Below are 55385 nucleotides of genomic sequence, written 5' to 3'. Positions count from 1 at the left end.
GCAGCGCCGTGAGCTTCTTCCACACCGGCTCGGCCAGGGCGAGCTGGTCGCGAGCCGAGTGGGCGGTGCCACCCAAGGGCTGGAGGTCCCCGAGGACCCAGCCCGCCGCGATGCTCTGCGTGGCCAGCTCCAGTGCCGGGCCGCCCTCCCTGTCGCTGCGCGGGTAGCAGTTCGGCGCCATGCCCTGGGCGATCAGGGCCCGGGTCAGGTCCTCGCCCTTCGCCGTGGCGATCATCCCGTCGTCGAAGTCGACCAGCACGGACTTGCCGGCCCGTTCGGTCCTGTCTCCGAGCGCTCTGAGGGCGGTGCTCTCACGGATGGAGACCGGCGCCCGGGTCCCCAGGGCGTCGCGCAGCTGACGCATCGCCTTCCCTCCGGGCCCCGCGAGGTCGGCGAGTCGTGCCTGATGCGTCCTCGTCACGCACACCGGGCCTTCGCACACCATCGCCGCCGCCGCTTCGTCGACGACGTACGTCCGGCGAGGATCGGAGGGGAGGACGAGCAGAGCGATCGCCGCACCCGCCAGGACGGGGGACAGGGCGAGCAGCCGGGTGCGAGGGGACGCGGCGACCAGCAGCGCAAAGCCTGTGGCGGACACGCCGAGCAGCCACACCGTCTGTCCGACGTGCACGGAAGGGGCCAGCGTGAGGAGCACGTCGCGTACCTGCGCCACGGAAGGTGACAGCAGTGAGAGGCGGTTCGACACCGCGGCCTCAGGGACCGCCGGTTCATTCGCCGCGCGCAGGACGTTGGTGAGGACGAATGCACCCACAGCCATCACCGGCGGGGTGAGGGCGGAGGGCAGGGCGCGGCCGACTCCCATGCCCAGCAGGGCCCCCGCGACGAGGGAGAGCACCCCCACCAGCGAGATCGGCAGCCATCCGAGGTGCGCGTACTCGGCTTCGGCCAGTACCTGAACCGCGCCCAGGATGACGAGCAACGCGAAGGCCGAGGCGGTGGTGAGCGCGGTCGCGCCTGCCAGCGTGGCGGCGCGGTGCCGGGCGGGCCGCGCCGTACTCGCCAGCAGTTCGGTCATTCCGGAGCGGTGGTCACGCAGCCCCTGGAGTGCGCCCAGCCCGACCACGAGCGGCCACAGCAGGACGAGCAGAGAACGGGTCCACATGGCCATGGACGTCCACTGAGCCGTCCACCGCACGCTGCCGTTCCACCACAGTCCGGGAAGCAGGTAGAGGAACGCCAGCGCGGCGGCCAGGAGAAACGCACCGGACCAGGGGGCGACCGAGCGCCTCAACTCGATACGCAGGACACGGGTGTTCACCAGCCGTTCCTTCCCTGCGCGGGGTTGAGCAGCATCGCCGAGTACCCGCGCTCCAGCGGACTGTCGCCCACGTGCTCGGGGCCGCCGACCGAGGCCAGTTCGTCCGGGGGACCCTGGAAGACCAGCCGCCCCTCGGCGAACAGCACCACGTCCGTGCAGGCGGCGGCGACGTCCTCCACCAAGTGGGTGGAGACCACCACGCAGCTGTCCTTGCCCAACTCCTGCAGCAGCTCGCGAAAGCGCAACCGCTGCGCCGGGTCCAGGCCGACCGTCGGTTCGTCCAGAAGCAGGATCGTGGGGTCGTTGACGATGGCCTGGGCGATGCCGACCCGTCGCACCATGCCGCCCGACAGTGCCTTCATCCGGTCGTCGGCGCGGTCCGCCATGCCGACGCGTTCCACGGCACGCTGCACCGCTGCGGGGATGTCCGCCTTCGGTACCTCCTTCAGCCATGCCATGTACTCGACGAACTCGCGCACGGTGAAACGCTTGTAGTAGCCGAACTCCTGCGGCAGGTAGCCGATCCGGCGGCGCAGTGCACGGTGCTCGCCGATACCGCCCACGGACTCGCCGAGCATTTCCAGGGTGCCCCCGGTGGGGCGCAGGACCGTGGCCAGCGCCCGGATGAGCGTGGTCTTGCCCGCCCCGTTGGGTCCGAGGAGGCCGTGTACGCCGGTCCCCAGCGACAGGTCGAGCCCGTCGACGGCCATCCGCTTCCTGCCGACCGCGACCTTCAGCCCGGTGGCCTGGATCTCCCAGGCGTAGGCAGTCGGTGCGATGTCGGCCGCGCTCACCGCGCGCATCATGTGGTGTTCCTTTCCGATGGTCAACGATGGGCTCCCAGTGCGGAGTAGGCGCCCCTGCGGGCGACTACGACCCCGATGCCGAGCGCGAGGATCAGTGCCCATACGGGCAGACCGGCTGTCTGCAGGGCAACGGAGGTTCGGCTGGCGGCCAGGGTCGGCGCAAGGATCACGGCCGCCCACACACCCACGAGCCCCATGGCGGCCCGGGTCACGCCGATGACGCCGCCGAGTGCCAGGGTCGCGGAGGTGAAGGCCAGGCAGGGCAGCAGCCATTGCGCGGCCATCACCCCTGTCGCCCATCCACTCAACAGCAGGGCGGGGACGACGACGGCGAGCACGGACGCGGTTCGGCGCAGCACCAGATGGAGCCCGGCCCTGGGGACCGAGGCCGTGAGTTCGTACGCCGGGTCGAGACCGTGCGACCACGACGCCGCGACGCCGAGTACCGGCAGGACCGGGGCGAGCAGCAGCACGAACGACACGTCGCCGGGGCCGGTGCCGACCACGTCGAGCAGGAGCGCGATGAGCGTCACGCTGACGGTCATGGCAAGCCACGGCACCATCGCGGGTGTCACCCACCTCGACAGCCGTGCCGGCAGGCGCCGTTGGCGCGGAACCGCGGCGGCGAGGTGAGGTTCGAGGTCGGACCACACCGTGTCGATGAGCGCCGCGACAGCGGGGCCCTCGGCCATGACAGCGGCCGACAGGCGGTCACGGCACGGCCCGCACGTCTCCAGATGTGCCTCCAGGGCCCACAATTCGTCGGCGGCGATGTCCGTGTCGCCGCGCGCATAACGGTCGATGATCCGCATCGACGCGTGTTCCTCACTCATGACAGCGCCTCCCGCATCGCGATCCGGGCCCGGCGGGCACGGGTCTTGACCGTCCCCTCGGGCAGTCCGAGCAGGACCGCTGTCTCCCGGACGGACAGCCCGTCGAGCACCATGGCCTGCAGTACTTGTCTGAGTTCCGGCGCGAGGCGCCGCAATGCGTCTCCGACGTCACCGCCGACGGTCGCCGCGAGCGCCTCCTCCTCCGCGGCGGGCGCCAGCGGTTGTGACGCCGCCGCAGGCGGCGGGTCCGCGTGGTGAGCCCTGCGCCGGAAGGCGTCGACGAGGCGGCGTGCCGCGATCGTCCAGAGCCACCCGACTGCCGTCCCGCCGGCCACCGTCCCGGCGAACGTGCCCGCCGCCCGCCACACCGCGAGATACGTCTCCTGCATCACCTCGGCGACGATCTGCTCGTCCGCGCAACGGCGGCGCAGCCGCACCGCCATCCACGGCGCGGTGCGCCGGTACAGCTCTTCGAACGCGGCACGGTCGCCCTTGGCGACCAACCGGACGAGACGCTCCTCATCCAACTCGCCCGATACCTTCCTGACTGATCTCACACCTGCTAGACGCCCGGCACGCACGGCAGGTTTTCTCATCGTCGTGACGCCTGTCACACCGTGCGACTGAAGGATCGGGCCGTGTGGCACCCGCCAGGGTCGAGCCGGGGTTCGCGGGCTCGGTCAGCTGGACCGACACCACGGCCGGGACGTCTCCTCTGCGGGCGCGGGCGCGGGCGCGGGCGCGGGTGCGGGTGCGGGTGCGGGTGCGTGTGCGTGCGCTGCCCTCGTCAGCGCCGGAGGTGACGTGGACCGGTGCTTCACGGCACTGCTCGGCGGGCGCCTGCTGCCTCCCGCCCAACTCGCGGAGATGCACAGGACCGTGTCTTTCGGCGAGGGCTTCGAAGTGGGTTCCCCGGCCTGCGGTAGGGACTGGGGCTGATGCAGCAGCCGCTGACCTGCGGCGGCGACACCTGGGGCCACGGAGGGGACCTCGAGGGCTTCACGGTGGCTACCAGCCTCACCGTGGGCCGGCGCCGCTCGATCGTGGTCGTCGCCAACGGCACCGGCGGCGACGAGCAGCGGCTCGCGGCCGAACGGGCCGTCCGCGGGCTCGTGGACCGCGCCCTGTGTGCCGGCGCCGAATGACCCGCCTCAGGCAGGCGGCACCCAGCCGGTCCGGGCATGGCCCGTCCGGACAGGGCAGGTCACAGCTGCTGTGACTGAGCGTCGTCGGTGGCCGATGGCGGCGTACGACAGAATCACGTGGTGAAGTCCATCGGAGTCCTGGCCGAGTTGGAAGCCTGCATGGCAGAGCTGTCCACGCCGACGCGGGTGTACGTAGCGGCGGGGCGGTTCTCCGAGCCGGATCCCGACCTGCCGGAGCTGGCGGCCCGGATCCGCACGCTGCTGTGTGCGGTCGCGGCGGATGAAGCCTGGCAGCGCCTCCTGCCCGGGTACACCGCGCCGTCCGTTCCTGAGATCTGTGCCTCTCTGGAACCGATGGAGACGCACGGGGCCGCCTCGTTCTTGGCTCGGGTCGCGGCCGTCGACCTGCTCTGGCCGAGCCATCAGCACCTGCCCCGCGAATCAGCCGAGCGCGCGGCAGAGCAGGTGGTGTCCACGCTCGGATCGGAGGCCAGTTGGTGGACCAACCACGATGTCGAGGGGGGTGCGGTGAACGGACTCACCCCGCTGTTCGACAGTCTGCTCGCCGGGACCGACGGTGAGCACTTTGCTCTGGCTCTCCAGATCGCCGACGACTGAGGCCCAACCGGCGTTCGGGACGGGCCGAACACCTGATGCGCCCGGACAGCCCACGACCACGACCACGGTCATGCGCAGCGGCCGAGCGCCCCGTTCTCCGGGCGGCGACCGCTTCCCTCAGGCAACGCGACTGCTCGCTATGACAGGCTTCCGGCGCCTGCCCGCGAGGGGGGATCAGCGGGGGGTGACTCGCAGACCGCGCCCGCGCAGAACCCACAGGCCGCCCGAGGCAGGGGCACAGCGGCCCGCGAGTGCCGGTCAGTCGGGCGCCGGGTAGTAGGCGCCGGCCTGGGCGTCCGCGAAGAGCGTGAACTGTACCTGCGGCTCGGCGTCCGTGGCGTCAAGCTCCACGGGCTCCGCGTTGACCAAGACGTAGTCGCCATAGTCCTCGAAATCACCCGGCGCGTCGGCTACGCCGATGTGGATCGGTGTCTCGTCAGGAACGTCAGCGAGGACCTCACGCAGGCGCCCGACGGTCCATACCTGCGGCGCGTGATCGAACATGTCAGCCATGCGGCGAGAGTAGAACCACGGCCCTCGGGATCCCGCACGCCGCGCCGTGCGCCGGGGACCGAGCCATGCAACGTTCCCCTCGGACGGACCGCGCAGTCCGACTGCCCGGACGAAGCGCCGTCGTGATGCCCGTGGGGAGCGGCTCGTGGCCCGCCCGATCCAGGGCGCTGCGACCTGCCGGATTCACCTCTGGGACAAAACCGCAGGCAGGGGACTCGATGACGCAAGCATGACGCGTGCTGCGCGCCCCCGGCCGTATCGGCAGGTCACCGCCGAGGCACTGTCATGTGCATCCGCAGGTTGCCGCTGCCGCCGGGCGGGCGTCCCATAGAGGTAGGAACGAGCCCGGCGGCAGCGGGCCCGCACGTGCTACCGCGGCCATACCAGGCGGATGCAGCCCAGACCGAGCACACACATCGCCTTGCGGGTCGGTTATCTGTGTGACGTCCGGTCGATCAGATGCCCTGACTCCCGGTCGGCCCGGGCGAGGGCGAGAGGGAGCCAGTGTGTCCAGCTCCGATATCTTCGTCGGCGAGCTCATAGGCACCGCCGTACTCATCCTGCTCGGTGGCGGCGTGGTCGCCGCTGTCGTACTCAAGCGCTCGAAGGCACAGAACGCCGGCTGGGTGGCTATCACCTTCGGGTGGGGGTTCGCGGTCATGACCGCGGTCTACATGGTCGGCTCGCTCTCCGGCGCGCACCTCAATCCGGCGGTCACGCTCGGTATCGCGATCGCGAACGATGACTGGAGCAACATCTGGGTCTACTTCGCGGGTCAGATAGCGGGCGCCATGATCGGTGCCGTACTCGTCTGGATCGCCTACTACGGCCAGTTCCACGCCCACCTCACCGATCGGGAGATTCTCGCGGCCCAACCAGAGGTGGAAGGGCTGGTCGACCAGAAGGCAGCGCCCAAGGCCGGCCCGGTTCTGGGTGTGTTCTCCACCGGTCCCGAGGTCCGTGTGGTGTGGCAGAACCTGGCGACCGAGATCATCGGCACGACCGTGCTGGTGCTCGCCGTCCTGACCCAGGGCCTCAACGACAGCGGCAAAGGCCTGAGCATTCTCGGCGGGCTGATCGTCGCCTTCGTCGTTGTCAGTATCGGTCTCTCGCTCGGTGGCCCGACCGGCTATGCCATCAACCCGGCCCGTGACCTGGGCCCCCGCATCGTGCACGCTCTGCTGCCGCTCCCCAACAAGGGCGGATCGGACTGGAGCTACGCCTGGATCCCCGTCCTCGGACCACTGGCAGGCGGCGCACTCGCAGCGGGTATCTACCAGCTCGCGTTCACCTGAGGCGTCGTACGACCTCGCAGGAGCACGCCGTGACCGACGCACACGCAGGCGGCCCCTTGCCCTCACCCGCATGGGGACGGACAAGGAACGAGGGGTCGCAGGCGTGCGGGTGACACCGCACGCTTCGTGCGTTCTCCCTGCGGCTGCCTGATCAGGCCGACCCATCAAGGCAAGGTGCAGACCTCATGACGACCCCCATGACCAGCACACGGCTGAGCCGCGACGAGACGCGCGAGCGGCTGTCCATGGCGATGTACGACCTCCTGGTGATCGGCGGCGGCATTCTGGGCATCTCGACCGCCTGGCATGCCGCGCAATCCGGGCTGCGGGTGGCTCTGGTGGACGCCGGCGACTTCGCCGGCGCCACCTCCTCCGCCTCCTCCAAGCTCCTCCACGGCGGTCTGCGCTACCTGCAGACCGGCGCGGTGAAGCTGGTGGCGGAGAACCACTTCGAGCGCCGTGCGGTCTCCCGCCAGGTGGCCCCCCACCTGGCCAACCCGCTCACCTTCTATCTGCCGGTCTACAAGGGCGGACCGCACGGCGCGGCGAAGCTGGGGGCGGGAGTGTTCGCGTACTCCGCGCTCTCCGCCTTCGGTGACGGCGTCGGCCACCTGCTGAGCCCGGAGAAGGCGGTCCACGCCGTGCCGGAACTGCGCACGGAGAACCTCCAGACCGTCGCGGTGTACGGCGACGACCAGATGAACGACTCGCGCATGGCCCTGATGACGGTCCGCGCCGCTGTCGAGTCGGGTGCCACCGTGCTCAACCACGCCGAACTGCAAGGGCTGCGCTTCACCGGAGGCCGGGTCACCGGCGCGGAGCTCAAGGACCGAATCAGCGGTGCCGAGTTCGGTGTCGATGCACGGCTGGTCCTCAATGCCACCGGACCGTGGGTGGACCACCTGCGCAGGATGGAGAACCCGAACGCGACTCCGTCCATACGGCTCTCCAAGGGCGCGCACCTGGTGTTGAAGCGCACCTCGCTGTGGAGGGCGGCGCTGGCGACCCCCATCGACAAGTACCGCATCACCTTCGCCCTCCCGTGGGAGGACATGCTGCTTCTCGGCACGACCGACGAGGAGTACGTGGGCGACCCGGCGGACGTCGCGGTCAACGACAACGACATCGGGCAGATCCTGGAGGAGGCCGCGTTCTCCATCCGTGACCAGCAGCTGTCCCGCGATCTGATCACCTACTCCTTCGCCGGTCTGCGGGTGCTGCCCGGCGGCCCCGGCGACACCTCCAAGGCCAAGCGCGAGACGGTGGTCACCGAGGGAAGCGGCGGCATGCTGTCGGTGGCCGGCGGCAAGTGGACCACCTTCCGCCACATCGGCCGCACCGTGTTGCAGAAGCTGGAGTCGCTGCCCGGCCACCCGCTGGGTGAGGGGTATGAGCCGGTCTCCCGGCTCCCGAAGGGACTGCCGCTGCCGGGTATCGCCAATCCGCGGGCCGTGACCCGCGGACTGCTCACCGACAACACGGCACAGGGCCCCCAGATGGCCGCCGACACTGCCCGGCACCTGGCGACCCACTACGGGACGCTTGCCTACGAGATCGCCTGCCTCGCGCAGCGGGACCCTGCCCTCGCTGAACGTATCCACCCCGACGCCCCCGAGATCTGGGCGCAGGTCGTCTACGCACGCGACCACGAATGGGCGGAGACAGCCGATGACGTGCTGCGCCGTCGTACGACGCTGACCATCCGCGGCCTCGCGACGGACGAGATCCGCGCAAGGGTCGAGGCAATCCTCGCGGAGACGGCTCATTGACGGACCTGATGCGGTTCGGGCGCCTCAGCCCGAGTGCAGGACTTCACCGGGTTGCCGGCGGAAGGTGCCCGGCCCCGGCTACCCGGGAGCGCGATATCCGACAGTCGCGAGACCAGAGCCTCGGCGTGCGGGTGACGAGTCGGGTTGACAGTCATGCCTGATCGTCGAGCAGATCGGCGAGGTGAGCGCCGAAACGGTTCTCCAGGTCGCCTTCCTGCTGCAACCCGCCTGCGAACAGGGCGGCGACGCGCTGCCGGGTTTCGGGCCAGGTGAGGGCATCCGCGAAGGCGTCGCGGCCGTCCAGAAGCCTGTCGATCGGGGGCAGGGAGACCTGATTGACGAGGTTCTTCGCGCTTTCGATCGGGCGACGGTCGAAGGAGGCGAGGCGGCGTGCGAGCGTATCGACGAATTCGTCCAGGTCGCCGTCCGGAAGGGACCGGTTGATCCAGCCGTAGCGTTCGGCGGTGTCGCCGTCGAAGTCGTCGGCGCCGAGGATGATCTCCAGGGCGCGACCGCGGCCGGTGAGCAGGGGAAGGCGCTCCGTGGCTCCGCCCCCGGGGATTACCCCCGCGCCGACCTCGGGTTGACCGAGGACGGCGTTCTCGCGGGAGGCGAAGCGCATGTCGCAGGCGAGAATGAATTCGCTCCCCACGCCGCGGACACGGCCGCGGATCTTCGCGATGCTCACGACGGGGGACTTGGTCAGGCGGACGAACGTGTCCGTCGGGATGGCTGTGCCGGAGGGCCCGGCGGCCTTGGCGATGCTCGCCGATGCGCCGGACATGTCGAAGTGGGCGAGGTAGAAGTCGAGGTTCGCGCTCTCGAACACGACGACGCGAAGGCTCGGGCTGTTGTCCATTCTCGTGAGCAGGTCCTGGAGCCCTTCGAACACCGTGTGGTCGACGACGTTGAGGGGCGGGTTGTCGAACAGGACCCGCCAGTACGCGGGTGTTTCCTCGATGATGCGCACGGTTGCTGCTGATTCGGTCATGCCATCCATGCTAGATGCTGACTTTAAAAATGCAAGTCAGACGATCGAGCGTGTCGCCACTGTGTGCCCGTGCCGGAGGCGCCGCGGGAGGTCGATCCGCTTCGGTTCTGACTTGCAAGAGAAAACTCAGCCGGTACACTGTCGGATACGGCAGCCCAGCAGCTGGGGATACGCGGAGCCCCACATGACATGGAGGTGGGGAGTGTCCGGAAAGCAGTTGTCCGATCTCGCGGCTGACGAGCCGGCCTGCTCCATCGAGCGGAGCTTGCAGATTCTCGGCGAGCGCTGGTCCCTGCTCGTACTGCGAGAGGTCTTCGCGGGCAAACACAAGTTCGCCGAGATCCAGTCGTCCCTCGGCATCGCGTCCAACCTGCTCAGCGCTCGCCTCAAGCTGCTGCTCGAGGCCGGGGTACTGGACACCCGGACCTACCAGGAACCCGGCAGCAGGCCGCGGCAGAGCTACCACCTGACGGCGGCGGGAAACGACCTGCGGGTGGTGCTTGCCGCGCTCCAGCAGTGGGGCGACCGTCACCGACCGCGTCCCTCGGGCCCCTCCGCACTCCGGCGGGTGCGCTCCACGAACGGGCCCGCACATGTCGGGTTCCTCGATGACGACGGCCACGAAGTGCCCGCCACGGACGTCGTCATGCTCGAGGACATGGCCGACAAGACCTGACCGCGCTGACGGGTCCTGTGCGCCCGACGCACCGACGCATGCCCGCGCGCCCTGGCGGTCCTACGACGGGGACCATGCCGGGAGGGGGACCACTTCCGTCGTGTCCTCCGGCCGGACGCGTGCGGGCAGGGACCCGAACCGGGCATGCCGCGCCGAAGCGATGGTGTCTTCGGCCCTGACTCGCCTCTTGGCCTTCTGGGTGTTCGGCATGTGCTGCTTCCTTTCGTTTCGATGCCGGGGACTCGGTGGGCGTGCACCGGACGGGGCCTCGTCGATCGATGGGTCGACCGCGGGTGCGCCTCTGCAGCCCGAGCTGTTCCGCAGGGGCGGCACCGGCGGGGCAGGTGCGAAGGCGGCTGTCATCACCTGCCCGGGGGGATCGAACGTGGTCGGTCTCAGAGGCCGAGGTCCTGTTCGGCCCATGTGAGTTTCCCGGCGGGTGTGTGGCGGGTGCCCCACCTGCGGGCCAGTTGATCGACGAGGAGGAGGCCGCGGCCGCTCTCGTCGGTGGCCAGGGCGCGACGCAGGCGCGGGGAGGTGACGCTGGTGTCATGCACTTCGCAGGTCAGGGTCCGGTGTCGGATAAGGCGCAGCCGGATCGGACCGGAGGCGTGCCGGACGGCATTGGTGACGAGTTCGCTGACGATCAGTTCGGTGGACGCGATCAGGTGCTCCAGCCCCCACTCCTTCAACCGGGCGCGGGCCAGGGCCCGGGCGCTGCTGACCAGGGAGGGGTCGGCAGGGAACTCCCAGGAGGCGACCTGGTCCGGGCCGAGCGCGCGGGTGCGTGCGAGGAGCAGGGTGATGTCGTCGCCGTGGGTCGACAGACGCTCCACCGCGGACGAGGTGAGCTCGTCCAGCGGCAGGCCGGAGGACCCAGCCAGGGCATCTGCGAGGTGATTCATGCCGGCGTCGATGTCGTGGTCGCGGGCCTCGATCAGGCCGTCGGTGTAAAGGGCGAGCACGCTGCCCTCGGACAGTTCCAGGGTGACGGACTCGAACGGGACCAAGCCGACACCGAGCGGGGCCCCCGTGGGCAGATCGGGGAAGGTGACCTCGCCGTGCGGGTCGATGACTGCGGGTGGTGGGTGGCCGGCCCGAGCGATGGTGCACCGCCGGGTGACCGGGTCGTACACGGCGTACAGACAGGTGGCGGCGATCGTCGCGGCCGCCGGGTCGAAGGGGTCGGCATCGGCCTCGGCGAGACGTATGACCTGGTCGTCGAGGCGGGAGAGCAGTTCGTCGGGAGGCAGGTCCATGTCGGCAAGAGTGCGTACCGCGGCGCGGAGTTGGCCCATGGTGGCCGCCGCTTTGATGCCGTGTCCGGCTACGTCGCCGACGACCAGGCCGATGCGGGCGCCGGACAGGGGTATGACGTCGAACCAGTCGCCTCCGACGCCATGGTGACTGTCGGCCGGCAGGTAACGCCAGGCCACGTCGGCTGCGGAGCCCCCTGTGGGGTGGTGGGGAAGCAGATGGCGCTGCAGGGCCAGGGCTGCGGAGCGCTCTCGTGCATACCGGCGGGCGTTGTCCATGGACAGCGCGGCCCAGCCGACGAGTTCCTCGGCGAGCAGGAGGTCGTCCTGGTCGAACGGCACACGAGCGTCCGTGCGCACGAACACGGCCACCCCGAGCACGGCGCCTCGCGCCCGGATGGGGACGATCATCAACGAGTGCATTCCGTGGTCGCGGGCCCTTTCCGCCCGTGCCGCGTCGTGCCGGCCCAGCCAGGTGTCCAGGGAGGAGTCCAGAACGAAGGAGGACTTCCCGGAGCGCAGAACACCGGCCACGGGCGACGCCGGAGGGACGAGTACCGGCTCGCCCCGCGCGAACAGGGCCTCGGGAGTACCCGCATGAATCGAGGCCAGGCCCGCCCGGTGGAACGCGGGGACCGCTCCGCCCTGCGAGCCCAGGCGTACCGGCGGCTCCTCGCCGAGCGAGACGGACTCCAGGAGGTCGACGGTGGCGTAGTCGGCCAGCAACGGCACGGCGAGGTCGGCCAGTTCCTGCGCCGTCCGCATGACATCCAGGGTGTTGCCGATCCGCTTGCCGGCCTCGCCCAGAAGAGCCAGGCGCTCGCGCGCCCGTCGGGTGTCGGTGACATCCGCGATCACGACGCACACGCCCAGCGCACGGCCCTGCGCATCGTCGAGACGGAAGAAGGAGGCCAAGAGCGTGGACTCCTGGCGCACATGTGCCGGAGCGAAGGTCCGGAACTCCACATTGACCGTCGGAACACCGCTGTCCAGCACCTGGCGCATCAGTGCTTCGAGCGTTTCGGCCTGTCGGCCCGGCGCGGCCTGGGTCGGCGTGCGCCCGAGCCGCTGCTCGAGCGTGATGCGGTCCCGGGCGCCCTGGGCGTCGTTCGCCCATGTGCAGAGCAGATCCGTGTCGCGGATCACGACACCGACCGGCGGGTGGCTCGGCAGGTGCGTCGCTCCCGGGAGCGACACCACCCCTGATCCGCCGGTCGCCCATGAGGACAGCGCGGCCGCCTCGGCCGCTGACACGACCCACCGCGCCCGGCCGTCCTTCCCGGACAACGACTGCACCCACAGGCGTACGTCGATGCTGCCACCGTCGCGGTGACGGATCGTGGTGAAGCCGGACCAGCCGGAGGAGGCACCGCTCTGCTGGGAGAACGCCGATGCCTTCGCCCGGTCCTCGCCGTCAGCCAGCAGGAAGGCGGCGGAGCGGCCCACCACGTCCGCGGACGCATGTCCGACCAGCCGTTGGGCGGCTTGTGTCCAGCCGACCACCGTGCCCTTCGCATCGAGCAAGGCGACCGCCGCGCCGGCCATGCGGGCGGCCGCGGGGGCGTCGGCCACCATCGCGTGTGCAGAACTGTCCATCGGTCCTTCTTCCTTCCGTGCTACGGACCCACAGAGAGCCCTGCCGTCTACGTGCCGACCGCCCTGTGCCGTCCGGGCGACGCTTCAGGTGCGAGGTGCGGAATCGAGAGGCTGCGAGAGGGCGGCTTTGACCCGCCTGGTCTCTTCGTCGGCGAGGACTTCGATCCAGCCGTTGGCCAGGGCGTGGATGGTCTGCTCGGCCACGTCGGCCGCGCTGATCTTCGGTTCGTCCGTCCAGGCACTGAGGTCCGTGTCCACGAAGCCGGAGTGCACCCCGATCACTGCCGTACCCTGATCGCGCAGGCCCTGCCGCAATGCGTCCGTCAGGGACCATTGAGCTGCCTTGGAGGCGGCATAGCCGGTGAACAGTGGCCGTCCGGCCCAGGAGGCCAGTGACAGCATGTTGACCAGTGCGCCTCCGCCGTTTCGGGCGAGGATGGGGGCGAACGCCCGCGAAACAGCCCAGGTTCCGAAGTAGTTGACGTCCATCGCCCGGCGCGCGTCCTTGAAGCTGCCCTCCAGGAGGGTGGTGCCTGTGCCGCCGATTCCCGCGTTGTTGATCACGATGCTGACGTCGCCCGCGGCGGCGGCGGCCTCGGCGACCTCCTCGGGCTTGGTCACATCCAGGCGCAGGGGAGTGAGGTCCTGATCGACGACGGTTGCCGGGTCACGGACGCCCGCGTAGACCTTGGTCGCGCCGTGTTCCATCAGTGCTCGGGCGAATGCACGGCCGATGCCACGGTTGGCCCCCGTGACCAGGGCGACTGATCCCTTGATGTCCATCGTTCTTCTTCCTTTGCTGTGAGCGTTCTGTGGTTCGGGCAGGGCCGGTGGAAGTGGTGCCACCTGCCCGGGGCGGGGGCGACTTCGCGTGCGCCCTCTGCGGGGGCCGCCGGCGAAGCAGGACGCCCTCAGTCCTGCCGGATCGGGGTAGAACCGGGATCAGGCACGCGACTGTTCGGTGAGTGTCGGTGTGCCATGGGCGCGGGCGGGCTCGGGACGGTCCCCGTCGCCGACTGACTCGTCATGGGCGGGTGATGCCGTGAGTTCGCGCGGGCCCGTCTCGTCCTCGGCCGTGATGAGCGCACTGTGCGCCAGTGCTCGCGGGTGCAGGTCGCGGAGTTGGAGATCGGCGAAGTCGGGACCGAGTTCCTGGCGGATCTCGTTCCGTGCGCTGTTGGAAAGAGCTCTGAACTTGCGTATGAGGGCGGATGCGTCGGAGATTGCCTTCGGGAGTTTGTCCGGGCCGAGGGCGACGACGGCGATCACGAAGGTGGTGAGCAACTCGAGCGGGCCTATGTCGAAGAACATGTGGCTTCCTGGGCAGTGCGGTTCACGAGTAGTGGTTGTCAGCTGCTGTGGTGCGACTCGTGGAGGGCGGGAAGGGGCGAGGGCTCGTCGGGTCCGAGGCCGGTGCCTGCCGCGGTCCTGCGGTTGCGGCGGCGGTCGTTGAGCCAGGCGATGCCGCAGGCGGCCAGATACAGGACGGTGATGGGGCCGGCTAGCGCGAGCAGGGTCAGAGGGTCGCCGCTGGGGGTGGCGACGGCGGCGAATGCGGTGACGCCGATGATCATGTGCCGCCACCACCCGGCCATGCGGCGGGCGCTGAGAACGCCGGCCAGGTTGAGCATGACGAGGAGCAGGGGGAGTTCGAAGGACACTCCGAAGACCACGACGAGGCGGGTGGCGAGGTCGAGGAAGTCGTCGATGGGCAGGATGTTGGTTGCCTGGTCGGGGGTGAGGGAGATCAGCAACTGTGCCGTCGTGGGCAGTACGGCGTATGCGAATGCCGCTCCGGCCAGGAAGAGGGGGATGCCGGTGGCGAGGAAGACGAGGGTGTATTTCTTCTCACCGCTGCGCAGGCCCGGGGCGAGAAAGGCCCAGAGCTGATAGAGCCAGACGGGACTCGAGCCGATGAGGCCGACGGTCAGCGACACCTTCAAGGCCAGGGTGACGGGCGAGAGAAGACCGTTGGTGGCGATGACGCCGCAGCGTCCGGATCCCGCCGGGCTGCTCCGTTCGAGGGGGTTGCAGCCCGGCAGGGGCGCGATGACGACGTCGATCAGCTGCTGGTAGAACAGCCCCGCGACAACGGTGGTGACGGTGACCGCGCTGATCGCCTTCACCAGACGGTTCCGCAGTTCGCGGAGGTGGGCGGTAAGGGGCATGTGCCCCTCGGGGGCCAGGGATGTGGCTGACAGCATGAGCAGACCTCGTTCCTCTCCTGCGGGTGCCGTCCGGAGTCAGCGTGTGCCGACGGTTTCCTGGGCGTGGGCCGTTGCAGGGGTCTCCTGCGGCCCGGGCATGGCGTTGGGGTCGTGCGGGGGTGCCTCCTGGCCTGCGGAGTCGACCCGGAATGCGGAGTCGGCGTGTGAGGAAGAGGCGACTGGGACGGTGGTCTCGTCCTCGACGTCGCTGGTGCGCATGGCCTTGGTCTCGCTCTTGAGGATGCGCATGGACTGGCCGAGCGAGCGCGCCATGTCGGGGAGGCGCCGGGCGCCGAAGATCAGGAGAAAGACGACGAGGATGATCAGGATCTCGGGTGCACCGATCTTGCCGAACATGAGGGTTGTGCCTTTCGTGGAGGGGAGCGGCGATCACTCCGCTGTGGATGTGCGTGGGAGATGGTGCGGGCGAAGGCATGGGTCCGCCCTCGCCCCCACGTATGGCTAGCGAAGGGGCCGGAATCCCGTACGAAGCTCTTCCGTGAAGACCTTCGGCTGCTCCCAGGCCGCGAAGTGCCCGCCCTTGTCGAGCTTGTTGTAGTGGATGAGGTTGGGATAGGCCTTCTGTGCCCAGCTCTTGGGGGCCTGGAAGTTCTCGTCCGGGAAGGCGCTCACGGCAGCCGGGATGGTGACGCCGTTGGGGATGAGGCTGTACTTGTTCTCCCAGTACAGGCGAGCGGCAGAGACCGCCGTGTTCGTCAGCCAGTAGAGCGTGATGTTGTCGAGGACGTCGTCCCGTGTCAGGCCTTCGCGGTGTCCGTCGAAGACCCGGGAGATCATTTCCAGGCTGCGCCCGTCGTGGTCGAGCAGGAAGGCCGCCAGACCGATGGGCGAGTCGGTCAGCCCAGTCAGCGTCTGCGGGCGCGACCCCATGATGCGGGCGTAGGCGAGGTGCTTGTAGGTGAACTGCAGCTGCTCGTACGCGTGCGTCTCGTCCGCCGAGAGATCGAGGGGCACCGGGCTGCCGATCGCGAGCGCCTTGGAGATGTCGGGCGGAACCACGCCGGGCAGGTTGGTGTGGATGCCGACCAGGCCCGCGGGTTTCAACACAGCCATGCGATCGACGATGAGCGCGCCCCAGTCGCCGCCCTGCGCCGCGTACTTCGTGTAGCCCAGGCGCTTCATCAGCTCTGTCCATGCACGGGCGATGCGGTCGGGGCCCCAGCCGGTTGCGGCCGGCTTGTCGGAGAACCCGTAGCCGGGCAGCGACGGGATCACCACGTCGAAGGCGTCTGATGCCTTGCCGCCGTGGGCGGTGGGGTTGGTGAGCGGGTCGATGATCTTCAGCTGCTCGATGACCGAGCCGGGCCATCCGTGGGTGACGATGAGCGGCAGAGCGTTCTTGTGCCGGGAGCGGACGTGGATGAAGTGAATGTCCAGCCCGTCGATCTCGGTGACGAACTGCGGCAGGGCATTGAGCCTTTTTTCGACCTTGCGCCAGTCGTATTCCGACGCCCAGTAGCGAGCGAGCTCCTGCATCGTCGCGCGCGGCACACCCTGTGAGTGATCCGCGACGCTCTCGTGCTCGGGCCAGCGCGTGGACACGATGCGCCGGCGGAGGTCGACCAGGTCCCTCTCAGGGAAATGGACGCGGAAGGGACGGATGCCCCCGCCCGCTGCCGCACCCTTGCCGGCTCCCGTCTCGGCCGCGGCGGCCGGCTGCGCGGGAAACAGGCTGAAGGATCCCGCGACGGCCGCTGCCGCCGTCGCGGCGGCCGAGGTGGAAAGGAAGGTCCGCCGGGAGTGCGGCGGAAGGATTTCGGACATGGTGAATCTCCCAAGTTGTTCGGTGTCGCCGTGCGAAGGCCAGCGTGGGGATGTCGACGGCGACCGGTTGATCGTTTCGGTGGCCTGCGACCGGTGTCCGGATCTGCGGTGCTGTCCGATTCGGTCGTGTCATCCACATTAGACCCTAAATTTAAAATTGCAAGCCAGGGTCATCGGGACGTGCGGAGAGCGCGCGGACCGCCCCTCGCGCGCCGGGGGAGTGGCCGCCTCGGCCGGGGGAAGAGCCACTTCCCCTCATCCCGAGCGTTGCCGGCCACAGCGACCGCGCGGGCCTTGCCCGGGCGTTCCGTGGCCGCCGGGCAGACGTGGTGAAGATCGTTTCTGGACCGAACCGCCGCTTCGCGCGACACCGCCCGACCTGCCGCGGCGGTCACGCACCGCCCTCGGGTCCGCGGTCGTGTCGTGGAGGGATGCCGTGATGACAGGGCTTATCGTCGCTTGAGGGTCGGCCGGTGCTCGCGCACTCCCCGAGGATGACTGCCCGGACACTGCGCGTACGGCCCCCGGCGTCACAGCCAACACCGCCGCAGCCAGGTCCGGACAGCGCAGGACCGCGTCCCTGATGGAGTGTCATGACCTCAGCCGGTTCCGGGGAGCAGCCGTCGCTCGCACGTGCCTCTGCTGTAGCGCGTCACGGCAAACTCTGGCTGGTGCCGACCGTCTTGTGTGCGCTGGTGGCCGTATGCCTGACGCTGCTCTACATGGGCGGCATCCTCGATCCGAACGGGAACCTGCGCCAACTGCCGATCGCGCTGGTCAACACGGATCAGGGCCCGACGCAGCCAGGACAACACCAGACCGTGGGCACCCAGGTGAGCCGGTCGATCGTCGCCAAGACTCCAGCAGACACCGTGAGGTGGCGGCACCTCAGCCGAGCGCAGATGCAGGATCAGATGGCGTCGGGAAAGATCTACGGCGCCCTGGTCATCCCCGCCGACTTCACCACCTCGGTGACGGCGCTGACAACTCCCCGGGCCACGACACGGCCCGCCCTCACCGTCCTGACCAACCCCGGGCTGGGCAGCCTCGGTTCCGCCCTGGCCACCCGAATCGCGCAGAACGCGGCTCACCAGGCATCCGTGGAGATCGGCCGACAGCTGACGGCCCAGGCTCCCGCCCAGGGGACCAACGCCACGACCCGGGCGCTCCTGGGCGACCCGGTCACCATCACCACTCAGGTGGGCCACCCCATCGGCAAGCACAGCGGCCTCGGCCTGACCGCCTTCTACTACACCCTGCTCCTGGTGCTCATCGCTTTCGTAGGCGGCAACATCATCAACAGCGGCGTCGACGCGGGCCTCGGATACACCGACAACGAAATCGGGCCCTGGCACTCCCGGCACCCGACGGTGCCGATCAGCCGCACGCAGACGCTTCTGCTGAAGATGGTCATGACGGCGGGAGTCACCGCGATCACCATCAGCCTGCTGATGATCGCCGCGATCGGCATCCTGGGCATGGACGCATCGCACCTGCCGCTGCTGTGGATCTTCTCCTTCTGCGCGAGCCTTGCGGTGGGCCTGGGGGTCCAGGCCATCAACGCGGCGTTCGGCGGGATCGGCCAAGTGGTGTCCATGTTCGTGTTCATTGCCCTGGCCCTGCCGTCCTCGGGGGCGACGATTCCCCTCCAAGCCGTTCCCGACTTCTATCGCTTCCTGGCGCTGTTCGAACCGATGCGGCAGCTGAGCGACGGCGTGCGGGCCATCCTCTACTTCGACGCCCGGGCTGATGCCGGGCTGATGCGAGGGTGGGGCATGATCGCGATCGGCGTCGCTCTCGCCCTGGTCTTCGGGTTCGCCATGACGCTCTACTACGACCGCAAGGGGCTGCACCGCCTGGGTCCGCTGCGTGCCGAAACGACCCGTCAGGAACCGTGATCGGCACCAGGCCGTCACCATGACGGGCTGGGTGTCTCCTGCCGCGACGGTGGCGGCGACGACGTTCACGTCCGTGGGTCCGTGGGTCCGTGGGAATGAGTCGCGCGGGTGCGTCAAAAGGCGCATTGCGGATCGGACGCGGAGCCCGCCCGGGCCCCGGTGCCGTCCGCAGTTCCACCGGAGACGAATATTGAGTTGCCTCGCGGCCACAGTGGTGTTGCCATGTCCGGCATCGTGATCGGGGCGCCTGCCACGGCGAAACGACCTCGTACCACCGGCCCTTGTCATTCCGGGATCCGGGCAGACCGCAGACTGTTCGTCGGACAGGAGACGCTACGCATGGATTCGCCGTCATCGCCGCCCGGGGTGGGACGGACTGAGGGTTCGTCGGTCCGGATCGGCGCACTCGTTCCGCTGTCTCGGCCTGGCTGGGTCGAAGCAGGCCGACACCTGCTCGCCGGGCTCGAGTTGGCCGCCCGCGATGTCAATGGCGCCGGCGGTATCGCCGGAAGACCGCTCGAGCTGGTGGTACGGGATACCGCGGCTGATCCGCAGCGGGCCGCGGCGGCCGTGGAGGAGTTGGCTCGTGTCGGCGTAGCTGCGGTGGCGGGGGAGTATCACAGCGTCGTCGCTCGCGCCGCAGCTGCCAGGGCCGACGCGCTCGGGTTGCCGTTCCTCTGCTCGTCGGCCGTTCTCGACGCGCTCACCGAGCATCCGACGGAATGGGTCGCGCGCCTTGCTCCGGCGCAGTCCCAGGGCTGGCAGATCTACGCGGACTTTCTTCTCGGCACGGGCCACAGCCGCATCGCCGTCGCGGCCGAGCCGAGTGTCTACTGGGCATCCGGGGCCCGCATTCTGCGGGATCACCTCGCTGCACGAGGCGGCAGCGTCGTCGAGCTCGATATGAGTGCGCTCACCCCAACAGCCATGTGCGACGAACTCGTGGACAACCGCACGACCGCCCTCCTTCTTCTGGTCGGGTATCCCGAGCCCGCGGTGTCGATCGTCAAGTCCGTTCGCCGCGACCGACGCCTCACCGGAATCGTGATGGGTGCTCCGGCCGGTCAGCCGGAGTTCGGCGAGTTCGCGACGTTGCTGGGCGACGACAGCACCGCAATCCCGTTCCTGCGCTACCTGCCCGAGCGCCTCGGCCCCCTCGGTTCACGAGTGGAGACAGAGCTTCGTGAGCGGCTTGCCGAAAGCCCCTCTTTCGTGGCCTTCGAGGGCTACGACTCGATCACCGTCCTCGCCGAAATGCTGCGTTGTCACGGGGCGGACCGGGCGAGGACTGCCACATCCTGGCGGCGTGTCGCAGTCGAAGGCACCCGCGGGCACATCACGTTCTCCCGCATGCCGGGCATCAGCGTGTGGCAATGGGCCGATGCGCCGATCCAGGTCGTTGACCGCGACCCGGCGGCATCCGATCGCTTCCGGACCCTTCACTCCGGCTGAGGAGGCGGGCCCTGGTGCCCGAGTCGTCAGGGCCGGCCACCGGAGCGTCCGCCCGTTTCGTGCATGGATCCATGCCGCGGACGCCTCACCGCCACCGGGGGAGCGATGCTGGTCGCCAGGAGCACTGATCGTCATCCCGGGCTCCCCGGGCTGGTGCGGCCGTCGGCCTCGACCCACGGCTGGGTCAGCCCGGCTTGACCGCCCGCGTCGCGAAGTAGTGCGACATGTACGGAGCGGATGCGTTGGATTGGTGCGGCGCTTCCGTGAAGCCGGTGAGGACGAACCCCGCGGCGAGTTGCCCGCCGATCTGGTCGGTGAGGGTGTGGCTGTATTCAAGAGGGGAATCTGCGCCGAACTTCGCGGCACGTTCCTCGGCGGAGTACTGCGTGACATCGCTGTAGGGCAGCTTGTGCACGACGATCAGTTCGCCGCGCTCGTCGAGTGCCTCGTGGTCGAACAAGTACGCATCAGGGTTGAGGCAGCCCACGAGCAGAGTTCCGCCCGGTCGCAGGACGCGGAAGCACTCACGCCACACCGGTGCCACGTCGGGTACGAACAGGTTGGAGACCGGATGGAACACGACGTCGAACGCCGCGTCGCCGAAGGCGCTGAGGTCGCGCATGTCACCGAGGACGGTGCGCAGCTCGAGTCCGTCGCGCGCCGCCACCATCTGGTCCTGGCCGAGTTGGCGGGGTGAGTTGTCGAACACGGTGACCCGCGCCCCCGCGGCGGCGAGGATCGGACCCTGCTGGCCACCACCGGAGGCCAGGCACAACACGTCCTTGCCGGTCAGGTCCGTCGGCAGCCAGGAGCGGTCGACCGGCTCATGCCCGATGAGAACAATCGACCAGTCGCCCATGCGGGCGCGCTCGACATCCTCAGTACTCACCGGCCTCGACCACTCGTTGCCCTCTTGGACACACTTGTCCCAGGCGGCCCGATTGTGGGCGACCGGGTCGACAACAATGTCCTGCACGTTCAACTCCCTGCTCCAGCCAAATGGACACCTGCGGTACTGACAGTCCGCTGCCGCCAGCCAACACGATGGCAGGGTGCGGGCTCAACGAAATTAGCCGGGCATCGAGGTGTCCATGGTCTCGACGGGTGGCCGCGCAGTGGGTGCGTCAGTGCTGGTTGCCGAGGTTGCGGAAGCCGTAGGCGTCCACGGTGGTACCCCGTCCGGCACTCAAACCGATTCCGAAGAGCCGCTATCGCTTGACGCGGCCGCGGACGGCGAGGACGGCGAGACCGAGCAGGACCGGCTCCGAGAGCCGGGAGGCCATCTCGGTGTACGTACCGATGGTGGTCAGGTCCTGGCCGCTGCTGCGGAACACGACGGAGTTGACGACCACGCGCAGTGACTTGTCGAACCGCTCGGTCGTCAGCCGCTCCGGGTACGGTCCATCGGGATTCTTCGGATCCGGCGTGTCGGTCCGCAACGTGATGCTTCGGCCCGTGACGGTGCCGGTGCTCTCGGGCTTCGGGTCGTCCTTCGGCAGGCCCCACAGCATCATCACGGACACGGTGACGATCATGGCCAGCAGGAGCCATCCGAGGGCGCGCGAGGCCCGCAGACCGTACCCCGACATCGCCCAGTACAGAGCAAGCAGGCCCCGCTCGGCACGGGGAGTGGCCAGGTCGTGGCGGCGCATCTCCATCTCGCCGTAGTAGAAATCGGCGGCGCCTGGCTCGTTCTTGCCATCCTCGAATGCCTTGCGCAGTTGCCGGTACACCGCAGCGAGTGCACCAGGCTCCAGCGCGCTCTCCCCATCCGCGGGTGTCCAGCCGTCCGCGGCGGTGTCGCGAGCGGCACGCCAGTGATGTTCTTCGGCCAGTGTCCTGCGCGGCGTCCAGCGCACCGGCCAGGGACCGCGCCGTCGTATCCCGGAAGGGGCGGTGGCCAGGACGCACCGTCCTTCCATCTGCAACTGGTCGAGGTGGACGGCCCCGGAGAAGCGGCAGTCGGTGAGGTCGACATCGGTGAGCACCAGATGCGCGGCGTCCACGCCGTGCAACGAGTGGACGCGCACGCGGGGGTCCGTCAGGCCGTGTCCGGCCACCTCCTCGCCGATCACGGCGAAGGGCAGGGAACGGGCGGCGATACTCACCGGGTACTCCAGGACCGCATCGCTCAGATCCACGCCTGCGTACCGCAGGCGCAGCGCCGCGGTGGAGGCCCACCGCGTCCGACGGCAGAGCAGACCTCCGGTCGCCGCCTCGATGGTGACGGCGACGTCGAACACGGCTTCGGACAGGACCGTTTCTCCCTCGCACACGAACGGTCCCATCGCTGAAGCGCGTTCGAAGATCGCCTTGTCGAACCGTGCGTCGCGGTGGAACGTCGCTCCAAGGAACCGTGCGTCGCCGCCGAACCTCGCGCCGCTGAACCTGGCGTCGAGGCCGAACTCCGCCTGGTTGAACTCCGCGTCGCCGCCGAACTCCACCCAACGGAACCGGGCCTGCTCATCGAACCTCGCCCCGCTGAACCACGCGTCGCGCCCGAACCGTGCCCTGGGGAACCCCGCGTCACCGGCGAACTCCGCCCCGCTGAACGATACGGTGCCGTCGAACCGTGCCCCGGCGAATCCGGCATCGCCGGTGAACTTCGCCCCGCTGAACCCGGCTTCGTCACCGAACTCCACCCCGTCGAACCGCGCGTCACCGGCGAACTCCGCACCGCCGAAGGAGACTTTGCCGACGCGGGACCGGTCTGTCGCCGGGTCGTGCAGCCGCGCGAGAAGTGCAGTGAGCACTTCCTCACTCAACCGAGTGCCACGGTGATCGAGGTCGGCACCCGGCAGGAGACCTGCCAGATAGGCGGCGCGGTCGATGTCGCACAGGTGGGCCAGACACTCTGCATACGGGTCGACCCGGCGGCCGTGGCAGCCCATGGCGTCGGCTGACGGATCGGACAGGTGCTCGCAGCACGGCCAGTCAGAGGCGTTCGGGGGCGACGCGGCGGGGGCGTTGGCGGTCACGCCCGATGGTACGTCGAACGGCAGACGGATTCCGATCGCTCCGATTGACGGGGCCTGCCGCGCGCGGCAAGCCGGCGCCCTCTTGCTCGCCCACCATGTGAGACACCGGCTGAGACCCGGGAACGCGCTCTTGACGTGGCCCGCAGGCTGCCTGACACTCCGTAGCAGAGTTCCCTAGTGAATGGGTGGGAAAAGATGGAGCGTCCGGAGTCGCCCGCCAACCGCGCGATGCGCGTCGGCCGGACGGCTTTCCTCCTGACCTCCCGCCGCCACATCGATCTCCTGCGCGTCTGCAGCGCGGCGAGCGCTCTGCGCTGAACCGGCGGTGCCCACCTGGCACCGCAGAGCTGCCGTGTACGGGTACGCGCCGGCGTCGCGCGCCCATGACCCCCGTATGCGCCCGTCGCATCTCTGAGAATCAGCCGCCGGACCTGGCCCCTGGGAGAATCATGTCTGCCGCACCCCGCACCGCTGTGTCTTCCCTCGCCTCCTCGCCGTCGTTCCGAGGCCGGATCGGCTGTGATGCCGGCAGCGGCTACTACGCCGCGGAACGCCGCTACCGCCTCCACCTCTCGCTGTCCTGCGCCCACTGTCTGCGGATCGCTGTCGCACACAGCCTCCTCGGCCTGGAAGAGACCGTCCCCGTGGTGCTGTTGCCGGCCGTTCCCGACCGCCCCCACGGCGGACACTCCGCTCTGCGCCCTTTGTACGAAGCCAGTTCGCACGCGCATCCCGGACCGGCCGTCGCACCGGTGTTGAGCGACACCTGGACGGGACGGATCGTCAGCACGCACACCCCGGACATCCTGCGCGACCTGGCTCGGCGCTTCGGCGGTGACGAGCCCGGCCGGCCCGCGCTGTACCCGCACGGCACCGAGGCGGAGATCGAGGCCCTCGAAAGCCTCTGTGAGGACCGCGTCAATGAAGCCGCCCAGCGTGCCGGGCAGGTCGAAGCCGACGCCACCGTGCGTCGGACCGCCCTGGGTTCCCTGCTGCGCTTCCTGGGGTCACTGGAGTGGCGGCTCGCCCACCAGGACTTCATCCTCGGCGACCACCTGACCGCCGGCGATGTGCATCTGTGGGTGACTCTGGTGCAGTTGGACACCGTGCACCGACATCACCTGGATGCCGACGCCGTGCAGCGCATCGCCGACCATCCGCACCTGTGGGCCTACGCACGACGCCTGGCGGCCCACCCCGCCTTCGGCCGGCATCTCGACCTGGACGGCATCGCCCGCAGGCACCATGCCCGCTGCCGAGGACTGGAGGCCGCAGGCGCGGCCGTGCAGATCCTGGACTGGGCGGTACACATCGCCGACGGGCCCGCTCAGGCCTCCCACGGGGAGCGGAGCGGTTTCATGGAACCGCAATACGCTCTCCACCTTCGTCCGTCCGGCTCCGCCTAGCCTGCGATGACATGGGCTCCCACGCCCGCATGGCAGTCCCGGGAACGACCGGGCCAGACGGCCGAAAGAGCGGAGGTGACGATGGTGTCCCCCGTCTCCCGCGTCCTCGTCCCCGCCGTCGGGGTCCTCGTCGCGCGCGGTTGTGTCCGCCTGTACTCCCGGCCCCACATCGACCTGCAACGAGTGGCCGGCGCCCTCTGTTGTCGCTGACCTGTTCCCGCCCTTGAGCCCTCCCCGGGAGGGCTGGTGATCACATAAGGCCGACCAGGAAGGCACCGTTCTCGTGTCCGCACCTCTTCACCTCGCCGTAGCGCTGGACGGCACCGGCTGGCATCCGGCTGCATGGCGTGAGCCGGACGCCCGGCCCCGAGATCTGTTCACCGCCGGCTACTGGGCCGCCCTCGTGACCGAGGCCGAACGCGGCCTGCTCGACTTCGTGACGTTGGAGGACTCGCTCGGGCTGCAGTCCTCGCACCTCACCGAGCCGGACGGACGCACCGACCAGGTGCGGGGCCGGCTGGACGCCGTACTCGTCGCCGCCCGGGTCGCACCGCTGACGCGTCACATCGGGCTGGTGCCCACCGTGGTCGCCACCCACACCGAGCCGTTCCACATCTCCAAGGCCATCGCCACCCTGGACTACGTCAGCGCCGGTCGCGCGGGCCTGCGCGTCCAGGTGACGGCACGGCAGAACGAGGCCGCGCACTTCGGCCGCCGCACCGTCCCACGTCTCCGTTTCGACGACACGGGCACTCCCGAGGGCCGCGAGGTGATCGCCGATCTCTTCGAGGAGGCCGCCGACTACGTCGAGGTGGTGCGCCGCCTCTGGGACAGCTGGGAGGACGACGCGGAGATCCGCGACGTCGCCACAGGGCGCTTCATCGACCGCGACAAGCTGCACTACATCGACTTCGAGGGCAGGCACTTCAGTGTCAGAGGCCCTTCGATCACTCCTCGGCCGCCGCAGGGACAGCCCGTCGTCAGCGCGCTCGCGCACCAGAGCGTGCCCTGTCAACTGGTGGGCCGCTCGGCGGACATCGGCTACGTCACCCCGCACGACACCGGCCAGGCCCGCGCCCAGGTCGCCGAGATCCGCGCCGCCCAGGCCGCGGCCGGGCGGTCCGGCGAGCCGCTGCACATATTCGGTGACCTGGTTGTGTTCCTGGACGACGACGCCGCGGCGGCGCGGGGCCGCAGGGCCCGTCTGGACGACCTGGCCGGCTACCCGTACACGAGCGACGCCGAGATCTTCACGGGAACGCCCGGGCAACTGGCGGACCTGCTGCTGGAGCGGCGCCGGGCCGGCCTGAGCGGTTTCCGGCTGCGGCCCGGGGTGATCGGCCACGACCTCCAGCAGGTCACCCGGCGCCTTGTGCCCGAACTCCAACGACGAGGCGTCTTCCGGCACACCTACGAGGCGGACACCCTGCGCGGGCTGCTCGGACTCGCCCGCCCCGCCAACCGCTACGCCACTGCCTGAAGCCGGAGGAGTCGTACCACCATGAACCATCCCATCACGGGCACACCGGCCACGAGCAAGGCGTCCACGGGCAAGCCTGTGAAGCAGATCCACCTCGCGGCTCACTTCCCCGGCGTGAACAACACCACGGTGTGGAGCGACCCGCGGGCAGGCAGCCACATCGAGTTCAGCTCGTTCGCGCACTTCGCACGGACCGCCGAACGAGCCAAGTTCGACTTCCTCTTCCTCGCCGAAGGGCTACGACTGCGAGAACAGGGCGGCCACATACACGACTTGGATGTGGTCGGGCGCCCCGACACGTTCACCGTCCTTGCCGCACTCGCGGCCGTCACCGAACGTCTCGGCCTGACCGGCACCATCAACTCGACCTTCAACGAGCCCTACGAGGTGGCCCGTCAGTTCGCCGCCCTGGACCACCTCTCGGGCGGACGCGTCGCCTGGAACGTCGTCACCTCCTGGGACGCCTTCACCGGCGAGAACTTCCGGCGCGGAGGCTTCCTCCCGCAGGACCAGCGCTACTCCAGGGCCGAGGAGTTCCTGGCCACCGCCACTGAACTGTTCGACTCCTGGCACGGCGGCGACATCGTCGCCGACCAGGAAGCCGGCACCTTCCTGAAGGACGCGGCGGCCGGAGCTTTCGTCCACCGAGGAAGCCACTTCGACATCGCCGGCCAGTTCAACGTCCCGCGCAGCCCTCAGGGCCGCCCGGTGATCTTCCAGGCCGGCGACTCCGACGAGGGCCGCGAGTTCGCCGCCTCCAGCGCCGACGCCATCTTCAGCCGGCACAGCACCCTGGACGCCGGCCGTGAGTTCTACGCCGACGTCAAGGGACGTCTCGCCCGTCACGGCCGAACCCACGATCAACTGCTGATCCTGCCCGCGGCGACCTTCGTACTCGGCGACACGGATGCCCAGGCGCGGGAACTGGCCCACGAGGTGCGACGTCAGCAGGTCAGCGGCCGGACCGCGATCACGTACCTCGAACATGTCTGGAACCGGGACCTGTCCGGGTACGACCCGGACGGCCCGCTTCCCGACATCGACCCGGAGCCCGGCGAGAACACCGTCGCCCTCGGCCGGGCCAGTGTACGGATGTTCCGCGACCCGTTCGCCGTCGCCGAGCAATGGCGTGAGCGCGCGGCGGCGGAGAATCTGTCGATCCGTGAACTGGTCATCGAGACCACCGGCCGTCAGTCGTTCGTCGGCTCTCCGGCCACCGTCGCCGAGACGATCAACGCCTTCGTCCAGGCGGATGCCGCCGACGGCTTCATTCTGGTCCCGCACATCACCCCGGGTGGCCTGGACGAGTTCGCCGACACCGTCGTCCCGCTGCTCCAGGAGCGCGGTGTGTTCCGTCACGACTACACGGGCACCACGCTGCGGGACCACCTCGGCCTGGCACACCCCGACGCCCGTGCGGAGGCGCGGAGCCGGCGGGCCGCGTCATGAAGTTCCTGGCCATCACTCTCATCGTGCACGCGCCCGATCCGGTGACCGGCATCCAGAAGTCCACGAACGAGCGCTTCCGCGAAGTGATCGACAACGCGCTCCTGGCCGAGGAACTCGGATTCGACGGCTTCGGTGTCGGCGAGCGCCACGAGCGGCCCTTCATCTCCTCCTCACCACCGGTCGTGCTGAGCCATATCGCCGCCCTCACCTCCCGCATCCGTCTGTTCACCGCCGTCACCACGCTCAGCCTGCTCGACCCAGTACGCGCGTACGAGGACTACGCGACCCTGGACCACCTGAGCGCGGGCCGACTCGACCTGATCATCGGGAAGGGCAACGGCGCGGCCCAACGCGAGCTGTTCCATGTCACTCCCGTGGACCAGTGGGACCGCAACGCCGAGGGCTATGAGCTGTTCCGCCGCATCTGGCGGCAGGACAAGGTCAACGCCTCCCCACGCTTCCGCCCCGAGCTGACCGACGCCGAGGTGTGGCCGAGACCGCTCCAGCGGCCCATCCGCGTCTGGCACGGCAGTGCGACGAGCAGGGAGTCGGTCGATCTCGCGGCCCGATACGGAGATCCGCTCTTCTCGGCCAACGTCACGCACCCGATCGAGCCCTATGCCGAACTGATCCGCCACTACCGACAGCGCTGGGAGCACTACGGTCACGACCCGGTGCGGGCCGTCGTGGGTGCGGGGACGGCCGGCTACCACGCGGCCCGCACCTCGCAGGAGGCCGTCGCCGCGTACCGCCCGGTGTTCGACGGCCATCTCGCCCTCCAGAAGCGGCTCGGCGTCGAGCCGGTGTTCGCCACCCTGGAGGACTTCGTCGAACGGAGCTCGGCGCTGATCGGCAGTCCTCAGCAGGTGATCGACAAGGTGCACCGCTACCACGAGCAGTTCGGGCACAGCGTCCTCCACCTGCACGCCGACGCGGGCGGTCTCACCCCTGCCCAGCACCGTGCGTCACTCGAACTCTTCCAGTCCGACATCGCCCCCGTTCTTCGACGTGACATCCCCGACCCGCCGTTCCCCTGGGCCCCGGTCATCGCCGGACCCGAGCCCGGCCCTGGGCCGGAATCCGTGTCCGTATCACCACTCACGCCCACCGATCGCTGAGGAGCAACACCCCACCATGGCCGGCATCCCCCTCGCAGTTCTCGACCTCGTCCCGATCCCGTCCGGCTCCACCGCCGCGGAAGCACTGCGCAACACCATCGACCTGGCCCGGCAGGCCGAGCGGTTCGGCTACACCCGCTACTGGTTTGCCGAGCACCACCTCAACCCGGGCGTTGCCGGCACCTCGCCCGCCGTCGTCCTGGCCCTGACCGCCTCGGCGACCTCCACGATCAGGATCGGCTCCGGGGCCGTACAGCTCGGTCACCGCACCGCCCTTTCCACCGTCGAGGAGTTCGGACTGATCGACGCCCTGCACCCCGGGCGGCTGGACCTGGGCCTCGGCCGCTCGGGCGGACGTCCCTCCGGGCAGACGGCGGGCCCTCGTCCGACCACGATCCCGGTCCTCGACGGCCGCGCTCCCAACGGGCTGAAGATCCCGCCACGCTTCTCGTTCGAGCACCTGATCGGTTCACCCCGTTTCCTGCTTCAGCAGCAACTCCTGCACCAGCCCGGCGCCCGCCCCCAGGACTACGGTGAGCAGGTCGACGACATACTCGCTCTCCTGCGCGGTGAGTACCGGTCCGCGGACGGGATCGAAGCGCACGCGATCCCCGGCGAGGGCGCCGAGGTGCAGGTGTGGATCCTCGGCAGCAGCGGCGGCCAGAGCGCCGACGTCGCAGGGCGCAACGGCCTGCGTTTCGCGGCCAATTACCACGTCAGCCCGGCCACGGTGCTGGAGGCGGCCGAGGGCTATCGTGCCGCGTTCCAGCCATCGGACCATCTGGACAAGCCCTTTGTCAGCGTCTCCGCGGACGTTGTCGTCGCCGAGGACGAGCACACCGCTCGCGAACTGGCCACCGGCTATGGGCCGTGGGTTCGCAGCATCCGCACGGCCGAGGGTGCCATTCCCTATCCGACCCCGGAGCAGGCCCGCGCTCATGCCTGGACCGAAACCGACCGGGCACTCGTCGCCGACCGTGTCGACACCCAGTTCGTCGGATCCCCGGGGCGCGTCGCCGACCAACTCGAACAACTGCAGGAAGCCACCGGCGCCGACGAACTGATCATCACCACCATCACCCACGACCACGCCGATCGGGTGCGTTCCTACCAACTCCTCGCGGAGGAGTGGCAACGCCGTTGAGCCGTACGGGCCTCGACGAGGCCGCTGTCGACATCAGGAGCCGGCCCGGGACGGTCTGAGCGGCGGCTCACGCCCCTCGACGTCGTCCGGGCCGTCCTACCCGGCCCAGGGTGCGGAGGCCCGGGTTGGCCTCCGCACCCACCGTCCTCTACTGACCGGTCCTGGGCAGGCCGGGCGGGTTGATCTCCGACTTCGTCACGGCTTCGCTCGACAGGCCCCAGCGCTTCAGCACCGCGGCGTATGTGCCGTTGCCGATGACCTCGTTGAGCGCGGCGGCCAGTGGCTCGGCCAGGCCCCTGTCCTTCTTGGCGGTGGCCGCGATCAGGCCCTGGAGCGTGGCGCCGGCGCCGGAGTGGGTGCCGGCGATCTCGGTCTTGCCTGCCGACGCGACATGGTAGGCGGCGGTCGGGTTGGGCCCGAGGAACAGCTCGATGCGCCCGGACTCGAGGGCGAGGTAGGTGTCGGACGGCGCCTTGTAGTACTTGACGTCCACCGGTTCGAGGCCCGCACGCTCGGCCTGCTTGCTCCAATCCACCAGAATCTTCTCCTGGTTGGTGCCGCTGTCCACGGCGACCGTCCTGCCCGCGACATCCTTGTAGCCGGCGATCTTGAGTCCGCTGCCCTTCTTCGCCTGGAAGGCGAGATCGTCCTTGCGGTATGTGGCGAAGTCGTACTTCTCCTTGCGCTCCTCGGTGACGGTGACGTTGCTGAAGGCCACGTCGTACTTGGCGCTGTCCAGGCCGACGAAGATGTTCTCCCAGGAGACCGGGGTGTAGTCGGGCTCGAGACCGAGGACGTTCGAGACCAGGTGGGCGATGTCGAGCTCAGCGCCGATGCGGGTCTTGTCGTCGGTCGCGTAGAAGCCCAGTGGTGGCGAACTGTCGGCGGATCCGACGATCCTCAGCGTGCCTCTCTTGCGGATCTCCCCGGGCACCTGTGCGGCTATGGCCCCGACCTTGTCCGTGGTGACGCGTTTCTGGTCCGGGCTGTTGTTGATCTTCGTGGTGGTGCGGCCCGAGGCGTCGCCGGGGTTCGCGACGTCGGTCGTACCGCCGTCGGTGGGGTTGGCGCAGGCGCTGAGGACGAGTGCGGCGGCGAGTCCGACGACGGCTGCGGCGGAACGGTAGTTGGGCACGGTTGTTCTCCTTAGGGAGGGCGGGACGGGATGGCGGTGGGTCAGAGGACCTTGGAGAGGAAGGCGCGGGTGCGCGCGTGCTGCGGGTCGTCCAGGACGGCCGCGGGCGGCCCCTGCTCCACGACGACTCCGGCGTCCATGAACACCACGGTGTCGGCGACCTCGCGGGCGAAGCCGATCTCATGGGTCACGACGATCATGGTGGTGCCGGTGCGGGCCAGATCCTTGATGACGTCGAGGACTTCGCCGACCAGTTCGGGGTCGAGCGCCGATGTGGGCTCGTCGAAGAGCAGCACCTTGGGTTCGAGGGCGAGCGCACGGGCGATGGCCACGCGCTGTTGCTGCCCTCCGGACAACTGCCGCGGGTAGGTCTCGGCCTTGTCGGACAGCCCGACCCGCTCCAACAGCCGGCGGGCCGCCTTCTCCGCCTCCTTGCGCGGACGGCGCAGTGCGGAGACCGGGGCCTCGACGATGTTGTCCAGCACGGTGAGGTGGGGGAACAGATGGAAGTTCTGGAAGACGAACCCGATGTGGGTGCGCTGCTTCAGTACGTCCTTCTCCTTGAGCTCGTGCAGCTTGCCGCCCGAGCGGCGGTAGCCGATGAGCTCTCCGTCGATGCTGATCCAGCCGCGGCTGACCTTCTCCAGGTGGTTGATGGTGCGCAGCAGGGTGGACTTCCCCGAGCCGGAGGGACCGAGGATCACGGTGACCTCGCCGGTGCGGACCAGCAGGTCGACGCCGCGCAGCACTTCCAGCGGCCCGAAGCTCTTGTGGACGCCGCGGACGTCGACCATCACGTCGCTCATGGGTTCTCCTTCGTGGTACGGAGCACAGCGAGACCCGCCCGGCCGACGGGCACGCGTCCGTCGCGCTGTGCGGCAGCGGCGCGCAGGTTCCGTACGAAGCGCCGGGCGCGCTGCAACGGGGTGGGCGGCGGGGTGCGGTTGGCACCGCGGGCGTAGCGGCGCTCCACGTAGTACTGGGCGACGGAGAGCACCGAGGTGAGGACCACGTACCAGGCCGTGGCGACCATCAGCAGGGGAATCACCCGTCCGTTGCGGCCGTAGACGACCTGCACCTGGTAGAAGAGCTCGCCGATGGCCATGACGTACACCACCGACGTGCCCTTGAGCAGGCCGATGATCTCGTTGCCCGCGGTGGGCAGGATGGCGCGCATCGCCTGCGGCAGGACGATCCGCCGGATCTGACGCAGCCGGGGGATGCCGAGCGAGGCGGCGGCTTCCAGCTGTCCGTGGTCGACCGAGATGACGCCTCCGCGGACGATCTCGGCGGCGTACGCCGCCTGATGCAGCGACAGTCCGATCAGGGCGGCGCCGATCGTGCCGATCAGGCTGTTGCTGTCCACGGACCAGAAGACCGGGCCGAAGGGGATGCCGACGCCCAGCTCCTTGTACAGGGCGCCCAGGTTGAACCAGAACACCAGCTGGACGATCATCGGGATGGACCGGAAGATCCAGACGTAGGTCCAGGCCACGGTCTGCAGTACCGGGCTGCGGGACAGCCGCATGAAGGCCAGCACGGTGCCGAGGACGAAGCCGAGGACCGTGGCGTAGGCGGTCAGCTGGAGGGTCATCAGCACTGCCTGCACGATGGTCTCGGACAGGACGTAGTCGCTGAAGACGCCCCACTCCCAGACCGGGTTGGTGATCAGTCCGTGCACGAACTGGGCGACCAGTACGGTCACGGCGGCGGCCGCGGCCCAGCGGGCGTAGTGGCGGGCGGAGACGACCTTCAGCTCGGCCGGATCGTGGGAGGTGGGCGGGGCTTGGTGGCCGGCGCCTGTGCCGGTGACGGCCGCGCCGGGGGGCGCGGGGTCGGTGGTAAGTCCCATCGTGGTTTCCTGCTCAACTCTCAGCGGTGCTCGGGCGGGTTGATCCGTGACGTATCGATCGCGGAGGCTTTGGTGCCCCACTTCTGCAGGATCCGGGCGTAGGTGCCGTCCTTGATCAACTGGTTGACCGCGGCCTGGAAGGCGGGGGTGAGCGGGGAGCCCTTCTTGAAGGCGAAGCCGACGTCGAGGCGGTGGTACTCGCCGAGGAAGGTTGTCCGCGCCTCGGGCTGGGCGGCCTGGTGGCGCAGGCCGTTGATGGTCGACATGACGACATCGATCCGGCCCTGCTGGAGGGCGGTGACGACGGCTCCGTTGTCGGAGAAGACCTTGACGTCGTAGGGCTTCTTCCCGGCCTTCGCGCATACGCCCTTCTGCGCGGTGAGGGTCCTCTCGAACGTCGTGCCCGCGCCGGTGCCGATGGTCAGTCCGCACAGCTGGGTGAGGTCGTCGACGCGCTTCTTCAGCACGGTGCTGCCGGTCCGCACGGCGAAGCCCTGGCCGTCGTTGATGTAGGTGACGAAGTCGATGGTCCTCAGGCGTTCGGCGGTGACGCCGAAATTGCCGGTGCCGACGTCGTACTTGCCGCTGCCGAGTGCGGGCAGGATCGTTTCGAAGGAGGCGTCCTGGCGCTTGGCCTTCACGCCGAGGACTCTGGCGACCGCGTCGGCGATGTCGATGTCCTGGCCGGCGGGCGGCTTGTCCTGCCCGTTCGGGTAGTACGCCCCGGGCGGGCTGCCGATGGAGCTGCCGATCCTGATGGTGCCGCCCTTGCGCACGCCGGCGGGGAGGAGGGCGGCGACGGAGTCCACGGCGCGTACGCGGGCGACCGGGTCGTCGGTCGGCGCGGCCGAGGCCTGGGCGCCCGCAGGGGAGGGCGCGCCGTCGCCGGAGTCGCAGGCGGTCAGCCCGAGGAGCGGCACCAGCGCCAGGGCGGCAAGGCGTCGGGGGCGGGTGGTCCGGGGGAGGTTCACAGCTCGGGGGCCTTTCCGGTGTGCCGCTCGGCGGTGAGGGACTTCCCGTCGGCGGTGGGGGAGTTGCGGACTGCTGTGACGGACTGTTCGCCCGCGCCGAGGCGCGTCCGGGAGGCGCCGAGGTGCTTTTCGAAGGGGAGCGGGCCGATGGTCTCCGGGTCGGCCTGCGTGTCGAACAGTGGTGTGTAGCCGGCGGCCAGGTAGAGGCCGCGGGCCTCGGGCTGGCGTGGCCCGGTGGTCAGATGGATGCGCCGGTAGCCGCGTTCGCCCGCCTCGCGCTCCAACTCGGCGACGACTCTGCGGGCCAGGCCCCGCCGGCGGTGGGCCGAGTGTGTCCACATCCGCTTCAGCTCGGCCGTCGTCCGGTCGTAGCGGCGGAAGGCACCGCCCGCGACGGGCTCCCCGTGTTCCAGGAGCAGGAGAAAGACGCCGCCGTGCGCAGGGGTGAACTCCTCATCGGGGTACCGGGCGAGTTCGGTGTGGGCGTCACGGCCGTAGCGGGCGCTGTACTCGTCGCCGAGTTCGCGCAGCAGGGGTTCGACGCGCGGGTCGGAGAGCGGGACGCGGATGGTCGTGAGCCCGGGGAGGGGCGTGGGGGCGGCGGAGGTCATTCACCCACCGCCGCGAGGGTCTGCGGACCGCGTGCCGCACGCTCGGCGTCGCGTTTGGCGACCTCCTCGCGGACGATGGGGATCACGTGTCGGCCGAAGTCGATGGCATCGCCGAGCAGGTCGTAGCCGCGTGCGGAGAGGATGTCGACGCCGAGGTCGTAGTAGTCGAGGAGTGCCGCGGCGACGGTTTCCGGGGTGCCGACGAGAGCGTTGGAGTTGCCCGCGCCGCCGGTCGCCGCAGCGGTGGGGGTCCACAGCGCACGGTCGTAGCGTTCACCCGCCTCGGCGATGGCGATCAGCCGCTGAGAGCCGGTGTTCTCAGGGGCTTGGCTGCGGTGGTGGCGTACGAGGCCGCTCTCGCGTCGCTGCCTGATCGCTGTGACGGTGCGATGGGCCTTCTCCCAGGCCAGCTCCTCGGTCGGGGCGATGATCGGGCGGAACGCGACCTGGATGCGCGGTACTTCGGCGCGGCCCGCTGCCTTCGCGGCCGCCTTCACCGCCTCGATCTGCTCGGCGGTCTTCTCCAGCGGCTCGCCCCAGAGGCAGTAGATGTCGGCCTCGGCGCCTCCGGCCGCGTGAGCGGCGGGTGAGGATCCGCCGAACGAGACGTTCGGGCGCGGCTGCTGGACGGGGAAGACGTCGCTGACGAAGTCGTGGAAGCGGTAGTGCTCGCCCTCGTGGTCGAAGGGTTCGTGGGTGGTCCAGATCTTCTTGACGATGCGGATGTACTCGCGGGTGCGGGCGTAACGCTCGTCCTTGGTGAGTGTGTCGCCCTCGCGGCCCTGTTCGTGGTCGTTGCCGCCGGTGATGAAGTGGACCGCCAGCCTGCCCTCGCTGATCCGGTCGAGAGTGGCGAAGGTCTTGGCGGCGAAGGTGGGATACGAGACGTTGGGCCGGTGGGCGAGCAGGATCTGGAGGCGGTCCAGTCTGCCGGCGATGTACGCGGCTGCGGGGGCGGGGTCCGGGGACCCGGAGCCGTAGGCGAACAGCACCCGGTCCCAGCCGTGGTCCTCGTGAGCGCGGGCCAGCCGGAGTGTGTACTCGTTGTCGAAGGCGGCGCCGGAGCGCGCGGTGGTTTCGGAGCCGTCATTGGTGGCGGCTATGCCGAGGAATTCCACGGGCATGGATGTGGCCTTTCGAAGGGGTGGCGATCGCGCGGGGACGCGGCCGGAGCCGAACGGCGCGTGACGGCAGCACGCATGAGGGATCGTCAGAGAAGCTGGTGAAACGTGTCAGGGGGACTGCCACCGACAACTACGGGCGTGACGACGCCGGCGTCGGGAAGGGCAGGGGGTGAAGGCAGCGTGTGTCCGGGCTCGCGGCACCGTGTCCGGACACGGACCGACGTCCGTGCGGAACGGTGGAGCGAAGAGCAACTCGGCCCGCGACGGGGGTCACCGAGGGAGGGAAGGGCCGGTCAGACAGCCCGCTGCCGAGTCAGCCGCAACACGCCGCGGACCACACCCGACCGAAGTCGATGTGGACGCGCGAGACCAAGCGCTGCTGGGCGTTCATGCGACCAATTGAGCAGTACGGCATGCTCCTCGTCAAGGAGCGGACCGGATGCCGGACGCTCTCGGCCGCTGGTTTCACACGTGGTTGACACAGCCGCACCACAGACACATACGATCGAAGCGGATCGGCCCCGCCGTGCGCGGAAGCCCGTCCGGCCGCGTTGAGGGACGCGGCGAGCGTGACGACACGGCCCCCCGGCCGCTCCGAACCAGAACGGCGCCTGCGGTGCCGCCCTGCGTGCGCGACCGGGTGGACACATCCACGCCCGCGTTCCCTCTCCAGGAGAGTCTCCTGATGGTCATGCCTTTCGATGTCACGCACCCCACCGCGGCAACCGATGCCGGTTCCGCCTCCGGCGAGAAGAGCCGGGAGGCGCCTGGCCCGTCCGGGCCGGATCCGGGCACGGATGCCGGTCCGGACCTCCTGCCGATCGTGCCGCGCAGGCACATGGGCCGCCTGCTGGCCGCCGCGGTGGCGCTGCTGGTCTTCCTCGCGGTGGTGAGTTCCGTCGTCCGCAACGACGCCTTCCAATGGGACGTCGTCCTGCGGTACTTCACCACGTCCGCCGTGCTCGACGGCCTGCTGCTGACACTGTGGCCGACCGCCGTGGTGATGGTGCTCGGCTTCGTGCTCGGCACCGCACTGGCCGTGATGCGGCTGTCGGCCAACCCGGTTCTCCGTACGCTGAGTTGGGGCTATGTGTGGATCTTCCGGTCCACACCTCTGCTGGTGCAGTTGCTCTTCTGGTTCAACATCGGCGCCCTGTATCCGACGCTCGGGCTCGGCATCCCGTACGGACCGCAACTCGTCACCGTCCAGACGGTGAATCTGCTCGGCCCTGCCCTCACCGCCGTCATCGGGCTGACGCTGCACGAGGCCGCCTACGCCGCCGAGGTGGTGCGCGGCGGCATCCTCTCCGTGGAGTCCGGTCAGACCGAGGCCGCGCAGGCGCTCGGGCTGACCAGGCGCCGCACGCTGCGCCGGATCGTCATCCCCCAGGCGATGCGCTCCATCGTGCCGACCGCCGGGAACATGCTGATCGGCACGCTCAAGGGCACCAGCATCGTGAGCGTACTGGCGGTGCACGACCTGCTCTACTCGACCCAGTTGATCTACAACCAGACGTACCAGGTCATCCCGCTGCTGATGGTGGCCACCCTCTGGTACGTCACGGTCACCACGGTGCTGAGCGCGGGCCAGTACTACGTGGAGCGCTATTACGCGCGCGGCACGTCCAGTGTCCTGCCGCCCACACCGCCGCAACGGGTGCGCATCCAGCTGGCGGCCCTGCGTGCCCGGCTGTACGCGCTGACAGCGCGCGACGCGGTGTCAGCGTCGAGGGGCGGCGGGTGAGCCCCGCGTCTGCCACCCGCTCTGCCCGTCGTCGACGCGGACCGCGTGCCACGGAGCCATCGCACGCGCGGCACGTTCGGGTGGGTGGCCGGGCCGGACGCGTACGCCCTGCGAGGGTGGTTCGGGTAGCGCGATGAGGGTGTCAGTTCCACGTGTAGCCGTCGCCGAAGAGGAGGGTGTGCTCCAGGACGTCCTCCAGGGGGTCGTCGATCTGGCCGGTGTTGATCAAGGCGACGACGGGGGCGTTGTGGGAGTCGCGGTGGGTCTCGTCGGCTGCCACGGTCCCGGCGGAGGCGAGGCAGAGAGCGGCAGCGAGGGCACCGACGATGATCTTGTTCATGTCGGCATCAACGACGAACTCGCCCACCGGTTGCGCGGATCGTGGAAGCCAACCGGCTCGGGAAGGCACTTCTTGTCGACGGCGAGCCGCGGCACGCACAGCGCAGCTCGCGCCCACTCGCGGATATCGCCACAGATGACGGCGATGTCGAGCAGTGCTTGGTCGGCGGCCTTGGCCATCCGAGGAGCTCGGGTTCCAACGAGTGAATCCACCCCGACCGCGGGTAGCTGCTGACGCGATAGCGGGAAGGCCACTGCACACGGGAAGGCCATTGCACACCTGACAAGCGACGGGCAGGAAGCATCCCCATGCCGAAGTTTCTCATCCAGGCCACGTACACGCCCGAGGGCACCAAAGGGCTGCTCAGGGAGGGCGCGAGCGGTCGCCGCGCCGCCGTCGACCAGGTCGTCACCGGACTCGGCGGGCAGGTCGAAGCGATGTACTTCGCCTTCGGGGAGGACGACATCGTGCTCATCGTCGACTTCCCCGACCCGGTCTCCATGGCCGCGGTCAGCCTCACCGTCAAGGCCAGCGGAGCTCTCCACACCCGGGCGACCCCGCTGCTCACCCTCGACGAGATCGATGAGGCCGCCCGGCGCCAGGTCGCCTTTCGCGCCCCTGGCGCCTGAACCTTCGGAGGGCGTGGCGCGGGAGGGACGCGGCTACAGGTCCGGGGGATCAGTCGGGTACCGGGTCCGTCGATCAAGCGGTTCAGGAGCCGGGTGAGGGTGCCGAACGAATGCGCCATGAATGTCGTGGCCGGATTGAGCGATCCAGCAGGTCATCGGCTCCGAATTACCTATATGGAGTAATCCCGAACGTCGCCTCCCGTCGGCGTGGGATGCATGCACCGCATCTCTCGCCGCGGCTGACGTCATGAGGGAATCTCTGACCGGTGGCCGGCCGGCAAACGCTCACTCGGGCAGCGAAGCCCGACGGTACCCAACCCGCGAGTAGACCCGGGGCCCGGGCATCGGCTCGGACTTTCCCGTGGCGAGCGGCTTCATGGCTTGAGCCGTGCCTCAGCCGTGCAGGACCGTGCACGGCTGAGGTGCGGCTCAACGCTGTCCGGCATCGGTTCGGACACCCACGCAGCCTCGCAACAGGGGCACCTTTTCGGGGTACCTGTCACGTCGTTCGTGTGCCGGCCCTTCCTGGCCGGGGTGCGCTGCTGTCGCGACCGGCGTGCGCTGCTGTCGCGAAGCGCCGGACTCGCCGCTCCTGGGTTCCCTTCAGCCGGATGACGCACCCATCCGTTCGCCGTCCGGTTCCGAATGATCCCTGTGAGGACGACCAGGACGACCATCGGGCCGACGCGGACCTGCCGCGGTGTGTGCCCTGCTGTCCGTGGTGCGCATCCTGCGTCCACACCGGCGGCAGTGGGCTCGCCGGTCCGGTCGCGTGCGGAGCGGCGTTCGACACAGCCCGGCCCACGACGCGTTACCGGAGGCGACACAGCAGTAGAGCCCCCCGCCGAACAGAACGCGTTCCGCGATGTGGTTCCAGCAATGGCTACCGACACACAAAGGAGTGGACCATCGTGTCTCCTGCGATAGGCGATCCTGTCGAGACCTTCACCCTGCCGGGCGGCGTCCTCGTAGGAGACGCGTTCATGCGGCAGGACTTCTCCCTGTCGCGCCGGCGGGAGCAGCCGCTCGTCCTGGCTTTCTACCCCGCGGACGACAGTGGTGTGTCCACGCGGCAGCTGTGTTCCTACTCCAGCGGCCTCGAGGAGTTCATCGACCGTGGGGCCCAGGTGTGGGCGATCAGCCCCCAGAGCGTCGACAGCCATGAGGAGTTCGCGAGGAAACACGGCCTGCGGATGCCACTGTTGTCCGACGTCGGCCGAACCGTGGCCCGGGCGTTCGGCGTCGCTGCCCCGTGGATCGGGCTCCGACGGTCCGTCTTCCTCATCGAGCCCGACACCACCCTCAACTGGAAGCATGTCTCTCTGCTCGGAACGTCCTTTCAGGAAAGGCGCACCATCACACGGCACCTCACAGAACTGAACAGTGCCTGGGCGGCGTGAGACAGGAGAGCCGGCCGCGCATCCGAGGTCCGCTGATTCCGGTCAGAGACGCACGACGATCAAGGCGGTGTCATCGGTGAGGCCGGCCGGGGGGATCAGGTCGGCCAAGAGGGCGTCGCTGAGGCTGTCCGGGTCGGCGGTGCGGTGACGGGCGAGGGAGTCGGCAAGGCGCTGGAGTCCGGTGCTGATGTCTTCCCGGCGGCGTTCGACGAGGCCGTCGGTGTAGAGGACGAGGACGGAACCGTCGGCGAACGCGGCCTGCGCCTGGGGCCTGGGGACGTGTTCGGGGCGGGCTCCGAGCGGGGGGTCGGTGGCCCGGTCGAGGAAGGTGACGGTGCCCGCGGGGTCGCACAGTGCGGGAGGAGGGTGGCCGGCGCTGCTGTAGGTGAGGGTGCGGCCGTTCCAGTCGATGTAGACGGATGCGGCGGTCGTGGATTCGGCGCCGTCGACGTATCGGGCGTACAGGCCGAGGACCTCCAGGGCCTCGGCCGGGCCACCGGCGACGCGGGATGCTGCGGACAGGGCGCTGCGGAGCTGACCCATGACCCCGGCGGCCCGCAGGCCATGGCCGACGACGTCTCCGACGGCGACGGCCGTGCGGCCGGTCTCGGGCAGGTCGACGAGGTCGTACCAGTCACCGCACACGTTCAGGGCCCCGGTGGCGGGCTGGTACCGGACGGCCGCTCGGTGGTGGCCGAGTGGACGCGGCGCCGGCAGCATCGCCTGCTGGAGGTGGAGGGCGACCTCGCGCTCGCGGGCATGGGCCTGGCGTAGACGTTTGTTGACCTCCTGCAGCTCCCGGGCGCGGGTGTACAGCTCGGCTTCGAGGACCTGGGCGCGGTCCCCGCCACCGCGGTTACCGCGAGCCTTGATGAGTTCGGTGACCTCCTCGACCCGGTGCACGAGCAGCGTCACGGTGCCGTCCGGGGCGAGGACGGGGACGTTGACCGGGCTCCAGTACCGCTCCTGCCATACGCCGGCCTGCTCGGGGTCCGCCACGTCGTAGCGCTGCACGGCCATGGTGTCGCGCTCACCGGTGGCCGCTACGCGTCGCAGCGAGGCGTGCAGATTGCGGACACCGGTGGCGCCCGGGTCGCTGGGGTTGTCGGGGAAGACGTCGAACACGTAGCGGCCGACGAGCTGCTCCCGGGTGCGACCCGACATGAGGAGGTACGCCTCGTTGACGTCCGCGTACACCAGGTGCGGCGTCAGCAGTGCGACCGCGCCCGGCAGGGCCTGGAAAACGGCCTGGAAGTCGATGACGGGTCCGTTCACGATCCACCTGCCCGCACGCCCGGCCAAACTGTCCGATCTCGGCTTCCCACGATGCCACGCCCTGCGTGCTGCGGGGTGATGAGATGCGCCGGTGTGGTCCGTTTGGCCCCCTGCCGGACCTGGTCGGACCACTGCCGGAACCCGGACCTGGGCGCCGCGCGGGCGGGTTGCTTAGCCTTCGTCACAGGACGAGGGAAAGGAGTTCCGCATGACGCCGAAGCAGCCGAAGACCGAGCTCGACGCCCGCTACAGTTCCGCACTCAACCCGCGCCCCGGGGCGGAGAACGTCACGGCCACCGACTGGGGTGAGGCCGAGCGCCGGCTCAGGGCCGCAGAAATCTTCTGGATCACGACGGTCCGGCCGGACGGCCGGTTGCACGTCACGCCGCTCATCGCCGCCTGGCATGACGGGGCACTGCACTTCAGCACCGGGCCGGGTGAGCAGAAGGCGAAGAACCTGGCCGGCAATGCGCATTGCGCACTCACCACAGGGCACAACTCATTCTCCGAAGGTCTCGACATCGTGGTCGAGGGCACGGCGGGGCGGGTGACGGATCCGGCGCGGCAGGACGAGGTCATCGCCGCGTTCGAGGCGTAGTACGGGGACCGCGTCACCTCGCCGGAGGGGACCTTCTACGGCTTCGGCGACAGCATCCGCACCGGCAATGACCTGCTGTTCGCGGTGACACCCGGCACGGCGTACAGCTTCGGGCACGACGGCCAGGTGTTCAGCCACACCCGCTTCACGTTCCAGATGTGATGATCACCAGCGTGTTCCGGAAGTCGCCGCATGGCCCGCGGGGTGCCGTTCCGGCCTTCTGGGACACCAGAGTGTACGAACGTACCTTCCGAGCGTACCATCGTACGCATGACGGCGGACCACTTTGCTGATGACCCGCGCACCCAGCTGGAGCGGATGCTCGCGGGTGATCTCTACGTCGCCGATGATCCCGACATCGCCGGCAGGCAGCAGCGCGCCATGCGGCTCGCCGCGCGCTACCAGGCCACGTTTCTGGATGACCCGGCCGCCGCCCGGCCGCTCCTCGACGAGCTGCTCGGCTTCGCGGGCGAGGAGATCGAGGTGCGGCCGCCGCTCCACGTGGACTACGGCAGCAACATCTCCATCGGGGCCCGGACCTTCGTCAACTACAACCTCACCGCACTGGACGTGGCGGCGATCACCATCGGCGAGGACTGCCAGATCGGCCCGGGCGTTCAACTCCTCACCCCCACCCACCCCCTGGAGCCGCAGCCCCGGCGCGACAAGCTGGAGGCCGCGCTCCCCATCGCTGTCGGAAACAACGTCTGGCTCGGGGGAGGGGTCATCGTCTGCCCCGGTGTGAGCATCGGCGACAACAGCGTCATCGGCGCCGGATCGGTCGTCACCAAGGACATCCCCGCGAACGTCGTCGCCGTCGGCAGCCCTGCCCGGCCGGTCCGAGATCTCTGAAGGCGCCTGCTCCGATGGCCACCGGACACACCGACCCGCAGCGCCGCGAGCGCATCCTCGCCGCCACCCTCGACCACATCATCGATGAAGGCGTCGCCGGCGTCTCCCACCGGAAGATCGCCGCGCGCGCCGGGGTGCCACTGGGCTCGATGACCTACCACTTCAAAGGCATCGACCAACTGCTCCACGAAGCCTTCACCCACTTCACCGACCACGTAGCCGCCATCTTCGAGCAGCGCCTCAACGGGGCTCACAGCGCCGAGCAGGCGCGCGAAGCGGTCACCGATCTCATCCATGAACTCTCCGACGGACCGCGGCGGGACCTGATCCTCACCCACGAGCTCTACGCCCTCGCGGCCCGGCACCCTGAGTACCGGGAGCTGACGCGGAAGTGGATGATCCGCAGCCGACAACCGCTGGCACGCCACTTCGGCGCCGAAACGGCCCGCCAGCTCGACGCACTCATCGAGGGACTCGCCCTCCATCGCGCCCTCGACACCGCACCGCACGACCGACAGCTCACGAGGGAAGCCATCAGGCGCATCACCACCCGTGCCTAGGCGCGGTCGGGGAACAGCCCGCGGGGCCCCGACCCGACCCCGTGTCACCGCCGGCTTGCAGTGGCACGGCACCGGCCGCGGCGTCGCGCAGCCGCGAACTACCCCGGAATCCCTCACCTTTGCCGCGCGCGGGGGAGGCCGCAACGCGTCATGGGGTCGATCGCCGGTCGGGGAAGTCCTCGAAGTGCCCGTCGTAGCGGTCCTGTTCGTGGAGGAGCGAAGCGAAAGGAGAGTCGGGTGGTGGACGCGAATGTGCGGGTCCAGCCGTGTCTTCAGGCGAGGATCTTCAGCATCCGCTCCGCCAGGACCGCTGCGGAGTGCGGGTTCTGCCCCGTGACCAGGTTGCGGTCCTCCACCATGTACGGCTCCCAGATCGGTCCGCGGCTGTACTGGACGCCGACCTTGTCCTTCAGCTCTGTCTCCAGAAGCCACGGCGCCCTGGAAGCCAGTCCGACGCCCTCTTCCTCTTCATTGGTGAAGCCAGTGACCTTGTAGCCCTTGAAGGGCGACAGGCCGTGGATCCTGGTGGACAGCAGTGCGGCGGGAGCGTGGCACACGATGAAGAGAGGGTCGCCCGAGGCGAGCTGCGCTGTGAGCAGCCGGCCGGCGTCCGCGTCGAAGGCGAGGTCCGACATCGGGCCATGACCGCCCGGCAGGTAGACCGCGTCGTAGTCCTCGAGGCGTACGTCCGACAGTTTGATCGGGCGACGCATCACCTCGGCGTCGCGAATGATGGCCTCCAGGTCCAGAGCCCCCTGCTCACCGCCCGCCATGGACGGGCGCAGACTCATCATGTCGACGTTCGGGGTCGTTCCTCCCGGTGTCGCGACCACGACCTCGTGGCCGGCGTCCGTGACAGCCTTGTACGGGTTGGCGAACTCCTCGGCCCAGTAGCCGGTCGCGTACCGTGTGCCGTCCTTGAGCACCCAGTACGTCGCTCCGCTCACGATGAACAAGATCTTCGCCATCACACATGCGCCTCCACTCGATCATCCTTTTGTGACGAATGCATCCATTTAGCCTAAGGGTGTGCTGGACCAGGCGCATGTGGTCCGCGCGGGGACGCTGCGTGTCGCGCCGGGGAGGGGAGCAGCGCTGGGGCTGGTGATCAACTGCGCTACCCGATCGACTCGGGGCTGCCGTTCGCGCGGCGATCGGCCTCGACGCTACCCCTGGGGAGTCCTTACCGATGGCCGGCCAATGGCAGCGGCACAAGGGGATCGTGGCCCGTGGCGAGCGGGCCGACGCCGACCGTGGTGACGAGGTGGCGGCCCTACCGGCGGCCGGGTCATGAGATCGGTATCGTCCGCTCCGATGACCGTTTGCAGCTCGGCGGTCCGCACGAGGAGGAGCGCCCATGGCCGATCGTCGGCAGGGAACCGCGTCGGATGACGGATCCACGTCGCGCGAGCCGGAGGCTCGTCGGGCGAGCAGCCGTGACACAGTGCGCCTGGCGGTGGTCGTAGGTGCTCTCGGAGTGGTCTTCGGTGACATCGGGACCAGTCCGATCTACACCCTCCAGACGGTGTTCAACCCGAGCGACCCGCACCCCGTCCCGGTCACCACCGACAACGTGTACGGCGTGGTGTCACTCGTGTTCTGGTCAGTGATGATCATCGTTACGGTCACCTATGTGTTGCTGGCGATGCGCGCCGACAACGACGGGGAGGGCGGCATCATGGCGCTGATCACCCTGTTGCGACGGTGGAGTTCGCAGCGTGGGCGTCGTGCCGCCGTCGTACTGGCCGCCCTGGGCATCTTCGGCGCGTCGCTGTTCTTCGGCGACAGCATGATCACCCCGGCGATCTCGGTGCTGTCCGCGGTCGAAGGGCTCAAGGTCGTCGAGCCGTCGCTGGAAGGTGCGATCGTGCCCATCACCGCGGTGATCATCGTGCTTCTGTTCCTGGTGCAGCGCAGAGGAACCGCAGCGGTGGGCAGGGTGTTCGGACCGGTCATGATCACATGGTTCGCGGCCATCGGCGCGTGCGGCGTCGTCGGAATCGCCGACCACCCGGACATCCTCAAGGCGCTGTCGCCCACGTACGCGTTGGGCTTCCTGTTCGGTCATTGGGGTACGGCCTTCTTCGCCCTGGCCGCGATCGTGCTGGCGGTCACCGGCGCCGAAGCGCTCTACGCGGACATGGGGCACTTCGGCCGCCGGGCGATCACCCGAGGCTGGCTGTTCCTCGTCCTTCCCGCCTGCGTCCTGAGCTACATGGGCCAAGGCGCGTTGATCCTCGGCGATCCGGACAACATCAGCAGCCCGTTCTTCCTCCTCGTGCCCGGTTGGGGACGCTGGCCGATGGTCCTCCTGGCGACGGGGGCGACCGTCATCGCCTCTCAGGCAGTGATCACCGGCGCGTACTCGGTCGCCTCCCAGGCGGCCCAGCTGGGCTATCTGCCGAGGCTGCGCATCGCGCACACATCCGAGTCCACCATCGGTCAGATCTACGTCCCCTGGATCAACTGGCTGCTGATGGTCTCGGTCCTCACCCTGGTTTTCGCCTTCCGCAGCTCCGCGTCACTGGCCTACGCGTTCGGTATGGCGGTCACCGGCACCATCACCATCACGACCCTGCTGTTCTTCTACGTCGCCCGCGCCAAGTGGGGAACGCCCCGATGGCTGCTCGCCATCGGCGCGGGAACGCTCCTCTTCGTGGACCTGCTGTTCGTGGCCGCCAATATGACGAAGCTCGTCCACGGCGCGTGGCTGCCGCTGCTGATCGGCCTCACCGCGTTCACCGTCATGACGACCTGGCAACGCGGCCGCGAGCTCGTGACCGCGGAACGAGCACGCGAGGAAGGCCCACTGCCCGAGTTCATCGACCGTCTCCGCTCGGGACAGGAGCCGACAGTCCGCGCACCGGGCACCGCTGTCTTCCTCAACCGGGGCAAGGAGACCGCACCTCTGGCGCTGCGGGCCAACGTCGAGCACAACCATGTACGCCACGACCAGGTCGTCATCCTGTCCATCAAGACCGAGCCCGTGCCCCGCGTTCCCGATGGCCGGCGCATCGTCGTCGACGACCTCGGATACGCCGACGACGGGATCATCCACGTCACTGCCCGGTTCGGCTACATGGAGACGCCGGACGTGCCCGGCACGCTGGCCCTGCTCGACCCGGACGAAACCGAAGGGCCGCTGGAAATCGACCGGGCGTCCTACTTCCTGTCGAAGATCGAACTCCGGCGCGGAAAGGCACCGACGATGGCGCCCTGGCGCAAGCGGCTGTTCATCGCCACTTCCTACATCGCCGCTGACGCCGCCGAGTACTTCAGCCTGCCCCGCGATCGCACGGTCATCATGGGTTCGCACATCGAGGTGTAGACGCACGGACGCCGGACGCACGGAGACAACGCGCATGACCCCCCACCCGCCGGCACGCAGTCGAGTACGCGCGCGAGGGCGGGCCGGAACTCCGGCGCTCATTCCTCGACGGCGTCATGGCCGGGCTCCGGCATCAGTAGCGGTGGCCCGCTGCCTCCAGCCTTTCCATGACGCCGACGGTGACCACCGCGAAGAGAACGTGCGGGATGATGTCAGATACCCAGTCCACGGGTGCCCAGGTGCGGGGATCGGTGATTCCCAGAAGAATGATCGGCGCATTCGTGGCCGTGAGGGCAAAGAGGGAGGCGAAGGCGTAGCGGGAAGCCTTCGTCCGTGGCCAACCAGCAGCCTGCGCCGCTGACAGCGCCACTCCCATACCCATTCCCACGGCGTATCCGGTCAGGGGGGCGAGGCCGGCGACCCGATTCTCCTGGGTCTGATCGTCCCCGGGGATTCGAGTACGGAGCTTCGCAGCAAGGGCGCGCACGGTGATCTCAGGCGTATCGCTGATGGGTCGGCCCCGAAGCGCGATGTCGGCGTAACCTGCGATATTCAGTGCGGTCGTACCGGCTAGTCCCGCGACGGCGCCGTGAAGCAGCGGCCGTACAACTCTCATGATGGGCTGGCCTCCTGCTGAGAAGTCAATCTCAAGTCGGTGACGTTTACCCCGAGGCCGAATGTCAAGAATCCCGTCTTCGTGGATGCTCCCCACTGGGTGACGGCGGGACCATCGGCAGGAGCGTCCGCAGCGCCCTCGCGTGGGCGTGCGAAATGCCGTACGACCGCTGGGGGATGCAGAGCGGAACCGTCCCGCCTCGGCCGCCGACTCATCTCACGCAGGTGATCGCCGGGGCGTGCACTCTTCAGTGTCGCGGACGTCATCGTCCAGGCTGGCGCTCTCGGACCTCTTGAAGCAACCACCCATTGCCGTCCGGGTCGCTGAACGTTGCGTACGAGTGGTAACTGAGACTATGGGGGTCAGGGCCGTCCACCTGTTCCTGAGCGCCGGTGTCGTAGACACGGTGAAAGATCTCGCTGACTTCGACGCCCTGACCGATCATCCGGGCACGGGTTCGCTCGAGGTCTTTGACGACGAGATAGGTGCCCTGGGTGGAGCCTGCGGCCGCAGAGGTGACTCCGCGGCCGAACTGGATCGAGCACCCCGACCCCTGAGGCGTCAGTTGAACGATCCGGAATTCCGGACCCGCCTCGAAGTCCGCATCGAGCCTCCACCCCATGCCCTGGTAGAAGCTCAGTGCGCGATCGACGTCAGCCACCGGGATCATGACGGCCTCGATGTTCATGGCCATGGTCAGCTCTTCATCGACTGCCTTCGCGCCGTCCTGTTGCGCGGTGCCCATGACGACCTCCTCTGCCGCTTTCCCCCCGACTGGAACATGGCCGCTGGATGCCGCATCTGGCAGAACGATGTCAGTGCCAGGGGATGCGCAGTTGGTTGATGACGCCTCTCGGCGCCCGCTCCTCCGGCTCCTTGGACGCGAGTGCCGGCCTCGACGCCATGCTCGCGGAACGTGATCTCCAGCCTACGCTCGCGGCCCCTGAACTGCTCGCTCACCAGCTGACCTGACAGGGCAGCCGCTTGATCATTTGCGGCGGGGTGACCCGTAGGCGGCGGTGAGGCTCCTACGGGTGCCCCGGATCGGACAGGAAGGGCTGGTGGATGCACGGGCTGAACCGGGGACGCATGCGCCGTGGGCGTCAGGAAAGAGATCGTCCGGGAGCCCTCAGGTGACCGTGAGGACGACCTTGCCCCGGATGTGCCCCCGGGCGATGCGCTCGTGCGCTGCCTGGGCCTCCGCGAGCGGGAAGGTGCTGTCGATCGCGACGCGAATCCGTCCCGCGTCGACGAGGCCCGCCAGTTCGGCGAGCTGAGCGCCGCTCGAGCGGACCGTCACGGCCGTGACCGTGACACCCAGCTTCGCGTTCTCCTCCTCGTCGAACTGGCCGAAGTACACCGGGTAGAGGGACCCGCCGCGCTTGAGGGTGCGCAGGAAGCGCCTGCTGTCGGGACCGCCGACGGTGTCCAGGACCAGGTCGATGTCACGGACGGCTTCCTCGGGCCGCTCCTTGGTGTAGTCGATGAACTCGTCGGCGCCGAGCTCGCGCAGGAAGGTCTCGTGGGCGCCGGAGGCCACGGCGATGACGCGGGCCCCCTTCCACTTGGCCAGCTGGAGGGCGAGGTGCCCCACGCCACCCGCCGCGCCGTTGATGAGCACCGTGCTCTCGCTGCCGAGGGCCACCGGGCGGTGCTGGGCCTCCTGGAACGGCGAGGGGTGATCGTGTCCGAGTTCGATCAGGAACTGCCACGCCGTCAAACCCGACATGACCAGGCCGGCGGCGTGTACGTGGTCGATGCCGGCCGGCTTGCGGGCGAGGTCGGACGCGGGCGCGGTGACGTACTCGGCGTACGCACTGCTCTGGAGAACGGTGGGGAAGCGCAGAAGGCCGATCACCTCGTCTCCGACCGAGAAGCTGTTGACATCGGCGGCGACGGCTTCCACAACGCCTGAGACATCGGTCCCGGGAATCAGGGGGAGCTGGAACGAGGGCCTGAGCTCGGGGGGAATGTCGGGCATTCCCTCGCGCGCGTACCGGTCAGGAGGGTTGATGCCGACCGCGTGCACGCGCACGAGTACCTCACCCGGCGCCGGCTCGGGAACCGGAACCTCCTCCTGTCGCAGCACCTCAGGGCCGCCGAACTCGTGCAGCCGGATCGCTTTCATGGTCCGCTTCGGCATCGGTCTCTTTCCTGCTTCGCTCGCGGGGTAGACTAAGTGAATCAATGGTCCGTTTTTCCGGACCACTGATCCGAATATATGGACCACTGATCCGGAAGTCAAGGGGGGCAGATGCGGGCCGACGCCAGGAAGAACCGCGATCACCTGCTCGCAGTAGCGGGCACCGCCATCACCGAGCAGGGCGTCGAGGTGTCACTTCGCGACATCGCGCGCAGGGCCGATGTCGGGCTCGCGACGCTGCTGCGCCACTTCCCGACGCGCGAGGCGCTGCTCGACGCCCTGCTCCGTACGAGCTTCGACGCACTGACGGCGAAGGCCGGCGCGTTCGAGACCTCGAGCTCGCCCGAGGACGCACTCGTCTCCTGGCTCCGCGACTGTGTCGCATGGACAACCGAGTACCGGGGCGTGACCGTGCTGATGGCGGCCGCCATCGAGGACACCGAATCCGCACTCCACGCTTCGTGCGTCACCTTGCGCGCCGCCGGCGCGCGGCTCCTTGCCCGCGCTCAGGCCGCGGGCGCCGCGCGCAGCGATATCGACGGCACCGACTTGTTTGCGCTGGTGGCCATGCTCGCTTGGCTCGGCGATCAGCCTGCCCTCGCACCTCGCGCCGATCGCCTCTTCGAGGTGGTCGCGAGCGCGGTCCTGACGAGTCCGGGAAGCAGCTGAGGTCGAGAGAGGGCGGGCACCCTGCGCCGTTGCGGCGAGCCCGACCGTGCGTACGTCCACCGTTTCACCGCGACGGTCCCTGCGCGCACTCCTGAGCCGGCCGGCCGGCTGTTGCGGGTCATGACGTTGTCGACGCTCATGCGATGGGTGCGGGGGTGTGAGTTCCGGTAGCGCCGTGGACGAGTGCCTGTTTTGCCTGTGCGAGTCTGCGGATTGCCTGGGCCAGTTGACTCGAAGGGAGCGTGTACGGCAGTCGGATGTTGCGTTCGAACGCGCCGCCGACCCCGAATCGTGGTCCGGCCGCGATTGCCACTCCGTGGTCAGGCGCCATGGCTGCAAGCCGCGAGCTGATGGGCTCGGAGAATGTTGCCCATAGCGTCACACCGCCGGCTGGTTGCAGGGCGTGGACGTCCGGTAGGTACTCGGTGAGTGCTTGCCGCAGGGCGTCACGTTGCGATCTGAGTTGCTGGAGCGTGTCGGACCGCTGGGTCTGGTGCTCGTTCAGGAGGACGGCTGTGGCCAGCTGTTCGACGATGGGGGTGCCGAGGTCTGTGGTGGGACGGGCTTGTTCGACGCGTTCCAGGAGAGAGGGCACCGCGCGAATCCAACCTGTGCGTAGGCCGCCCCAGACGCTCTTGGACACTGAGCCGATACTGATGGCTGCCGGCATGTACATCGCGAGGGGTTCCGGGCTCGGAACGTCCAGAGCCAGATCGGTCATGGTCTCGTCGACGACTGTGGGACACGTGAGCCTGAGCTGTTGGCGCACGCTCGTGGGCATGCACATTCCGGTCGGGTTGTGAAAGTCAGGTATCAGGTAGGCAAGGTTCGCGGCTCGCCCTGCTGCTTGGAGTTGCTCAGTGTCCCAGCCGGAAGATGTCACGGCGACGGGCAGAAGACGGGCGCGCGCTGCAGTAAATGTCGTGATCGCGTGTGGATAGGTCGGATGGTCGAAGAGGACTTTGTCGCGTGGTGACAGGAGTATGCGCGCCAGAAGCGCTAGCGCGTGCTGTGCGCCGTTGGTGATCAGGATGTGATCGGGCAGGGTGGGCAATCCTCGCCGTTGATACCACTGGGCGACTGCTTCGCGCAGTTCCGCGGTGCCGTATCGGTCGTAGCCGTGCCGCTCGAAATGTCGTGGTAGCTGTTCGAGAGCCTTCGCGAACGCAGCGTGGAGGATTTCGACGGGCGCAGTCGGCGCGGCAAAGGACAGGTCGATGGTCTCTGCGTCCGTGCCGACCGGGTGATCGGGCGTGGTGTCATCAGGCAGCCGTACCGTGGCCCTGGTACGCGCCTGTGTGGCGAGGTATCCGTGCTCGACCAGCGTGCGGAATGCGGTACCGACTGTGGTTCTGCTGGTGCCGAGGGCGACAGCGAGGTCACGCTCACTCGGCAGTGCCGCACCAAGGGGGAGGCGTCCATCCAGGATGAGCAGACGCAGCCTGTCGGAGAGACCTTGATGCGCTGGCCCCGGCCCCTCCTGCCAGGTTCCCAACATCCGCGCTACCGCGTGCGAGCTGATTTTCACCAAACCAGCATAGTCAATCTGGCTATGGAATCCAGGTCCAGACAGCCCGGAGACTCGCCATATGGCACCTCCTGCTTCCACGGCACACACCTCCGTCCCGGCTCGTCACGAGCCGCCCGTGATACCGCGCATGAACGCATTCGCCCAGGTTCGGGCAGCCCGGAAGGCGCGTCGGATCCCCCAGCTCCTGTTCGGCTTGGTGGGGTACGGGGCCGCCGTGATGTTGCTCGTCCAGTCCGGGCTTGGCGCGGCCAGCTGGAACGTGCTCACAGAGGGCACTGCCAAGTCTCTTGGTATTTCGTTCGGTTGGGCGACAAACCTGATCTCGGTGCTTGTGCTTCTTGCATGGATTCCCCTGCGAGAACTGCCTGGGCTCGGCACGCTCCTCAACGTTGCGATCGTCGGGTTCGCCGCCGATGCCACCGCGACTGTGCTCCCCGACCCACATGGGCCACTCGCTGAGATCGGGTACCTCGCCCTCGGCCTTGTCGCACTGGCATTCTTTGACGCGCTCTACCTCGGCGCGCAGTTCGGGTCGGGGCCACGCGACGGCATCATGACCGGACTCGTTCGGCTCACCCACCTACCTATCGCCATGGTCCGCACCGGCATCGAAGTCGCCATCGCCGTCGCCGGCTGGCTTTTGGGTGGAACCGTCGGGGTCGGAACCGTGCTGATCGCACTGTGCATGGGGCCTCTCGTCGGCTGCCTTCTGCCGCTGGTAGCGGTTCGCCTTCCCGCGGCTTCTGCACACACCCGGCACAGCCGATGATCGTGAATAGGCCGCTACTTCATTGGAACGCCCCGCCTTCTGTTGAAGGCCGACGCCGTCTGGTCGAACGCTGCAAGTCGCGCCCGATCGCTCACGTGGCCGCGGAGATGGGGATCTCAAGAGCGTGTGTGTCGAAGTGGGTAAACCGGTACCGCCGCTACGGCGAACTCGGACTGCACGACCGGTCCTCCGCCCCTCGCCGCCGGCCGACAGCCACACCGGACGAGGTAGTGGGGCAAATAGAGCAGCTACGCCGGCAACACATGTGGTCCGCGGCGCGAATCACCTTCAAACTCGCGGCCCAGGGCACCCGGATCAGTCGCCGGACCATTGCGCGACATCTGGAACAGCTCGGACTGAGCCGCCGTCGGTTCATCGATCCGGACGGGGACTCCAACCGCACTGCGCAGCAGATCATCGCCCACCGCCCGGGTCACATGGTGCACATCGACGTCAAGAAGGCCGGCCGCATCGATACGACCGAATCCTCGCCGAGGAATTCCTCGACGCCCCGAGCCGGCGGTCCGAGCAACAACTCAGATGCGCTCCGCGTCTGGAACATCCACGACAACTACCACCGCCCACACGGGGCGGCTGGAGACCGGCCACCGGCAGTCCGCCTGCCCCTGACCGTCACCAACGTCCTGTCCTCATACAGCTAGCGAGCAGAGACTGCCGCCTCGATGTGGGCGAGTTGAGCCGCGAGGATCTCTTCGAACGCGGCCTGGCGGTCCGCCCCGAGTGGGCGGACCTCGCGGGCGAAGTGGGCGAGAGCGGGGAAGCGTGCGGGGTCGGCGCCGAGTACCGCGACGCGGAACAGCTCCTGGCCCTGCTCGTACTCTTCGGGGGTGATCGTGCTGACCCCGGCCTCTGAGGCGATCAGCGCGGCGATGAGGACGGCGATGCGGTGGTACCGCGCTGGAATCTCCTCGTCGGGCAGTCCGGATGCCCGCAGGGCTTGCAGCACCTCTTCCATGATCAGTCGTGATCCGGTGCCGCTCGACGCGTAGCGGCCCCAGACCGCTGCGAGCTGGGGCTGCTGACCGAAGGCCTCTCTCACGCGCAGGGCCAGAGCCGTGATGCGCTGTTTCCAGTCGCCCTCGGGGCGGTAGCCGTCCATGGCGGCCAGGAGGATCCGGTCGGCGACCGCGCGCAGCAGTTCGGTCTTGCTGCGGAAGTGCCGGTAGAGGCTGGAGGAATCGGTCCCGAGCACCGTGCCGAGCTTGCGCACGCTGAACGACTCCGCGTCGCTCGTGCGCAGCAACTCCGTAGCCGCTTCCAGGATCTCTTCGGTCGTCCAGCGCCTTCGGCCTGCCATTTCGCTCCTCTCGCAGGGTCTCAGCCTAGCCTATGCACTTGGTGTTGCACGCACCGCGTGCATAATGGAGGCATGTGCGGAGAGACCCGACAGCAGGCGGGTCCGCATGCCGGTCGTGCCCTGCCCGGCACCGGGCCGCGCGGTCGACGTGGAGCTCACTCCGGGAACTCGAAAGGACTCACGCCGTGACGAACACGCTGGATCCCGCAGAACTGAACGCCGCCTTGGAGAACGTCCACCGCGCCGGCATGCCCGGCCTGTTCGCCGAGGTGCGCGACGGCGACACGACCTGGCGCGGCGCCGCGGGGGTCGCCGATGTCGACACCGGTCGGCCCGTCACCGCCGACATGCGACACCGGGTCGGCAGCATCACCAAGACCTTCACCGCCGCCGCCGTTCTGCAGCAGGTGGAGCGCGGTCGGATCGGTCTCGACACGCCGATCGGCCAGTACCTGCCGAGCTCGGTTCCCGGAGAGCGCGGTGACGCGATCACGGTCCGCATGCTGATCAACCACACCAGCGGCCTCGCGGAGTACCTCCCGTACGCCTACCCCTCCCTCAAGGCGTTCCCCGTTCTCGCGGACACCGGACCCCAGAGCATGGACGACAACCGGCTCACGCGGTTTCAGGCCACCGAACTGATCGAGATGGGTGTCACCGCACCGGCCGTCGGAATTCCGGGCGGCACTCCGGGGGTGTACTCCAACACCAACTACCTGCTGCTCGGCGAGCTTCTGGAACAGGTGACCGGCACAACGGCCGAGCGGTACATCACCCGTGACGTCATCGAGCGCGCCGGGCTCCGCGACACCGAGTTCCCCGCCGATCCATACGTCAAGGGGTCACACTCGCGCATCTACGAGGCGTGGTTCGGCATGATCGACCCGCCCCGCGACTACAGCGTCCACGACATGTCATGGGTGGGTCCGGCGGCCTCGCTGATATCGACCGTCGCGGACCTCAACCGCTTCTTCACCCTGCTGCTTGCCGGTGAGATCGTCAGCCTGTCGTCGCTGGAGGAGATGCAGCGCACAGTCCCGGTCATCTCCCAAGAGGGAAAGGTCATCGACTACGGCCTCGGTCTGCACCCGATGGACGCTCCCGGTCAGACCACCTTCTGGGGCCACGGCGGCACGGTCTGGGGTGCTGGAGCGCTGTCCATGGCGAGCGCCGACGGCAAGCGGCAGATGTCCGTCGCGGTGAACCTGCAGAGATGGAACAGGCTCGACTCCTCCGGCCGGCCGCAACCCCATCCCATCGACGACGCCCTTGCGGCGCTCCATCACATGGCGATGTACGGCTGACACGCGGAGTCGCCCAGGTTCGTTCGGCATGCCGCTTCGGGTGTCTGAGCTTCGTGTTGAAGATCGCCTACGGATCAACTCGCATAGGTGTGCGCTAGGTTGCCGCCATGACTGGACTCGGATCCGTCGCCTGGCCGACTGCGCCGATAAGGACCGAACGCCTCGTGCTCCGCGAGTCCGAGGCGTTCGACCGTGCGGCGTTCATCGAGCTGTTCGCTTCGTCGGACGTCGGCACCTACGTCGGTGGACCTCAACCGCGCCATGACCTCGAACGCGCGATGCCCGAGGTGCCCGGACGGCGCCCCGGCCATTTCGTCGTGGATCTCTACGGAGCAATGATCGGCATGGTCACGCTCGACCGGCGTGATGCCGAGCGACCGGGGCACGTCCGCCCGGATGCCGAAGAGGCCGAGCTCGGGTACATGTTCCTGCCGGAGGCGTGGGGACGCGGGTATGCCGCAGAGGCGTGCTCAGCGGCGCTCGACTGGCTCGCCGATGCACTCCCCGGCGAGCCGGTGGTGCTCTGCACCCAGACCGCCAACGACCGTGCGATGCGCCTCGCGGCGAAGCTGGGCTTCACCGAGGTGGAGCGGTTCGAGGAGTACGGCGCCGAACAGTGGTTCGGCGTGTGGTCCGGTTCCGGAACGCACCTGTCCACGCGCCGCCCGTCGGATACGGAGAGTTGAACCACTCAAGGGGAACGGGGCAGCGGTCCAACAGCCGGCCCGTGGCGCAGGTAGAGCAGTGCCGCCGCCCATTGCCTCGCGCCGCTGTTGGACTCGAGGCCGCACGACCGGGAACACCCCGGCCTGTCGGGTGAGCCGAGCCCGCGCACCCCCCAAGCCCCCCCCCACACGGACCGGCCGGTGGCCGCCACAGTGACACGCCAGGCGCCCACCGCCAAACCCCCGGCGCGACCCGA

At 68.9% G+C, this 55385-nt stretch carries 53 protein-coding genes and 2 pseudogenes (1 of these 55 cut by a window edge); 26 read left to right on the top strand and 29 right to left on the bottom strand.

Features of this window, described 5'->3' with window-relative positions:
• The 4 genes in view from ACFWU3_RS06605 to ACFWU3_RS06590 are tightly spaced (at most 20 nt apart) and all read right to left on the bottom strand, a layout consistent with a single transcriptional unit that may run on beyond the window.
• On the bottom strand, positions 1–1279 hold the 5' portion of the coding sequence (locus tag ACFWU3_RS06605) for a hypothetical protein (RefSeq protein WP_384432115.1). It extends 101 nt beyond the left edge of the window; only the first 1279 of its 1380 coding nucleotides appear in the window; it begins with the start codon at positions 1277–1279; its stop codon lies beyond the left edge, outside the window.
• Positions 1276–2085, bottom strand: a complete 810-nt coding sequence (locus tag ACFWU3_RS06600) for an ABC transporter ATP-binding protein (protein WP_384432416.1) — start codon at positions 2083–2085, stop codon at positions 1276–1278. The genes ACFWU3_RS06605 and ACFWU3_RS06600 overlap by 4 nt, the downstream gene beginning before the upstream one ends.
• A gap of 20 nt (positions 2086–2105) precedes the next feature.
• Positions 2106–2918 (bottom strand): zf-HC2 domain-containing protein, encoded by an 813-nt coding sequence (locus ACFWU3_RS06595; protein WP_384432112.1) that lies wholly within the window; start codon positions 2916–2918, stop codon positions 2106–2108.
• Positions 2915–3445, bottom strand: coding sequence for an RNA polymerase sigma factor (locus ACFWU3_RS06590; RefSeq protein ID WP_384432109.1), 531 nt, complete (start codon positions 3443–3445; stop codon positions 2915–2917). Before ACFWU3_RS06590 ends, ACFWU3_RS06595 begins: the two co-directional genes overlap by 4 nt.
• A gap of 411 nt (positions 3446–3856) precedes the next feature.
• Between ACFWU3_RS06590 and ACFWU3_RS06585 the strand changes: the two genes are divergently transcribed.
• On the top strand, positions 3857–4063 hold the full coding sequence (locus ACFWU3_RS06585; RefSeq protein WP_384432106.1) for a hypothetical protein: 207 nt from the start codon (positions 3857–3859) through the stop codon (positions 4061–4063).
• Between the two features lie 120 nt (positions 4064–4183).
• Positions 4184–4681, top strand: a complete 498-nt coding sequence (locus tag ACFWU3_RS06580) for a hypothetical protein (RefSeq protein ID WP_384432103.1) — start codon at positions 4184–4186, stop codon at positions 4679–4681.
• 258 nt (positions 4682–4939) lie between these two features.
• On the opposite strand, the gene ACFWU3_RS06575 is transcribed toward ACFWU3_RS06580, so the two are convergent.
• On the bottom strand, positions 4940–5194 hold the full coding sequence (locus tag ACFWU3_RS06575; RefSeq protein ID WP_384432101.1) for a DUF6225 family protein: 255 nt from the start codon (positions 5192–5194) through the stop codon (positions 4940–4942).
• A gap of 506 nt (positions 5195–5700) precedes the next feature.
• On the opposite strand from ACFWU3_RS06575, the gene ACFWU3_RS06570 reads away from it, so the two are divergent.
• Positions 5701–6489, top strand: a complete 789-nt coding sequence (locus ACFWU3_RS06570) for an MIP/aquaporin family protein (protein WP_384432098.1) — start codon at positions 5701–5703, stop codon at positions 6487–6489.
• Between the two features lie 185 nt (positions 6490–6674).
• Positions 6675–8258 carry an FAD-dependent oxidoreductase gene (locus ACFWU3_RS06565; RefSeq protein WP_384432095.1) on the top strand — a complete coding sequence of 528 codons (1584 nt, stop codon included), beginning with the start codon at positions 6675–6677 and terminating at the stop codon, positions 8256–8258.
• Between the two features lie 151 nt (positions 8259–8409).
• Here ACFWU3_RS06565 and ACFWU3_RS06560 read toward each other — a convergent pair whose 3' ends face one another.
• The gene (locus tag ACFWU3_RS06560) at positions 8410–9249 is read right to left on the bottom strand and encodes an enoyl-CoA hydratase/isomerase family protein (protein WP_384432092.1); all 840 of its coding nucleotides are present in this window, start codon (positions 9247–9249) and stop codon (positions 8410–8412) included.
• 202 nt (positions 9250–9451) lie between these two features.
• Here ACFWU3_RS06560 and ACFWU3_RS06555 point away from each other — a divergent pair, with 202 nt between their 5' ends.
• A complete protein-coding gene (locus ACFWU3_RS06555; RefSeq protein ID WP_384432089.1) occupies positions 9452–9925 on the top strand; it encodes a winged helix-turn-helix transcriptional regulator in 474 nt (157 codons plus the stop codon).
• A gap of 395 nt (positions 9926–10320) precedes the next feature.
• Here the strand turns inward: ACFWU3_RS06555 and ACFWU3_RS06550 are convergent, their stop codons facing one another.
• The 6 genes from ACFWU3_RS06550 to ACFWU3_RS06525 all read right to left on the bottom strand — a co-directional run bounded on the left by ACFWU3_RS06550 (position 10321) and on the right by ACFWU3_RS06525 (position 16769).
• Entirely contained in the window at positions 10321–12777 is a 2457-nt protein-coding gene (locus tag ACFWU3_RS06550; protein WP_384432086.1) for a SpoIIE family protein phosphatase, read from the bottom strand.
• A gap of 84 nt (positions 12778–12861) precedes the next feature.
• Positions 12862–13560: an SDR family oxidoreductase gene (locus tag ACFWU3_RS06545; protein WP_384432083.1), complete on the bottom strand. Its 699-nt coding sequence runs from the start codon at positions 13558–13560 to the stop codon at positions 12862–12864.
• A gap of 159 nt (positions 13561–13719) precedes the next feature.
• The gene (locus ACFWU3_RS06540) at positions 13720–14088 is read right to left on the bottom strand and encodes a Sec-independent protein translocase TatB (protein WP_384432080.1); all 369 of its coding nucleotides are present in this window, start codon (positions 14086–14088) and stop codon (positions 13720–13722) included.
• 38 nt (positions 14089–14126) lie between these two features.
• Entirely contained in the window at positions 14127–14981 is an 855-nt protein-coding gene (gene tatC, locus ACFWU3_RS06535) for a twin-arginine translocase subunit TatC (protein ID WP_384432077.1), read from the bottom strand.
• A gap of 39 nt (positions 14982–15020) precedes the next feature.
• A complete protein-coding gene (tatA, locus tag ACFWU3_RS06530) occupies positions 15021–15341 on the bottom strand; it encodes a Sec-independent protein translocase subunit TatA (RefSeq protein WP_384432074.1) in 321 nt (106 codons plus the stop codon).
• A gap of 105 nt (positions 15342–15446) precedes the next feature.
• Entirely contained in the window at positions 15447–16769 is a 1323-nt protein-coding gene (locus ACFWU3_RS06525; RefSeq protein WP_384432071.1) for an epoxide hydrolase family protein, read from the bottom strand.
• Positions 16770–17362: 593 nt separating this feature from the next.
• On the opposite strand from ACFWU3_RS06525, the gene ACFWU3_RS06520 reads away from it, so the two are divergent.
• Positions 17363–18667, top strand: a complete 1305-nt coding sequence (locus ACFWU3_RS06520; RefSeq protein WP_384432068.1) for a DUF3533 domain-containing protein — start codon at positions 17363–17365, stop codon at positions 18665–18667.
• Between the two features lie 339 nt (positions 18668–19006).
• Positions 19007–20119 (top strand): ABC transporter substrate-binding protein, encoded by a 1113-nt coding sequence (locus ACFWU3_RS06515; RefSeq protein WP_384432065.1) that lies wholly within the window; start codon positions 19007–19009, stop codon positions 20117–20119.
• A 184-nt stretch (positions 20120–20303) separates the two neighbouring features.
• On the opposite strand, the gene ACFWU3_RS06510 is transcribed toward ACFWU3_RS06515, so the two are convergent.
• Together ACFWU3_RS06510 and ACFWU3_RS06505 are read right to left on the bottom strand one after the other, a co-directional pair.
• Positions 20304–21095: a class I SAM-dependent methyltransferase gene (locus ACFWU3_RS06510; protein WP_384432062.1), complete on the bottom strand. Its 792-nt coding sequence runs from the start codon at positions 21093–21095 to the stop codon at positions 20304–20306.
• 232 nt (positions 21096–21327) lie between these two features.
• On the bottom strand, positions 21328–23097 hold the full coding sequence (locus ACFWU3_RS06505; protein WP_384432059.1) for a pentapeptide repeat-containing protein: 1770 nt from the start codon (positions 23095–23097) through the stop codon (positions 21328–21330).
• A gap of 195 nt (positions 23098–23292) precedes the next feature.
• On the opposite strand from ACFWU3_RS06505, the gene ACFWU3_RS06500 reads away from it, so the two are divergent.
• From ACFWU3_RS06500 to ACFWU3_RS06470, 7 genes are all read left to right on the top strand, one after another.
• Positions 23293–23415, top strand: coding sequence for a hypothetical protein (locus ACFWU3_RS06500; protein ID WP_384432056.1), 123 nt, complete (start codon positions 23293–23295; stop codon positions 23413–23415).
• A gap of 131 nt (positions 23416–23546) precedes the next feature.
• Positions 23547–24503: a glutathione S-transferase C-terminal domain-containing protein gene (locus tag ACFWU3_RS06495; protein WP_384432053.1), complete on the top strand. Its 957-nt coding sequence runs from the start codon at positions 23547–23549 to the stop codon at positions 24501–24503.
• A 6-nt stretch (positions 24504–24509) separates the two neighbouring features.
• A complete protein-coding gene (locus ACFWU3_RS06490; RefSeq protein WP_384432050.1) occupies positions 24510–24713 on the top strand; it encodes a putative leader peptide in 204 nt (67 codons plus the stop codon).
• A 73-nt stretch (positions 24714–24786) separates the two neighbouring features.
• Positions 24787–25983 carry an LLM class flavin-dependent oxidoreductase gene (locus ACFWU3_RS06485; protein WP_384432047.1) on the top strand — a complete coding sequence of 399 codons (1197 nt, stop codon included), beginning with the start codon at positions 24787–24789 and terminating at the stop codon, positions 25981–25983.
• 21 nt (positions 25984–26004) lie between these two features.
• Positions 26005–27432 carry an NtaA/DmoA family FMN-dependent monooxygenase gene (locus tag ACFWU3_RS06480; protein ID WP_384432044.1) on the top strand — a complete coding sequence of 476 codons (1428 nt, stop codon included), beginning with the start codon at positions 26005–26007 and terminating at the stop codon, positions 27430–27432.
• A complete protein-coding gene (locus tag ACFWU3_RS06475) occupies positions 27429–28550 on the top strand; it encodes an LLM class flavin-dependent oxidoreductase (protein ID WP_384432042.1) in 1122 nt (373 codons plus the stop codon). The genes ACFWU3_RS06480 and ACFWU3_RS06475 overlap by 4 nt, the downstream gene beginning before the upstream one ends.
• A 16-nt stretch (positions 28551–28566) precedes the next feature.
• The gene (locus ACFWU3_RS06470) at positions 28567–29694 is read left to right on the top strand and encodes an LLM class flavin-dependent oxidoreductase (protein ID WP_384432039.1); all 1128 of its coding nucleotides are present in this window, start codon (positions 28567–28569) and stop codon (positions 29692–29694) included.
• A 148-nt stretch (positions 29695–29842) separates the two neighbouring features.
• Here ACFWU3_RS06470 and ACFWU3_RS06465 read toward each other — a convergent pair whose 3' ends face one another.
• From ACFWU3_RS06465 to ACFWU3_RS06440, 6 genes and pseudogenes are all read right to left on the bottom strand, one after another.
• A complete protein-coding gene (locus ACFWU3_RS06465; protein ID WP_384432036.1) occupies positions 29843–30829 on the bottom strand; it encodes an ABC transporter substrate-binding protein in 987 nt (328 codons plus the stop codon).
• Between the two features lie 41 nt (positions 30830–30870).
• Positions 30871–31635 (bottom strand): amino acid ABC transporter ATP-binding protein, encoded by a 765-nt coding sequence (locus ACFWU3_RS06460; protein WP_384432033.1) that lies wholly within the window; start codon positions 31633–31635, stop codon positions 30871–30873.
• The gene (locus tag ACFWU3_RS06455; protein WP_384432030.1) at positions 31632–32681 is read right to left on the bottom strand and encodes an amino acid ABC transporter permease; all 1050 of its coding nucleotides are present in this window, start codon (positions 32679–32681) and stop codon (positions 31632–31634) included. Before ACFWU3_RS06455 ends, ACFWU3_RS06460 begins: the two co-directional genes overlap by 4 nt.
• 20 nt (positions 32682–32701) lie before the next feature.
• Positions 32702–33652 carry an ABC transporter substrate-binding protein gene (locus ACFWU3_RS06450; RefSeq protein ID WP_384432027.1) on the bottom strand — a complete coding sequence of 317 codons (951 nt, stop codon included), beginning with the start codon at positions 33650–33652 and terminating at the stop codon, positions 32702–32704.
• 107 nt (positions 33653–33759) lie between these two features.
• Positions 33760–34263 (bottom strand): annotated as a pseudogene (locus ACFWU3_RS06445) (GNAT family N-acetyltransferase); the annotation flags it as partial.
• Positions 34260–35387 (bottom strand): LLM class flavin-dependent oxidoreductase, encoded by a 1128-nt coding sequence (locus tag ACFWU3_RS06440; RefSeq protein WP_384432024.1) that lies wholly within the window; start codon positions 35385–35387, stop codon positions 34260–34262. The gene ACFWU3_RS06440 and the pseudogene ACFWU3_RS06445, both read right to left, overlap by 4 nt.
• A gap of 685 nt (positions 35388–36072) precedes the next feature.
• Between ACFWU3_RS06440 and ACFWU3_RS06435 the strand changes: the two genes are divergently transcribed.
• Positions 36073–37131: an amino acid ABC transporter permease gene (locus ACFWU3_RS06435; RefSeq protein WP_384432021.1), complete on the top strand. Its 1059-nt coding sequence runs from the start codon at positions 36073–36075 to the stop codon at positions 37129–37131.
• Positions 37132–37273: 142 nt separating this feature from the next.
• Here ACFWU3_RS06435 and ACFWU3_RS06430 read toward each other — a convergent pair whose 3' ends face one another.
• Positions 37274–37471 carry a hypothetical protein gene (locus tag ACFWU3_RS06430; protein WP_384432018.1) on the bottom strand — a complete coding sequence of 66 codons (198 nt, stop codon included), beginning with the start codon at positions 37469–37471 and terminating at the stop codon, positions 37274–37276.
• Positions 37468–37650 carry a hypothetical protein gene (locus tag ACFWU3_RS06425; RefSeq protein ID WP_384432015.1) on the bottom strand — a complete coding sequence of 61 codons (183 nt, stop codon included), beginning with the start codon at positions 37648–37650 and terminating at the stop codon, positions 37468–37470. The genes ACFWU3_RS06430 and ACFWU3_RS06425 overlap by 4 nt, the downstream gene beginning before the upstream one ends.
• A 129-nt stretch (positions 37651–37779) precedes the next feature.
• On the opposite strand from ACFWU3_RS06425, the gene ACFWU3_RS06420 reads away from it, so the two are divergent.
• Both ACFWU3_RS06420 and ACFWU3_RS06415 read left to right on the top strand, forming a co-directional pair.
• Positions 37780–38100, top strand: a complete 321-nt coding sequence (locus ACFWU3_RS06420; protein ID WP_384432012.1) for a GYD domain-containing protein — start codon at positions 37780–37782, stop codon at positions 38098–38100.
• Between the two features lie 911 nt (positions 38101–39011).
• Entirely contained in the window at positions 39012–39500 is a 489-nt protein-coding gene (locus ACFWU3_RS06415; RefSeq protein WP_384432009.1) for a peroxiredoxin, read from the top strand.
• Between the two features lie 42 nt (positions 39501–39542).
• Here ACFWU3_RS06415 and ACFWU3_RS06410 read toward each other — a convergent pair whose 3' ends face one another.
• Entirely contained in the window at positions 39543–40775 is a 1233-nt protein-coding gene (locus tag ACFWU3_RS06410; protein ID WP_384432006.1) for a PP2C family protein-serine/threonine phosphatase, read from the bottom strand.
• 208 nt (positions 40776–40983) lie between these two features.
• Here ACFWU3_RS06410 and ACFWU3_RS06405 point away from each other — a divergent pair.
• From ACFWU3_RS06405 to ACFWU3_RS06395, 3 genes and pseudogenes are all read left to right on the top strand, one after another.
• Positions 40984–41535, top strand: a pseudogene (locus ACFWU3_RS06405) (pyridoxamine 5'-phosphate oxidase family protein).
• A 108-nt stretch (positions 41536–41643) separates the two neighbouring features.
• Positions 41644–42225 carry a sugar O-acetyltransferase gene (locus tag ACFWU3_RS06400; RefSeq protein ID WP_384432003.1) on the top strand — a complete coding sequence of 194 codons (582 nt, stop codon included), beginning with the start codon at positions 41644–41646 and terminating at the stop codon, positions 42223–42225.
• A 14-nt stretch (positions 42226–42239) separates the two neighbouring features.
• Positions 42240–42785, top strand: a complete 546-nt coding sequence (locus ACFWU3_RS06395) for a TetR/AcrR family transcriptional regulator (protein ID WP_384432000.1) — start codon at positions 42240–42242, stop codon at positions 42783–42785.
• 272 nt (positions 42786–43057) lie between these two features.
• Here the strand turns inward: ACFWU3_RS06395 and ACFWU3_RS06390 are convergent, their stop codons facing one another.
• Positions 43058–43753: a type 1 glutamine amidotransferase domain-containing protein gene (locus ACFWU3_RS06390; protein ID WP_384431997.1), complete on the bottom strand. Its 696-nt coding sequence runs from the start codon at positions 43751–43753 to the stop codon at positions 43058–43060.
• 389 nt (positions 43754–44142) lie between these two features.
• Between ACFWU3_RS06390 and ACFWU3_RS06385 the strand changes: the two genes are divergently transcribed.
• Positions 44143–46113 (top strand): potassium transporter Kup, encoded by a 1971-nt coding sequence (locus ACFWU3_RS06385; protein ID WP_384431994.1) that lies wholly within the window; start codon positions 44143–44145, stop codon positions 46111–46113.
• Positions 46114–46246: 133 nt separating this feature from the next.
• Here the strand turns inward: ACFWU3_RS06385 and ACFWU3_RS06380 are convergent, their stop codons facing one another.
• The 3 genes from ACFWU3_RS06380 to ACFWU3_RS06370 form a co-directional block, all read right to left on the bottom strand.
• Positions 46247–46729: a hypothetical protein gene (locus tag ACFWU3_RS06380; protein WP_384431991.1), complete on the bottom strand. Its 483-nt coding sequence runs from the start codon at positions 46727–46729 to the stop codon at positions 46247–46249.
• Positions 46730–46991: 262 nt separating this feature from the next.
• The gene (locus ACFWU3_RS06375; RefSeq protein ID WP_384431989.1) at positions 46992–47474 is read right to left on the bottom strand and encodes a VOC family protein; all 483 of its coding nucleotides are present in this window, start codon (positions 47472–47474) and stop codon (positions 46992–46994) included.
• A 384-nt stretch (positions 47475–47858) separates the two neighbouring features.
• On the bottom strand, positions 47859–48872 hold the full coding sequence (locus ACFWU3_RS06370; RefSeq protein WP_384431987.1) for an NADP-dependent oxidoreductase: 1014 nt from the start codon (positions 48870–48872) through the stop codon (positions 47859–47861).
• 111 nt (positions 48873–48983) lie between these two features.
• On the opposite strand from ACFWU3_RS06370, the gene ACFWU3_RS06365 reads away from it, so the two are divergent.
• Positions 48984–49541, top strand: coding sequence for a TetR/AcrR family transcriptional regulator (locus ACFWU3_RS06365; RefSeq protein ID WP_384431984.1), 558 nt, complete (start codon positions 48984–48986; stop codon positions 49539–49541).
• Positions 49542–49677: 136 nt separating this feature from the next.
• Here ACFWU3_RS06365 and ACFWU3_RS06360 read toward each other — a convergent pair whose 3' ends face one another.
• Positions 49678–51069 carry a PLP-dependent aminotransferase family protein gene (locus tag ACFWU3_RS06360; RefSeq protein WP_384431981.1) on the bottom strand — a complete coding sequence of 464 codons (1392 nt, stop codon included), beginning with the start codon at positions 51067–51069 and terminating at the stop codon, positions 49678–49680.
• A 130-nt stretch (positions 51070–51199) separates the two neighbouring features.
• Here ACFWU3_RS06360 and ACFWU3_RS06355 point away from each other — a divergent pair, with 130 nt between their 5' ends.
• Positions 51200–51841: a YitT family protein gene (locus ACFWU3_RS06355; RefSeq protein ID WP_384431978.1), complete on the top strand. Its 642-nt coding sequence runs from the start codon at positions 51200–51202 to the stop codon at positions 51839–51841.
• Positions 51838–52503 carry a helix-turn-helix domain-containing protein gene (locus tag ACFWU3_RS06350; protein ID WP_384431975.1) on the top strand — a complete coding sequence of 222 codons (666 nt, stop codon included), beginning with the start codon at positions 51838–51840 and terminating at the stop codon, positions 52501–52503. Before ACFWU3_RS06355 ends, ACFWU3_RS06350 begins: the two co-directional genes overlap by 4 nt.
• Here ACFWU3_RS06350 and ACFWU3_RS06345 read toward each other — a convergent pair.
• Complete coding sequence (locus tag ACFWU3_RS06345) at positions 52500–53159, bottom strand: TetR/AcrR family transcriptional regulator (protein ID WP_384431972.1); 660 nt, start codon at positions 53157–53159, stop codon at positions 52500–52502. The genes ACFWU3_RS06350 and ACFWU3_RS06345 overlap by 4 nt on opposite strands.
• 185 nt (positions 53160–53344) lie before the next feature.
• Between ACFWU3_RS06345 and ACFWU3_RS06340 the strand changes: the two genes are divergently transcribed.
• Together ACFWU3_RS06340 and ACFWU3_RS06335 are read left to right on the top strand one after the other, a co-directional pair.
• Positions 53345–54463 (top strand): serine hydrolase domain-containing protein, encoded by a 1119-nt coding sequence (locus ACFWU3_RS06340; protein WP_384431969.1) that lies wholly within the window; start codon positions 53345–53347, stop codon positions 54461–54463.
• 107 nt (positions 54464–54570) lie between these two features.
• Entirely contained in the window at positions 54571–55149 is a 579-nt protein-coding gene (locus tag ACFWU3_RS06335; RefSeq protein WP_384431966.1) for a GNAT family N-acetyltransferase, read from the top strand.
• The last annotated feature ends 236 nt before the right edge of the window (positions 55150–55385 follow it).

The organism is Streptomyces sp. NPDC058685, from assembly GCF_042714725.1.
Lineage (GTDB): Bacteria > Actinomycetota > Actinomycetes > Streptomycetales > Streptomycetaceae > Streptomyces.
This window is presented reverse-complemented; position numbering and strand designations above follow the sequence as displayed.

Excerpts from the sequence above, each read along its gene's own strand:
- ACFWU3_RS06395 (WP_384432000.1), top strand. The coding sequence starts at position 42,240 with ATGGCCACCGGACACACCGACCCGCAGCGCCGCGAGCGCATCCTCGCC.
- ACFWU3_RS06525 (WP_384432071.1), bottom strand. The coding sequence starts at position 16,769 with ATGTCCGAAATCCTTCCGCCGCACTCCCGGCGGACCTTCCTTTCCACC.
- ACFWU3_RS06375 (WP_384431989.1), bottom strand. The coding sequence starts at position 47,474 with ATGGGCACCGCGCAACAGGACGGCGCGAAGGCAGTCGATGAAGAGCTG.
- ACFWU3_RS06515 (WP_384432065.1), top strand. The coding sequence starts at position 19,007 with ATGGATTCGCCGTCATCGCCGCCCGGGGTGGGACGGACTGAGGGTTCG.
- ACFWU3_RS06390 (WP_384431997.1), bottom strand. The coding sequence starts at position 43,753 with ATGGCGAAGATCTTGTTCATCGTGAGCGGAGCGACGTACTGGGTGCTC.
- ACFWU3_RS06575 (WP_384432101.1), bottom strand. The coding sequence starts at position 5,194 with ATGGCTGACATGTTCGATCACGCGCCGCAGGTATGGACCGTCGGGCGC.
- ACFWU3_RS06420 (WP_384432012.1), top strand. The coding sequence starts at position 37,780 with ATGCCGAAGTTTCTCATCCAGGCCACGTACACGCCCGAGGGCACCAAA.
- ACFWU3_RS06480 (WP_384432044.1), top strand. The coding sequence starts at position 26,005 with ATGAACCATCCCATCACGGGCACACCGGCCACGAGCAAGGCGTCCACG.
- ACFWU3_RS06520 (WP_384432068.1), top strand. The coding sequence starts at position 17,363 with ATGACCTCAGCCGGTTCCGGGGAGCAGCCGTCGCTCGCACGTGCCTCT.
- ACFWU3_RS06490 (WP_384432050.1), top strand. The coding sequence starts at position 24,510 with ATGACATGGGCTCCCACGCCCGCATGGCAGTCCCGGGAACGACCGGGC.
- tatC (WP_384432077.1), bottom strand. The coding sequence starts at position 14,981 with ATGCTGTCAGCCACATCCCTGGCCCCCGAGGGGCACATGCCCCTTACC.
- ACFWU3_RS06400 (WP_384432003.1), top strand. The coding sequence starts at position 41,644 with ATGACGGCGGACCACTTTGCTGATGACCCGCGCACCCAGCTGGAGCGG.
- ACFWU3_RS06430 (WP_384432018.1), bottom strand. The coding sequence starts at position 37,471 with ATGAACAAGATCATCGTCGGTGCCCTCGCTGCCGCTCTCTGCCTCGCC.
- ACFWU3_RS06470 (WP_384432039.1), top strand. The coding sequence starts at position 28,567 with ATGGCCGGCATCCCCCTCGCAGTTCTCGACCTCGTCCCGATCCCGTCC.
- ACFWU3_RS06475 (WP_384432042.1), top strand. The coding sequence starts at position 27,429 with ATGAAGTTCCTGGCCATCACTCTCATCGTGCACGCGCCCGATCCGGTG.
- ACFWU3_RS06345 (WP_384431972.1), bottom strand. The coding sequence starts at position 53,159 with ATGGCAGGCCGAAGGCGCTGGACGACCGAAGAGATCCTGGAAGCGGCT.
- ACFWU3_RS06560 (WP_384432092.1), bottom strand. The coding sequence starts at position 9,249 with ATGACCGAATCAGCAGCAACCGTGCGCATCATCGAGGAAACACCCGCG.
- ACFWU3_RS06500 (WP_384432056.1), top strand. The coding sequence starts at position 23,293 with ATGGAGCGTCCGGAGTCGCCCGCCAACCGCGCGATGCGCGTCGGCCGG.
- ACFWU3_RS06355 (WP_384431978.1), top strand. The coding sequence starts at position 51,200 with ATGAACGCATTCGCCCAGGTTCGGGCAGCCCGGAAGGCGCGTCGGATC.
- ACFWU3_RS06425 (WP_384432015.1), bottom strand. The coding sequence starts at position 37,650 with ATGGCCAAGGCCGCCGACCAAGCACTGCTCGACATCGCCGTCATCTGT.
- ACFWU3_RS06335 (WP_384431966.1), top strand. The coding sequence starts at position 54,571 with ATGACTGGACTCGGATCCGTCGCCTGGCCGACTGCGCCGATAAGGACC.
- ACFWU3_RS06600 (WP_384432416.1), bottom strand. The coding sequence starts at position 2,085 with ATGATGCGCGCGGTGAGCGCGGCCGACATCGCACCGACTGCCTACGCC.
- ACFWU3_RS06460 (WP_384432033.1), bottom strand. The coding sequence starts at position 31,635 with ATGAGCGACGTGATGGTCGACGTCCGCGGCGTCCACAAGAGCTTCGGG.
- ACFWU3_RS06585 (WP_384432106.1), top strand. The coding sequence starts at position 3,857 with ATGCAGCAGCCGCTGACCTGCGGCGGCGACACCTGGGGCCACGGAGGG.
- ACFWU3_RS06380 (WP_384431991.1), bottom strand. The coding sequence starts at position 46,729 with ATGAGAGTTGTACGGCCGCTGCTTCACGGCGCCGTCGCGGGACTAGCC.
- ACFWU3_RS06365 (WP_384431984.1), top strand. The coding sequence starts at position 48,984 with ATGCGGGCCGACGCCAGGAAGAACCGCGATCACCTGCTCGCAGTAGCG.
- ACFWU3_RS06545 (WP_384432083.1), bottom strand. The coding sequence starts at position 13,560 with ATGGACATCAAGGGATCAGTCGCCCTGGTCACGGGGGCCAACCGTGGC.
- ACFWU3_RS06350 (WP_384431975.1), top strand. The coding sequence starts at position 51,838 with ATGATCGTGAATAGGCCGCTACTTCATTGGAACGCCCCGCCTTCTGTT.
- ACFWU3_RS06565 (WP_384432095.1), top strand. The coding sequence starts at position 6,675 with ATGACGACCCCCATGACCAGCACACGGCTGAGCCGCGACGAGACGCGC.
- ACFWU3_RS06550 (WP_384432086.1), bottom strand. The coding sequence starts at position 12,777 with ATGGACAGTTCTGCACACGCGATGGTGGCCGACGCCCCCGCGGCCGCC.
- ACFWU3_RS06540 (WP_384432080.1), bottom strand. The coding sequence starts at position 14,088 with ATGTTCTTCGACATAGGCCCGCTCGAGTTGCTCACCACCTTCGTGATC.
- ACFWU3_RS06370 (WP_384431987.1), bottom strand. The coding sequence starts at position 48,872 with ATGCCGAAGCGGACCATGAAAGCGATCCGGCTGCACGAGTTCGGCGGC.
- ACFWU3_RS06385 (WP_384431994.1), top strand. The coding sequence starts at position 44,143 with ATGGCCGATCGTCGGCAGGGAACCGCGTCGGATGACGGATCCACGTCG.
- ACFWU3_RS06435 (WP_384432021.1), top strand. The coding sequence starts at position 36,073 with ATGGTCATGCCTTTCGATGTCACGCACCCCACCGCGGCAACCGATGCC.
- ACFWU3_RS06440 (WP_384432024.1), bottom strand. The coding sequence starts at position 35,387 with ATGCCCGTGGAATTCCTCGGCATAGCCGCCACCAATGACGGCTCCGAA.
- ACFWU3_RS06495 (WP_384432053.1), top strand. The coding sequence starts at position 23,547 with ATGTCTGCCGCACCCCGCACCGCTGTGTCTTCCCTCGCCTCCTCGCCG.
- ACFWU3_RS06455 (WP_384432030.1), bottom strand. The coding sequence starts at position 32,681 with ATGGGACTTACCACCGACCCCGCGCCCCCCGGCGCGGCCGTCACCGGC.
- tatA (WP_384432074.1), bottom strand. The coding sequence starts at position 15,341 with ATGTTCGGCAAGATCGGTGCACCCGAGATCCTGATCATCCTCGTCGTC.
- ACFWU3_RS06595 (WP_384432112.1), bottom strand. The coding sequence starts at position 2,918 with ATGAGTGAGGAACACGCGTCGATGCGGATCATCGACCGTTATGCGCGC.